Source organism: Pseudomonas sp. IT-P171 (genome assembly GCF_949767765.1).
GTDB classification, from domain to species: domain Bacteria; phylum Pseudomonadota; class Gammaproteobacteria; order Pseudomonadales; family Pseudomonadaceae; genus Aquipseudomonas; species Aquipseudomonas fluorescens_B.
In genome coordinates this window covers 1-57,671 of the sequence record NZ_CATKQN010000013.1, presented here as the reverse complement: position 1 = coordinate 57,671, position 57,671 = coordinate 1, and the positions used below count along the sequence as shown (strand labels likewise).

Here is a 57,671-nt window from a genome sequence, read left to right as displayed (position 1 = left end):
TGACAGCGGCCTGTATTTCGACCGCGACACCACCTGGTTCGGTAAAAACTATCGCCAAACCCTGGAACCTCGCCTGTTCTACCTCTATGTACCTGAGGAAGACCAGAAGGACATCCCGGTCTTCGACACCGGCGAATACACCTTCAACTATGCGTCTTTGTTCCGCGACAACCGCTTCTCCGGCTCCGACCGCGTCGGCGACGAGAACAAACTGTCGCTGGGCGTGACCAACCGCTGGATCGAGGAAGACGGCTTCGAGCGCCAACGCATCAGCGTCGGCCAGGCCTTGTATTTCAAGGATCGCGAAGTCCAGTTGCCGGGTATCGATGCAAAAACCCGCGACGATGCAAATGCCAATGTTTCACCGTATGCGCTGGAATACGAATACCGCTGGAACCGCGATTGGCGCACGACCGCCGATTACAACTGGGATCCGGACAGCCGCAGCCCTCGCTCGGGCAGCGCGATGTTCCACTACCAGCCTGAAGACAACCCGAACAAGGTCATCAACGCCGGCTATCGCTATCGTAATGACCAGGTCCGTTACGACCAGAACACCGGCAAGTGGTCGGTGGGCGGTGGTGACTACGGCACTCCGGGCACCCCGGGCTACGTGAAGGACTACTACAAGATCCAACAGCACGATTTCTCGGTGATCTGGCCGATCGTGCCGCAGTGGAACGCCATCAGTCGCTGGCAGTATGACTACAACCGCAACCGTACCCTGGAAGCCTTCGGTGGTTTCGAGTACGACAACTGCTGCTGGAAACTGCGCCTGATCAATCGGTACTGGGTGTCGTATGACGAGTTCAGTCAGAACGCCCCGGAAAACGAAAAAGGCGACCATGGCATCTTCCTACAAATCGTTCTGAAAGGTCTCGGCGGCCTCACCGGCGCCAAAGTAGAGAGCTTCCTCGACAAAGGCATCCAAGGTTATCGTGAACGTGAAGACCAAGCTTTCTGATTGTCTGCGCCCGCTCGTGCTGGGCGCGCTGTTTCTGGGTACTGCGGCGAATGCCGCGGTACAGTCCATCGATAGAGTGGTGGCCATTGTCGATAACGACGTGGTCATGCAGAGCCAACTGGACCAGCGCGTTCATGAAGTTCAGCAAACCATCGCCAAACGCGGCGCTTCCGCGCCGCCGGCCAGCGTGCTGGACCAGCAGGTGCTTGAGCGTCTGATCGTCGAGAACCTGCAACTGCAGATCGGCGAACGCTCCGGCATTCGCATTACCGATGAAGAGCTGAACCAGGCCGTCGGCACCATTGCCCAGCGCAATAACATGTCGATTGAACAATTCCGTGCCGCCCTGACTCGCGACGGTCTGTCCTACGACGACGCCCGTGAGCAGATTCGCCGCGAAATGATCATCAGCCGTGTGCGTCAACGCCGTGTGGCCGAACGCATCCAGGTCTCCGAGCAGGAGGTGAAGAACTTCCTCGCTTCCGATCTTGGCAAGATGCAGCTGTCCGAAGAATTCCGTCTGGCCAACATCCTGATTCCTACGCCGGAAAGCGCCAACTCCGACGCGATTCAGACTGCAGCCAAACAGGCAGATGCGGTTTACCAGCAGCTCAAGCAAGGCGCTGACTTCGGTCAGTTGGCAATCGCCAAATCCGCCAGTGAAACCGCACTGGAAGGTGGCGACATGGGCTGGCGTAAAGCCGCTCAATTGCCGCCTCCGTTCGATCGTATGCTGAGCACCATGGCGGTTGGCGACGTTACCCAGCCAATGCGCACGCCGGGCGGCTTCATCATCCTGAAGATCCTCGACAAGCGTGGTGGCGAGACCCAGACACGTGACGAAGTGCACGTGCGTCATATCCTGGTCAAACCAAGCCCGATCCGCGACGAAGCAAAAACCAAAGCCTTGGCGCAATCGCTCTATAGCCGTATCGAAGCGGGCGAAGATTTCGGCGAGCTGGCGAAAAACTACTCGGAAGATCCGGGTTCCGCCCTCAACGGTGGCGACCTGAACTGGATCGATCCGAATGCATTGGTGCCTGAATTCCGCGAAGTGATGGCCAACACCCCGCAAGGTCAGCTGTCCAAGCCGTTCCAGACTCAATATGGCTGGCACGTTCTGGAAGTCCTTGGCCGTCGCGCCACCGACAGCACCACCCAGGCCCGTGAGCAGCAAGCCATGACCGTACTGCGTAACCGCAAATACGACGAAGAGCTGCAAACCTGGCTGCGTCAGATCCGTGACGAAGCATACGTAGAGATCAAACTTCCTGGTGCAGACCAGGCAGCGCAGTGAAACCCAAGCGTTTCGCGCTGACACCCGGTGAACCGGCCGGCATAGGTCCTGACCTGTGCCTGCTGCTCGCCTCGCAAGCCCAGCCACACCCCCTGATTGCCATTACCAGTCGCGACCTGCTCACAGAGCGGGCCGCGCAGCTCGGTGTGGTTGTCGATTTGCTGCCAGTCACGCCTGGTGCCTGGCCGGATGTACCCGCACCAGCCAACAGCCTGTATGTCTGGGATACGCCGCTTAGTGCGCCAGTCATTGCCGGTCAACTCGACAAAGCCAATGCGGCTTTCGTTCTGGAAACCCTGACCCGCGCGGGTCAGGGCTGCCTGGACGGGCATTTTGCCGGGATGATTACCGCCCCTGTGCACAAGGGTGTGATCAATGAATCAGGCATCGCCTTTTCCGGTCATACGGAATTTCTCGCTGACCTGACGCATACCGCGCAAGTGGTGATGATGCTCGCGACTCGCGGATTGCGCGTAGCCCTGGTCACCACTCACCTGCCCCTTCGCGAGATCGCCGATGCAATCACGCCGGAGCGTCTGGAACGGGTCACGCGGATTCTGTACGCCGACCTGCAAGAAAAATTCGGCATCGCCCGGCCACGCATCCTGGTCTGCGGGCTCAACCCGCACGCCGGTGAAGGCGGACACCTGGGCCATGAAGAAATCGACATCATCGAACCTACATTAGAGCGCCTGCGCGGCGAGGGCATGGACCTTCGCGGCCCCCTGCCCGCCGACACTCTGTTTACCCCCAAATATCTGGAGCACTGCGACGCGGTGCTGGCGATGTACCACGACCAGGGCTTGCCCGTGCTGAAATACAAAGGCTTCGGCGCGGCAGTCAACGTGACCCTCGGCTTGCCGATCATCCGCACCTCGGTCGACCACGGCACTGCCCTGGACCTGGCCGGCAGCGGTAAAATCGACACCGGCAGCCTGCAAGTCGCCCTGGAAACCGCCTACCAGATGGCCGAGACCCGTTTATGACCGAGCATTACCAACACCGGGCGCGCAAGCGTTTCGGCCAGAACTTCCTGCATGATGCCGGCGTTATCGACCGCATCCTGCGCTCCATCCATGCCAAACCCGAAGACCGCCTGCTGGAAATCGGCCCTGGCCAGGGTGCGCTGACTCAAGGCCTGCTGAACAGCGGTGCCCAGTTGGACGTGGTGGAGCTGGACAAAGACCTGATCCCGATCCTCAACCAACAGTTCGCCGGCAAGAGCAACTTCAACCTGCATCAGGGTGACGCGCTGAAGTTCGACTTCAACAGCCTGAACGCAGCACCGAACAGCCTGCGCGTGGTTGGCAACCTGCCATACAACATCTCTACGCCGCTGATTTTTCACCTGCTGAACAACGCGGGCATCATCCGCGACATGCACTTCATGCTGCAGAAAGAAGTGGTCGAGCGTCTGGCGGCAGGCCCTGGCGGCGGTGACTGGGGTCGCCTGTCGATCATGGTCCAGTACCACTGCCGCGTAGAGCACCTGTTCAACGTTGGCCCGGGCGCGTTCAACCCGCCGCCTAAAGTCGATTCGGCCATCGTGCGCCTGGTGCCACACGCAGTACTGCCACACCCGGCCAAGGATCACCGCCTGCTGGAGCGCGTCGTGCGCGAAGCCTTCAACCAGCGCCGCAAGACCCTGCGCAACACGCTGAAATTGCTGCTGAGCAACGACGAAATCACCGCCGCCGGTGTCGACGGCAGCCTGCGTCCTGAACAGCTCGATCTGGCCGCCTTTGTGCGCCTGGCCGACAAGCTCAGCGAACAAGTCCTACAGAAGCCCGCCGCCGACTGACAGGCAACAAGCGTTATCGGGTAGGACACCAGCCCCCATGTCTGGTTTACTACCCGATACTTGGCCTAGACTGAGACATCAGCTACGCCCCGCGTCCCGCTTCGTTTTTAAGGCCTCTTGCATGTCCGATTCTCGTTATCAGGTCGACGTCAGCGTCGTCACCCGCTATCTGGCAGAACAATCGCAACCCGAGCAAAACCGCTTTGCCTTCGCTTACACCATTACCGTGCACAACAGTGGCGAGTTACCGGCCAAGCTGTTGTCCCGGCACTGGGTCATCACCGATGGCGACGGACATGTCGAAGAGGTTCGCGGTGCCGGCGTCGTGGGTTTGCAACCGCTGATCCTGGCCGGCGGCGACCACACCTACAGCAGTGGCACAGTGATGACGACCAAGGTCGGCACCATGCAAGGCAGCTATCAAATGATTGCCGAGGACGGTAAGCATTTCGACGCCATCATCGCCCCATTCCGCCTGGCGGTGCCTGGGGCCCTGCACTGATGGCGACGTATGCCGTAGGCGACCTGCAAGGGTGCCTCGACCCCCTGAAATGCCTGCTTGAGCAAGTCGCATTCGACCCTGCCCGGGACAAACTGTGGCTGGTCGGCGATCTGGTCAACCGTGGTCCGCAATCGCTGGAAACCTTGCGCTTCCTTTATAGCCTGCGCGAGTCACTGGTATGCGTACTGGGCAACCACGACTTGCACTTGCTGGCTGCCGGCCACAACATCGAACGCCTGAAGAAAGCCGACACCCTGCGCGAGATTCTTGAAGCGCCAGATAGCGCGGAACTGCTGGAGTGGGTGCGCCAGCAAAAGCTCATGCATTACGACGAACAGCGCAACATCGCCCTGGTCCACGCCGGCATACCGCCACAATGGTCGCTGCGCAAAGCCTTGAAGTACGCCGCCGAGGTCGAAGAGGCGCTGCGCGACGACAACCGTTTTGCGCCTTACCTCGATGGCATGTACGGCAACGAGCCGTTGAAGTGGGACAGTGATCTCAAAGGTGTAACCCGCCTGCGCGTGATCACCAACTATTTCACCCGCATGCGTTTCTGCACCAGCGAAGGCAAGCTGGACCTCAAGAGCAAGGAAGGTCTCGACACTGCACCGGAGGGTTACAAACCCTGGTTCCAGTTCAAGGAGCGCAAGACCAAGGGCGTGAAGATCATCTTCGGCCACTGGGCAGCACTTGAGGGCCAGTGCAACGAGCCGGGCATCTTAGCCCTCGACACCGGTTGCGTCTGGGGTGGTTCGATGACCCTGATGAACGTCGACACCTTTGAACGCCTGCAGTGCAAATGCGACGAGCATGGCCATGCCCTGCCGCCAGTCGCCTCCCCTATTCCCGAACAAACGTCAGCCAGCGCCCAGCGCTAGACTGCGCTTTCAGCCGAGCCACAGGAGCCCGCCATGAGCGAATTCAAACGCATCCCCCCAGAACAGGCCCAGGCCCTGCGCGAACAAGGCGCGGTGGTGGTCGATGTTCGAGATCCTGCAACATATGCCGCGCTGCATATCGCCGGCTCGAAGCATCTGGACAACGTCTCCATCTCGGATTTCATCCGCGCCGCCGATCTTGATGCACCGACGGTCGTGGTCTGTTATCACGGCAATTCCAGCCAGAGCGCGGCGGCCTACCTGATCAGCCAGGGTTTCTCCGACGTCTACAGCATGGATGGCGGTTTTGAGCTGTGGCGTACGACTTATCCTTCGGAAACAGCACAAGGCTCTTCCGAATAATTTTTTTGTAACGCGCAAGCCCCCGGCTCCCGCGGGCTAGCGCGGTGGCAGACGAACGGTCAGCCACAACTAATTACGTATCCGCCCTTTACCTCCTGAATTCCCAACTATCCTTAAGCGCAGGCCATCCAAAACAGGGGAGAGCCGGTACACCGGCGCGCGGATCATCGGGAGTAGCTTTCGGAGTCGTCAGCTTCGAGAGAGTTCTGGGGGGTAAACAGCAACTGCCTGTTCGGTTGCTGCCAGCATCGACTGAATGATCCGGCGTCGGCTCCACGTATCGAGCGAGGTGACGTCATGAGTATCTTTAGCCACTTCCAACAACGCTTCGAGTCCACACGCCAGGAAGAACTCTCGCTACAAGAGTACCTGGAGCTGTGCAAAAACGACCGCAGCGCCTACGCTTCCGCCGCCGAGCGTCTCTTGCTGGCCATCGGAGAACCGGAGCTGCTCGACACCTCGACCAACTCGAGGCTTTCGCGAATCTTTTCCAACAAGGTAATCCGTCGCTATCCGGCCTTTGAAGACTTCCACGGGATGGAAGAATGCATCGACCAGATCGTCTCGTATTTCCGCCACGCCGCTCAGGGCCTGGAAGAGAAGAAACAGATCCTCTATCTGCTCGGCCCTGTCGGTGGCGGTAAATCGTCCCTGGCCGAGAAGCTGAAACAGCTGATCGAGAAGGTGCCTTTCTACGCGATCAAAGGCTCGCCGGTTTTCGAATCGCCCCTGGGTCTGTTCAACGCCACTGAAGATGGCGCGATCCTTGAGGAAGACTTCGGCATTCCGCGACGCTATCTCAACACCATCATGTCGCCATGGGCCACTAAACGCCTGGCCGAATTCGGTGGAGACATCAGCCAGTTCCGCGTGGTGAAACTCTATCCGTCGATCCTCAACCAGATCGCCGTGGCCAAAACCGAGCCGGGAGATGAAAACAACCAGGACATCTCGGCACTGGTGGGCAAGGTCGATATCCGCAAACTGGAAGAGTTCCCGCAGAACGACGCCGACGCCTACAGCTACTCGGGCGCACTGTGCCGGGCCAACCAGGGCCTGATGGAATTCGTCGAGATGTTCAAGGCGCCGATCAAGGTGCTGCACCCATTGCTGACCGCCACCCAGGAAGGCAACTACAACAGTACCGAAGGCCTGGGGGCGATTCCGTTTACCGGGATCCTGCTGGCCCACTCCAACGAATCGGAATGGCACACCTTCCGCAACAACAAGAACAACGAAGCCTTCATCGACCGGATCTACATCGTCAAAGTGCCGTACTGCCTGCGGGTCAGCGACGAAGTGAAGATCTACGACAAGCTTCTGTTCAACAGTTCTCTGGCCAAGGCGCATTGCGCGCCGGACACCCTGAAAATGCTGGCCCAGTTCACCGTGCTTTCACGCCTGAAGGAGCCGGAAAACTCCAACATCTATTCCAAGATGCGGGTGTATGACGGTGAAAACCTCAAGGACACCGATCCAAAGGCCAAGTCGATCCAGGAATACCGCGACAATGCGGGTGTCGACGAAGGCATGAACGGCCTGTCGACGCGCTTCGCGTTCAAGATTCTGTCGAAGGTCTTCAACTTCGATCCGCACGAAATCGCCGCCAACCCGGTGCACTTGCTCTACGTGCTGGAGCAACAGATCGAACAGGAGCAATTCCAGGCCGAAACCCGTGAACGCTACCTGCGGTTCCTCAAGGAATACCTGGCGCCGCGTTATATCGAGTTCATCGGCAAGGAAATCCAGACCGCCTACCTCGAGTCTTACAGCGAGTACGGCCAGAACATCTTCGATCGTTACGTGCTGTATGCCGACTTCTGGATCCAGGACCAGGAGTATCGCGACCCGGAAACCGGCGAGATTCTCAACCGCGTGGCACTGAACGAAGAACTGGAGAAAATCGAAAAACCGGCCGGTATCAGCAATCCGAAGGATTTCCGCAACGAAATCGTCAACTTTGTGCTGCGCGCCCGAGCCAACAACAACGGCAAGAACCCGACCTGGCTCAGCTACGAAAAACTGCGGGTGGTCATCGAGAAGAAAATGTTCTCCAACACCGAGGACCTCCTGCCGGTCATCAGCTTCAACGCCAAGGCCAGCAAAGAGGACCAGCAAAAGCACAACGACTTCGTCACACGGATGGTCGAGCGGGGCTACACCGACAAACAGGTACGACTGCTGTCCGAGTGGTACTTGCGGGTCAGAAAATCACAATAACCCGCTGCCGGTCAGACCGGTTGTCGTCAGCCAGAGACCTGTGTGCGCATTTTCTGTTACACAGGCCTCTGGAAGGTGTTCGAAAGTCGGTAGCGAGTTCAGGCAGCATCCAAAGCGCTTGGGGGAGCGTTGAATATCCCTTGGCTCCCGGTCCGATGCTGCATCACCGCTCGCCCCTTTCAGGACAGCTTCTAAGGAGCAGTCATGAGCTATGTGATCGACCGACGTCTCAATGGCAAGAACAAGAGCACGGTAAACCGCCAGCGGTTTCTGCGGCGTTACCGTGATCACATCAAGAAGGCTGTCGAAGAGGCGGTCAGCCGGCGTTCCATTACCGATATGGAACACGGCGAGCAGATCAGCATTCCCGGCCGCGACATCGACGAGCCGGTGCTTCACCACGGTCGCGGTGGCAAGCAGACCGTCGTACACCCGGGCAACAAGGAATTCACCAGCGGCGAGCACATCGCCCGTCCACCCGGAGGCGGCGGTGGCAGAGGCCCGGGCAAGGCCGGCAACTCCGGTGAAGGAATGGACGAATTCGTCTTTCAGATCACCCAGGAAGAATTCCTCGAGTTCATGTTCGAGGACCTTGAGCTGCCGAACCTGGTCAAGCGTAACCTGACCGGCACCGATACCTTCAAGACCGTACGCGCCGGGATCAGTAACGAAGGCAACCCGTCGCGGATCAACATCATCCGCACCTTGCGTTCGGCCCATGCACGGCGCATTGCCCTGTCCGGCAGCAGCCGGGCGAAACTGCGTGAAGCCAAAGAGGAATTGCTGCGGCTGAAGCAGGAAGAACCAGACAACTTCGGCGATATTCAGGAAATCGAGGCAGAAATCGAAAAACTCAGTGCGCGCATTCATCGCGTACCGTTCCTCGATACCTTCGACCTCAAGTACAACCTGCTGATCAAGCAACCCAACCCCAGCTCGAAGGCCGTGATGTTCTGCCTGATGGACGTGTCCGGCTCCATGACCCAGGCAACCAAAGACATCGCCAAGCGCTTCTTTATCCTGCTGTACCTGTTCCTCAAGCGTAACTACGACAAGATCGACGTCGTGTTCATCCGCCACCACACCAGCGCCAGGGAGGTCGATGAGGAAGAGTTTTTCTACTCCCGCGAAACCGGCGGCACCATCGTTTCCAGCGCGTTGAAACTGATGCAGGAGATCATGGCCGAACGCTATCCGAGCAACGAGTGGAACATCTATGCCGCGCAAGCCTCCGACGGCGACAACTGGAATGACGACTCGCCAATCTGCCGTGACATCCTGATCAACCAGATCATGCCGTTTGTGCAGTACTACACTTACGTTGAGATCACCCCGCGCGAACACCAGGCCTTGTGGTTCGAATACGAACGCATCGCCGAAGCCTTTTCTGACACTTTTGCCCAGCAACAACTGGTCTCGGCCGGGGATATCTATCCGGTCTTCCGTGAACTCTTCCAGCGCAGGTTAGTGACATGACCGCCAAAGAGCAGAAGCGCCAACCCATTTCCACCGGCTCAGAATGGACGTTCGAGCTGATCCAGGCCTACGACCGCGAAATCAGCCGTATCGCGGCTCGCTACGCCCTCGATACCTACCCCAACCAGATCGAAGTAATCACAGCCGAGCAGATGATGGACGCCTACGCCTCTGTGGGCATGCCACTGGGGTATCACCACTGGTCATACGGCAAACACTTCCTCAGCACCGAGAAATCCTACTCTCGCGGCCAGATGGGGCTGGCCTACGAGATCGTGATCAACTCTGACCCGTGCATTGCCTATCTGATGGAAGAAAACACCATCTGCATGCAGGCCCTGGTGGTGGCCCATGCCTGCTACGGGCACAACAGCTTCTTCAAAGGCAATTACCTGTTCCGCACCTGGACCGACGCCAGTTCGATCATCGATTATCTGGTGTTCGCCAAGCAGTACATCATGCAATGCGAAGAGCGCCACGGCATCGATGCGGTCGAGGACCTGCTGGACTCCTGCCATGCGCTGATGAACTACGGGGTAGACCGCTACAAACGCCCTTACCCGATATCCGCCGAAGAGGAACGTCGTCGGCAAAAGGATCGGGAAGAGCATTTACAGAAGCAGATCAACGATCTGTGGCGCACCATTCCAAAAGGCGCGGACAAGTACAGCGACAAGGACAACGCGCGCTTCCCCGCCGAACCTCAGGAAAACATCCTGTACTTCATCGAAAAACATGCGCCGCTGCTGGAACCGTGGCAGCGCGAGATCGTACGCATCGTGCGCAAGATCGCGCAGTACTTCTATCCACAACGCCAGACCCAGGTGATGAACGAAGGCTGGGCCACGTTCTGGCATTACACCTTGATGAACGATCTGTACGACGAAGGCCTGGTCACCGACGGTTTCATGATGGAGTTCCTGACGTCCCACACCAGCGTGGTCTTTCAGCCGGGTTTCGACAGCCCGTACTACAACGGCATCAACCCCTACACCCTGGGCTTTGCGATGTACCGGGATATCCGGCGCATGTGTGAACACCCGACCGAAGAGGATTACCGCTGGTTCCCGGAAATCGCCGGTACCGATTGGCTATCGAGCATCAAGTTCGCCATGAGCAGCTTCAAGGATGAGAGTTTCATCCTGCAGTACCTTTCACCCAAGGTCATCCGCGACCTGAAGTTGTTCAGCATTCTCGATGACGACCAGAAGGACGATCTACTGGTGCCGGCCATTCACGATGAAGACGGCTACCGCACTATCCGTGAAACCCTGGCAGCGCAGTACAACCTGGGCAATCGCGAGCCCAACATCCAGATCTACAGCATCGACCGCCGTGGCGATCGCTCCCTGACCCTTCGTCACCAGCAACACGACCGCAAACCGCTGGGCGAGTCTACCGAGGAAGTGCTCAAGCACTTGCACCGTCTCTGGGGCTTCGACATTCACTTGGAAACCCTGCAAGGGGATCAGGTGATGAAAACCCACCATGTTCCGCCCAGAAGCGAGCACAACGAAGGCGATTACGGCCGGCTGGACCTGGCTGTCATCCATCTTTGATCCGGTTTCTGCCTCCGGAAGTTCGACGCAACGGTTATTCTGTCGAGCTAACGGAGGTTTTTTATGCAGATTTATAAAGTCGGCGGTGCGGTTCGTGATCGGCTGCTGGGCAAGCCTGTCACCGATATCGACTGGGTCGTGGTCGGGGCCACCACTGAAGAAATGCTCGCCAAGGGCTTTCGCCCGGTAGGAGCGGACTTCCCGGTGTTTCTTCATCCGAAAAGCGGTGAGGAATACGCCCTCGCCCGGACCGAACGTAAAAGCGGACGCGGCTATGGCGGCTTCACCTTTCACGCCAGCCCCGAAGTGACGCTTGAAGAAGACCTGATCCGTCGTGACCTGACAATCAACGCCATGGCCGAAGACGATCAGCAGAAGCTGACAGACCCCTATCATGGCCAACGCGACCTCGAGGCTCGCTTGCTTCGTCACGTTTCCCCCGCATTTGCCGAAGATCCCCTCCGTGTTCTGCGTGTTGCGCGCTTCGCCGCACGATATGCCGAGCTTGGCTTTACCGTTGCACCAGAGACGCTGGAGCTGATGCGTGAGCTCAGCGAGTCAGGAGAACTCGAAGCGCTGACAGCAGAACGCAGCTGGAAGGAAATTTCCCGCGCACTGATGGAAGATCAGCCACAAGTGTTCATCCAGGTACTGCGCGACTGCGCCGCGCTGAAGGTGCTGATGCCGGAAGTCGACGCACTGTTCGGTGTCCCGCAGCCCGAAGCCCACCACCCGGAAATCGACACGGGCGCCCACACCTTGAGCGTGCTCGAACAAGCTGCACTGCACAAACAGCCGCTGACTGTGCGCTGGGCCTGCCTGCTGCATGACCTGGGGAAAGGACTGACGCCGGAAGAAGAATGGCCCCGGCACATCGCACACGAACACAAGGGCCTGAAGCTGATCAAAGCAGTCAATGAACGCTTCAAGGCGCCGAAGGACTGTCAGGAGCTGGCGCTGCTGGTGGGCCAATTTCACACTCACGGGCATCGCGCTCTTGAGCTAAAGCCTTCGACCTTGCTGGAGTTGTTGCAGAGTTTCGATGTTTACCGTCGGCCACAGCGGTTTGAAGAGTTTATTGCGGCGTGTGAAATGGACGCACGTGGGCGCAAAGGGCTGGAGCAGAGAAGTTATCCACAGGCGGATTATTTGCGTGGCGCGGCGAATGCTGCGCGAAGCGTGGCGGTTCAGCCGTTGCTGGAGAAGGGATTCAAGGGGCCGGAGCTGGGTGAGGCGATCAAGCGCGAGCGGCTCAAGGCGCTGAAAGCCTACAAGGAACAAATCTAAGCAAGATCAAGAGATCGCAGCCTTTGGCAGCTCCTACACAGGAATATGCGTTTTTCTGTAGGAGCTGCCGAAGGCTGCGATCTTTTGCCTTAAAGGATACTGGACGGGGTCAGCTGCACGCCGCGCCACTCAAACGCCACTGGCGCCAACACTTGATCAATCTGCGCTTCACTCCACAACGTCGCGAAGCTTTTGCCCACACCCGGATGCACACGATCCGGCGCAATCAGCGACAACGGCCACAGCACAAAGGCATTTTTCAGAATCTCGGCACGCGGCAGAATCAAACCATCGAAGTTGCCCACCAGGTCACCGAACAGCAACACGTCGATATCCAGTGGCAAACCCTTGCGGTCCGGCGCATAGCGGCCATTGTCCGCCTCAATGAATTTCAACCGGCGGTCCAACTCCATCAGCGGCAGATCGGTGTAAGCCGAAACCACAAAATTGAAGAACGGCCCGCTCTTGATCCCCACGGGCTGGCTTTCGAACACCGCCGAGCAGCGTATATCCACCAGAAAACCCGCCAGGGCTTCCAGGCCAGCCTGCAAATGGGTTTCGCGCTCGATATTGCTACCGAGCCCGAGATACACCTGAGTCAGCGACATCCGCGCTCGATCTCCACGCCCACACCACCGGTGGCCGCCGGGACGGCGCCTGGCTTGGTCAACTTGAGGCGCATCCAGGTGATGTTGAATTCGCTCATCAGCACTTCCACCAGTCGCTCGGCAAAGGTCTCGACCAGCTGGAACTGCGCCTGCTCGGCAAAGGCCTGGATGCGCGACGAAACGCTCGCGTAATCGAGCGCCAGGGTCAGGTCGTCACCGGCCGCGGCCGGGCGATTATCCCAGGCGAAGCTCAGATCAAGACGCAGGCACTGTCGGATGCCACGCTCCCAGTCGTAGGCACCAATCACGGTGTCGACTTCCAGGCCCTCGATAAACACTCTGTCCAAGCACTCTTCTCCGCTGCACGACAAGGGCGCAATGCGCCGTTAGAATCAGGGCGTCCTCGCCCGGAATAGTTAGCATGTTTTGGTTACTGGCGACCTTCGCCTACCTGCTCGGCTCTCTGTCCTTCGCCATTTTGCTCAGCCGCCTGACCGGTAACCCCGATCCGCGAATGAGTGGCTCGGGCAATGCCGGCGCCACCAACATGTTGCGCCTGGCCGGCAAGAAACTCGCCATCCTGACCCTCATCGGCGACCTCTGCAAAGGCCTGCTGCCGGTGTTGATCGCAGGCATTGCGGGCCTTTCGCTGCAAGAACAGGCCTGGATCGGCGTTTGCGCCGTCATCGGTCACCTGTTCCCCCTGTACTTTCGCTTTCGCGGCGGCAAGGGCGTCGCCACCGCCGCTGGCATGTTGCTGGGCCTTTACCCGCCTGCGGCCTTGCTGGCAGTCTGCGCGTGGCTGCTGACGTTCTTCCTGACCCGCACCAGCTCACTCGCCGCCCTGATCGCCACACCACTTACCCTGCCGCTGCTGGCCTGGCAAGAACCGGCGGCATTGCTGCCCATGAGCGCACTTACGGGGCTGATCGTCTGGCGTCATCGCGGCAATCTACGCGACCTGTTTGCCGGGCGCGAACGGCATTTTTAGATACCGCACGTGAGCGCCGCTCATCACAGCCCCGACAATTGCTCCATCGGCCAGCGCGCCTGAACGCTGATCGCCAGGCTTTCATGCTGACCGGCCTGCAAACGCTGGCAGCCAGCGAACGCGATCATCGCGCCATTGTCGGTGCAGAACTCCGGACGGGCGTAAAAGACGTCGCCCTTCAGGTCGCCGAGCATTTTCTCCAGAGAAGAACGCAGCGCCTTGTTCGCGCTGACGCCGCCAGCGATCACCAGACGCTTCATACCCGCCTGTTTCAGGGCACGCTTGCACTTGATGGTCAAAGTCTCCACCACGGCCTGCTGGAACGCCAGCGCGATGTCGCAACGGGCTTGCTCGCTGTCGTCCCCGGCGTTGACGCTCTGCTGCCAGGTGTTCAGGGCAAATGTCTTCAGGCCGCTGAAGCTGAATGCCAGCCCCGGGCGGTCGCACATCGGACGCGGAAAGGTGAAACGCCCTGCAACGCCCTGTTCCGCCAGGCGAGCGATTTCCGGACCGCCCGGATAATTCAGCCCCATCATCTTTGCCGTCTTGTCGAACGCTTCACCGGCCGCATCATCAAGGGTCTCGCCCAAGAGCGTGTATTGACCGATCCCGTCGACCTGAACCAGCTGCGTATGACCGCCGGACACCAACAAAGCGACGAACGGGAACTCTGGTGGTTTCGACTCCAGCATTGGCGCCAGCAAGTGGCCTTCCATGTGGTGCACGCCGAGGGCCGGAATGCCCCAGGCAAAGGCCAGCGCCTGAGCGCAGGAAGCCCCCACCAGCAGCGCACCAACCAGCCCGGGGCCCGCGGTGTAAGCAATCGCATCGATCTCGGTCGGCACGCAGTCAGCTTCAGCCAACACCTGACGAATCAAGGGCAGCATGCGTTTGACGTGATCGCGCGACGCCAGCTCCGGCACCACGCCACCATAGGCGCGATGCAGGTCGATCTGGCTGAACAACGCATCGGCCAGCAGGCCGCGTTCACTGTCGTATAATGCGACACCTGTCTCGTCGCAAGAGGTTTCTAAGCCCAGTACTAGCATGGGTTTGCGCCCTGTTTAGGCTGAATTCGAAGGCGCGCATAATAGTCGCCACGGGATGCGCCGACTAGCGGTTTTCGATCAGAGGCTTTGCATTCCGGTCGATGAGGGGTTAACATCCGCAACCCTTAAAAACCGACGTCTTCAAGTGCTCTTTTGCCGCGAGGATGTTGACCCCGGTAATGAATGAAGGTAGCTCTGGATGCCAGCCGTCAAAGTAAAAGAGAACGAACCCTTCGACGTAGCTCTGCGTCGTTTCAAGCGCTCCTGCGAAAAAGCCGGTGTACTGGCTGAAGTTCGTAGCCGCGAATTTTACGAGAAGCCAACTTCTGAGCGTAAGCGCAAAGCAGCAGCCGCTGTTAAGCGTCACGCCAAGAAAGTTCAGCGCGAACAGCGCCGCGCCGTTCGTCTGTACTAATACACAGACGATCGTAGCAAGCTTCTGCCAAGCCCGGCCCTCAGCCGGGCTTATGGCATTTGCGGAAATCGCTTGATGCTTCACCGTCAAAGCCGCACATGCGACCGAGACAAACCCGCTTCACAGCGTCAGACCTGGCTCTTTTGCCAGCGGTGCACGTCTTTTCTGACGAGCCTTCCAAGGCTACTGACGAGCACACCCACTGATTCCTCTCACGACGATCAGCCCAAGGCACCTTCTTGCGTGCCCGCTTATGAGCTATCCGAGGCCATCGACTGGCCGCAGCGGATTCAGCGAAACACTTTCAAATAGTCGAATACTGATTGGCATTAACGTCAGTGGATTTTCGGCAGATACACTTCCCGACAGCGATTACGCAGACGACACTGGTCGAGCCGCACATTTTGCGCGCCTCAAACTACGACCTGTATTCGGCCGCCCTTCGTTTCGGGTCCATTTCAGCGCAGATGACGAGAACGCCATGGCCGGGCTAATTCCCCAGAGCTTCATTGACGACCTTCTGAACCGCACCGACATCGTCGATGTGGTCAGCTCGCGCCTGCAACTGAAAAAGGCCGGCAAGAACTACACTGCCTGCTGCCCGTTCCACAAAGAGAAAACCCCCTCCTTCAGCGTCAGTCCCGACAAGCAGTTCTATTACTGCTTCGGCTGCGGCGCTGGCGGAAACGCCCTCGGCTTCATGATGGACCACGACAACCTGGACTTCATCCAGGCTGTCGAAGAACTGGCCAAAGCCGCCGGCATGGAAATCCCCCGCGAAGAAAGCGGCCGGCCGCACAAACCGCGGCAGCCGACCGATTCGCCGCTATACCCGCTTCTCACCGCCGCCGCCGATTTCTACCGCCAGGCACTGAAAAGCCATCCATCGCGTAAAGCCGCCGTGGATTACCTGAAGGGTCGCGGACTGACCGGCGAGATTGCCCGGGATTTTGGCCTCGGTTTCGCCCCGCCTGGCTGGGACAATCTGTTCAAGCACTTGAGCAGCGACACCCTGCAACAGAAAGCCATGGTCGATGCCGGCCTGCTGATCGAAAACGCCGAAACCGGCAAACGCTATGACCGCTTCCGCGATCGCGTGATGTTTCCGATCCGCGACAGCCGCGGGCGCATCATCGCTTTCGGCGGCCGGGTACTGGGCGATGACAAACCGAAATACCTGAACTCACCGGAAACCCCGGTATTCCATAAGGGCCAGGAACTCTACGGCCTTTATGAAGCACGCAAAAACAACCGCAATCTCGATGAAATCATCGTCGTCGAAGGCTACATGGATGTCATAGCCCTCGCCCAACAAGGCTTGCGCAATGCCGTCGCCACGCTGGGCACCGCCACCAGCGAAGAGCATTTGAAACGACTGTTTCGCGTTGTGCCCAACGTGTTGTTCTGCTTCGACGGCGACCAGGCTGGCCGCAACGCCGCGTGGCGAGCGCTGGAGGCCACCCTGCCCTGCCTGCAAGACGGGCGCCGTGCACGTTTCCTGTTCCTGCCTGAGGGCGAGGACCCGGACACGCTGGTCCGCTCCGAAGGCACTGACGCGTTCCGCGCGCGAATCAATCAGCACGCACAGCCACTGGCAGATTATTTCTTTCAGCAGCTGACCGAGGAATCCGATCCGCGCTCGCTCGAAGGCAAGGCCCACATGGCCACCCTCGCCGCGCCGCTGATCGACAAGGTCCCGGGTGCGAACCTACGCATCCTGATGCGTCAGCGCCTGACCGAAATCACCGGCCTCAGCGGCGAAGCCGTGAGCCAACTGGTACAAAGCGCGCCTCAAGACGCGCCACCGGCCTACGACCCGGGCATCGATTACGACGCCATGCCGGACTACAGCGACTACCATCAGCCGCAGGCACAAGAGATGTATGTGCCGCAGCAGGAATGGACGCCGAAGAAACCCGGTGCCGGCGGCAAGAAATGGGACAAGAAACCCTGGGACAAGAATGGCAAGCGTGGCGGTGATCGCGATCAACCGAGCGCTCCGCGCACACCGATTGCCGTGGAAGCCCCGACACTGATTGCACTTCGCACACTCATTCATCACCCGGAACTGGCCGGCAAGGTAGAAACCGCCGATCACTTCGCCAATGAGAGCAACACCTACGCACAACTGCTGGTGGCCCTTATCGAGGCGGTGCAAAAAAATCCTAAGCTAAACTCAATTCAGTTAATGGCCCGCTGGCACGGGACTGAACAGGGACGTCTGCTCAAAGCATTGGCGGAAAAGGAATGGCTGATTAAGGGCGATAACCTTGAACAACAGTTTTTAGACACCATTACTAGGCTATCAGCCGGTCAACACACCGATAGCCTTGAAGCACTTATCAGAAAAGCAAGGCAGCCAGGATTGACCGCAGAGGAAGCAAATCAGATCGCAAATCAGATGCGCGACCTATTAAAACGCAATATGGCTACACCAAACCCGACCTCAACTGGCGCGTGAGGTCATAGCTCAGGTATAATCCTCGGCTTGTTTTTTGCCCGCCAAGACCTTCAGTGGATAGGGTGTTATGTCCGGAAAAGCGCAACAGCAGTCTCGTATCAAAGAGTTGATCACACTTGGTCGTGAGCAGGGCTACCTGACTTACGCGGAGGTCAACGACCACCTGCCGGAGGATATTTCAGATCCGGAACAGGTGGAAGACATCATCCGCATGATCAATGACATGGGGATCAACGTATTCGAGGTTGCGCCAGATAAGGATTCCCTTATGCTGGCCGACGCCGATACCGACGAAGCCGCGGCCGAAGAGGCAGCAGCAGCGTTGGCAGCGGTCGAGACCGACATTGGTCGCACAACCGACCCAGTGCGCATGTACATGCGTGAAATGGGTACGGTAGAGCTCCTCACACGTGAAGGCGAAATCGAAATCGCCAAACGTATTGAAGAGGGCATCCGCGAAGTGATGGGCGCAATCGCGCACTTCCCTGGCACGGTTGACCATATTCTCTCCGAGTACACTCGCGTCACCACCGAAGGTGGCCGCCTGTCCGACGTCCTGAGCGGTTATATCGACCCGGACGACGGCATTGCGCCGCCTGCTGCAGAAGTGCCGCCGCCAGTCGATCCGAAAGCCGTGAAAGCGGACGACGACACCGACGACGATGACGCCGAAGCAACGGATGACGAAGAAGAAGCCGAAAGCGGTCCGGATCCGGTCATCGCGGCACAGCGTTTTGGCGCTGTCTCCGATCAGATGGAAATCACCCGCAAGGCGCTGAAAAAGCACGGTCGCAACAACAAGGCGGCGATTGCCGAACTGTTGCTGCTGGCTGAGCTGTTCATGCCGATCAAACTGGTGCCGAAGCAATTCGAAGGCCTGGTCGAGCGTGTTCGCAGTGCCCTGGATCGTCTGCGTCAGCAAGAGCGCGCGATCATGCAACTGTGCGTTCGTGATGCCCGCATGCCGCGTGCCGATTTCCTGCGCCAGTTCCCGGGCAATGAAGTCGACGAAAGCTGGACCGATGCACTGGCCAAAGGCAAAAGCAAATACGCTGAAGCCATTGGTCGCCTGCAACCGGACATCATTCGTTGCCAGCAGAAGCTGACCGCGCTGGAAACCGAAACCGGTTTGACGATCGCCGAGATCAAGGACATCAACCGTCGCATGTCGATCGGTGAGGCCAAGGCCCGCCGCGCGAAGAAAGAGATGGTTGAAGCGAACTTGCGTCTGGTGATCTCCATCGCCAAGAAGTACACCAACCGTGGCCTGCAATTCCTCGATCTGATCCAGGAAGGCAACATCGGTCTGATGAAAGCGGTAGACAAGTTCGAATACCGCCGCGGCTACAAATTCTCGACTTATGCCACCTGGTGGATCCGTCAGGCGATCACTCGCTCGATCGCCGACCAGGCCCGCACCATCCGTATTCCGGTGCACATGATCGAGACGATCAACAAGCTCAACCGTATTTCCCGGCAGATGTTGCAGGAAATGGGTCGCGAACCGACCCCGGAAGAGCTGGGCGAACGCATGGAAATGCCTGAGGACAAGATCCGCAAGGTATTGAAGATCGCTAAAGAGCCGATCTCCATGGAAACCCCGATCGGTGATGACGAAGACTCCCATCTGGGTGACTTCATCGAAGACTCGACCATGCAGTCGCCAATCGATGTTGCTACCGTTGAGAGCCTTAAAGAAGCGACTCGCGAAGTCCTGTCCGGCCTCACTGCCCGTGAAGCCAAGGTTCTGCGCATGCGCTTCGGTATCGATATGAATACCGACCACACCCTCGAGGAGGTTGGTAAACAGTTCGACGTGACCCGTGAACGGATTCGCCAGATCGAAGCCAAGGCGCTGCGCAAGCTGCGCCACCCGACGAGAAGCGAGCATTTGCGCTCCTTCCTCGACGAGTGATCACAAAACCCCCGGCCCAGGCCGGGGGTTTTGCTTTGTGCAGATAAAATCCCTCGCACCTCCCTCCCGCCGAATAGCCCGTCTACACTCGAAGCATTCCCCGAGCCATAACGAGACCGTTATGCCCAGACTGCCGACCGTGCTTTTTTTGCTGTCGCTGATGACCTGGACCGCAACGGCTGGCGCGCTGACTCTGACCGACGAAGAACGTAGCTGGCTGGCGGCCCACCCGGACTTGCGCCTGGGTGTGGATGCGTCATGGCCACCCTTCGAGTTTCGCGATGATCAGGGCCGCTATCAGGGCCTTGCGGCGGACTACATCGACCTGATCCGCCAACGCCTGGCTATCAAGCTCACGCCCATCGAACCCGTGAGCTGGACGGTTGTTCTCGAACAGGCCAAGCAAGCCAAACTGGACCTGTTACCGGGCATCATGTCGACCCCGGAACGCCAGGCATACCTGTCATTTACGCGTCCCTACCTCGACTTTCCAATTGTCATACTTGCCCACGTCGGCGGCGCGCAACCGCGCAAACTCGAAGACCTGTACGGCCTGAAAATCGCCGTGGTGGAAAACTACGCGCCCCATGAACTGCTGCGCACTCAGCATCCCGATCTGAACCTGGTCGGATTGCCCAACGTCAGCTCAGCCTTGCAGGCACTGGCGACCGATGAAGTGGACGCGGTGGTCGGCGATCTCGCCTCCAGTGTCTGGAGCCTGCGACAGCTCAAACTCGACGGACTGTATGTCAGCGGCGAAACGCCCTATCGCTATCAACTGGCCATGGGTGTGCCCCGGGAAAACAAGATTCTGGTCGGCATCCTCGACAAAGTCCTGGCAGACATGACCCCGGCTGAAATCAGCTCCATTCAGGAACATTGGGTCGGCAATGTTCTCGATCATCGAACATTCTGGTCCGATCTGCTGGTGTACGGCCTGCCGGGACTGCTGCTACTGATGACGGTGCTGGCGGTCGTGATTCGGATCAACCGCCGCCTCAGTTCGGAAATCGCCCGCCGCGTCGACCTGGAACAGGAGCTGCGCAGCAGCGAATACCATTACCGCGGGCTGGTGGAGAGTCTTTCGGCCATTGCCTGGGAGGCGCGGATCACCGATTTCACCTACAGCTATGTGTCGCCCCACGCCGAAGAATTGCTCGGCTACCCCTTGGCCCATTGGCTGATTCCAGGCTTCTGGCGCAATATCATCCACCCCGCCGACCTGACCCGCGCCCAGACCTTCTGCGATCAGGAAGTGTTGGCCGGGCGCGATCACAGCCTCGATTACCGGGTCATCACTGCCGATGGACGCTGCATATGGGTACGCGACATCGTCAGCCTGATCGAGCACGGTCATGAGCCGGTGATGCGCGGCCTGATGATCGACATCAGCGAGGCCAAGCGCACCGAAGAGGCGCTGCGCCTGTCGGAACAGAAGTTCGCCTCGGTCTTCCAGCAATGCCCGGACATCCTGGTCATTGCGCGTCTTTCCGACGGCTGCCTGCTGGAGGTCAACGAAGCGTTTGAAGAACAGATCGGCCTCAAGGCAGAAGACGTCATCGGCCAGACGGCCACCGACCTCAATATCTGGGGCGTCCCCGGCGTCGGGCCGGGCTTGCTGCAGCGCTTGCAGGCCGGCAGCATCCGTAACCTGGAAATGCCCTTTCGCCGCAACAATGGCCAGGTTTTTACCGGCCTGATCTCTGCCGAACCCTTCGACCTCGACACCACCCCGGCGCTGGTGGTGGTCGTGCGGGATATCAGCCAGCTCAAGGAAACCCAGCAACAGCTGCAAACCTCCGAAGAAAAATTCGCCAAGGCTTTCCACGCCTCGCCTGACGGTTTGTTGCTGTCCCGGCAGAGCGACGGTTTGCTGCTGGAGGTCAACGAGGGTTTCAGCCGCATTACCGGCTTCAATAGCGCGATGTCCGTGGACCGCTCGGCGTTGGAGTTGGGAATCTGGGTCAATCTCAACGAACGCAAACAGATGCTCGACCTGCTGCATCGGGACGGTTTCGTCCGCGACTTCAGTTGCCATATCCGTCGCAGCGACGGGCAGATCCGCCTCTGCGAAGTGTCGAGCCGTCCGCTGCCGATTGGCGACGAAGATTGCATGCTGACCATCGCAAGGGACATCACCGAGCGCCACCTGATGCAGGAAAAACTGCAACAGGCGGCGACCGTGTTCGAGAGCACCGCCGAGGGCGTGTTGATCACCGACACCCAGCAACACATCAGCGCGGTCAACCGCGCGTTTACCGAAATCACCGGCTACAGCGAAAGCGAGGCCCTCGGCCACACCCCGCGCCTGCTCGCCTCGGGCCTGCATGACAGCGCTTTCTACGCGGCCATGTGGCATCAACTGACGGCCGAAGGCCATTGGCAGGGCGAGATTTCCAACCGGCGCAAGAACGGAGAGCTCTATCCGAGCTGGCTGACCATCAGCGCCGTGCGCAACCGCGACAAGTTCATCACCCACTTTGTCGCCGTATTCGCGGACATTTCCAGCCTCAAGCACGCGCAGGCCAAACTCGATTACCAGGCGCACCACGACCCGCTGACGGGCTTGCCGAACCGCACGCTGTTCGAGAGCCGACTGCTGACTGCACTCAACAATCAGCAGGAAAACGGCGGCCAGGGCGCCGTATTGTTCCTCGATCTTGACCGCTTCAAACACATCAACGACAGCCTCGGCCACCCGGTCGGCGACCTGCTGCTCAAGGGCATCGCCGTGCGCCTCAAGGACCAGTTGCGCGACATCGATACCGTGGCGCGCCTCGGTGGTGACGAATTCATCATCCTGCTGCCCGGCCTGCAACAGTCGAGCGACGCCGACAACATCGCAACCAAGTTGCTCAACTGCTTCTCTGCGCCATTCCAGGCGGGCGAGCACGAGTTCTTCATCAGCGCCAGCATTGGCACCAGCCTCTACCCCAAGGACGGTTGCGACGTCGCCACACTGGTCAAGAACGCCGACGCGGCGATGTACCGCTCCAAGGCCAAGGGCCGCAACCGGGTCGAGAGTTATACCCGTGACCTGACCGCTCAGGCCAGCGAGCGGGTCGCACTGGAACACGAACTGCGCCGTGCCATCGAGCGCAATGAACTGTCGCTGCATTACCAGCCGAAAATCAGCCTGGACGACAATCGCCTGGTGGGTGCAGAAGCCCTCATCCGCTGGCATCACCCGACTTTCGGCGCCGTGCCGCCGGAGCACTTCATTCCCTTGGCCGAAGAGAACGGGATGATTCTGCAGATCGGCGACTGGGTGCTCGAGACCGCATGCCGGCAGATGTACGAATGGAACCTGACTTATGAATGCCTCGGCCCATTGTCAGTCAACCTCGCCGGCGCGCAGTTGCGCCAGCCCAACCTGCTCGGCCGGATCGAACAACTGCTCAAGGACAACCGTCTTCAGCCCGGATTATTGCAACTGGAAATTACCGAAAACTTCATCATGAGCCAGGCCGAGGAAGCGCTGGCGGTGCTGCATCAACTCAAACACCTGGGCGTGCAACTGGCCATCGATGACTTCGGAACCGGCTATTCATCCCTGAGTTACCTCAAGCGCCTGCCGCTGGACATCCTCAAGATCGACCAGTCGTTCGTCCGCGGCCTGCCGGATGACCCCCATGACGCGGCCATTGTTCGCGCGATCATCGCGCTGGGGCGCAGCATGCAATTCACCGTCATAGCCGAGGGCGTCGAGACGTTCGCGCAGCAGCAATTCCTCGCGGAGGAAGGCTGCGAACAGATTCAGGGCTACATCGTCAGCCTGCCCTTGCCGGCGGACGAATTCGCCGCGACGTTTCTTCGTATAGCCGTATCGGATTTTTCGGATAGCACAGCCGAGAAACCGTCGCTATAATCCGCGGCCTACTGAGGGCCTATAGCTCAGTTGGTTAGAGCAGAGGACTCATAATCCTTTGGTCCACGGTTCAAGTCCGTGTGGGCCCACCAAACAAAAAAGCCGCGCTGAATGCGCGGCTTTTTCGTGTCTGAAGTGGCAGACTTTTTGTAGCCCTGATTTTTAAGTCGCTCAGTTTGCAAAGTTTTCGATCTTTACCTGACCCTCAGGAAAGGTCGCGATGATTTCCAGTTCGCCGCCCATTGCGCGTATGTAGTTGCGCAACGTGCTGATGTACATGTCAGTGCGGCGCTCCATCCTCGAAATCGCCGCCTGATTGACATGCAGGGTTTTGGCCAACGTTTCCTGGCTCAATGCCTGAGCCTGTCGCAACTCGTGCAACGGCATTTCCGCTCGCATCTTTCGAACCAGCGCGTCGACACGATCCTGAGTCTCAGGCGAGCGCCCCGCCACTAAATCAGCGAATTTTTTAGCCATTGTCATAGCCCTCGTTCTTCAAAGTTTCCAAATGCTCGTCGTACAGACGTTCGGCTAGCGGCACGTGCTTCAGATACCAACGATCGTGGCCAGTTTTATCACCGCCGATCAACAGGATCGCGCATCTCCGAGGATCAAAGGCATACAGCACACGGTAGGGTCTGCCAGCATGTTGCACCCTTAACTCTCGGAGGTTGCCATGCCGGGAGCCCTTGATATCGCTGGTGTAAGGAAAACCCAAGTGCGGTCCCTCATCACCTAGCAACATCACTGTTGCCTGTACGGAGTCCTGCTCTGCTTCGTTGAGGCGATCCCACCAGCCTTCAAATTCATCGGTGTATTCCACTTCCCAACCCATACCAATATGTCACCCAAGGAATATGATCTCAAGGGAATAACTCTAGGCGTAAGCGGCCGAGCGACCACTCGGGTTGCCAATGAAATTGTTAACGGTGGTTGCTCGCTGGAGCTGGGTGTTCGCGTCTGGCGTTTGGTTTTGTTTACTTCTGGTGTCGGAATATCGGATGACGTCCGCAGACCTTGTAGGCAAACTCCGAATCGTCCTTTTTGGGCACTTTGATGCCTTGTTGCGCTTTTCTTCGACGGGATAGTCTCGGGACGTCGCTGACCATTCAGCGATCGGGCTTGGAAACCCGTCGAAATTATTCGCAACAGCGCCTCTTCACGATTGCAAAGGCTTTCCTGGCTTGAGCTCTTGAGTTATGGCGGCTGTGCGCGGGACGTCTTCGGACGTGCCGGTTTCCTAATTTCCCGGTTTTCCAACCTGCGCACAGCTGTCACCCATTCGCTTGGAAACGAATGCGACAGCCTCCCAAATTAGGAGCTACACAATGACAAAAGCGAACCCTTCAGCATCCTCAGAACTGAAAACCATCGGCCTCACCCCCTTCATCTACTGCTCGAACCAACCGCTGTTCCATGTCACGCGAGACGTTCCCCTCAGTGATGCGTTAGCCATGGCCTCCGATTTTCTGTTCCTTTCCAAGGAACTGACCAGAGACGCTGCCTTTAACCGCGATACCGACCGACATATCTGGGCCGCGCATTATTTGACGGCGATGAGCAAGGCAGTGATTGATGATGCGGTGAAGGTGCTGGAGCGAGTGCCCGATCGGACAGAGGCGAAGCCCAAAAAATAGCGACGAATTGGCCGTGGAATGAGCCCCGAGAATTCGGGGCTTTCACATCAGGATCGACCGGTGCGCTACGCCCAGATACCCAACGCGGGAATGGCTTGCACTGGCCCCAACCGCTCAATCATTTCCCGGGTAAAAACGACCTCATACGTATCCGCCGCCCTGCCCCACTGCTCTACGATGACCATGCTGTCGACCAGCACGCTTCCCAATTCGGCAATCGTATCCGCCAGATCCTCGACGACTTCCTGAGTTCGACTCCATACACGATCCGTCATCGCTTTAAGCTCAGCCGAAATACGCTCAGATGACGCAGGGTCCGTTTCGGGACAGGTGATATTGCGCAGCAAATGCTGCAACTCTTTTACTTTGGCGTAATCCTGCTCCGCCCCCTGCGCGCCTTTCAGGATGGCTACGGCTTTCGACTTGTCGACGCGCTTCCCGGATGAAGACAATGTCTGCCCCATAGCGCCGGCCAACAGGACCATCATCCGCGCTTCCAAATGCGCTTTCATTGCTTCCATCGACGAAATCGGGCGCGCCAGGGTAATGGCGGCGCCCCCTTGATGCCGCAAGTCCATGGTCACCGACAGGGTCACGCCGCCCGTTGCAAACCCCAATGCGCGGGCCACGACGTAGTGGCCCATTTCGTGACGGGCGATCTGTAATGCGTGATCCCGTACAACGGAAGGCATCCTGTTCGTCATGTCCATCGCCTCACATCCCTCGATAGCCCATTCGACTATGCCTGACGGTTTGCGTCCACCCTTCCAGCGTTGCGCGCCGGTGTCGGTGTCCAGTGCGAAGACTTTGCCGTAGACGGTGCAGGTGTAGGCCGTCTCGCAGGTGAAAATGCCTGAACGGTACTGAGGCTAGACCAAACATCCTGCATGCGATTGGTGCTGTAACATGCGGACCCATTGATGTGTGTTGCTGGAGACAACCTTTGCCTGACACTCGCCCGCCTGTGCTTGACGAAATCGACCGCCAATTGATCGCGGCCCTGCAGCTCAATGCCCGCGAAAGCGTGGCCATGCTCGCCCGGCAGCTGGGCATCGCTCGTACCACCGTGACGTCACGGCTGGCGCGGCTGGAAAAAACCAAGGTCATCACCGGGTATGGCGTGAGGTTGGGTCAACGGGTGGTGGACGGCGGCTTGCAGGCGTACGTCGGGATCACGGTGCAACCGCGCTCGGGCAAGGAAGTGTTGCGGCGGTTGAGTGCGATGGCACAGGTGCAGCAGTTGTGTGCGGTCAGTGGTGAATTTGATTATGTGGCGTGGTTAAGGACCGATTCGCCGGAGCAGCTGGATCAGTTGCTGGATCAGATCGGGAGCGTGGATGGGGTGGAGAAGACAACCACGTCGATCATTCTCAGCAGCAAGATTGATCGCGGGCAGCCGGTTTAAACGCGATTCCCTGTGGGAGCGGGCTTGCTCGCGAATGCGGTGGATCAGCCGACATTAGTGTTGGCTGATCCACCGCATTCGCGAGCAAGCCCGCTTCCACATTAGCCAGTGTGTAGTCATAGATCGTCACTTTGATCAATTAATTAGCAAAACGACGACACATTGCGTCTTATTAACGTGTTCTACGCTCTCTAGAATGGCTGCCATCTTTTCCTATACTCAGACGCGCATCCCGCGTCCGGTCGCCAGCAAGGTCAGCCATGAACAAGAACAATCGCCATCCTGCAGACGGTAAGAAACCAGTCACCATTTTCGGTCCGGACTTTCCATTTGGCTTCGACGACTGGATCGAGCACCCGGCCGGCCTCGGCAGTATTCCCGAGCACAACCACGGCGCCGAAGTGGCGATTGTCGGCGCAGGCATTGCCGGATTGGTCGCTGCCTATGAACTGATGAAACTGGGCCTCAAGCCCGTCGTCTACGAAGCCTCTAAATTGGGCGGCCGCCTGCGTTCCCAGGCGTTCAACGGGACCGATGGCATCGTCGCCGAACTGGGCGGCATGCGCTTCCCGGTGTCGTCCACGGCGTTTTACCACTATGTCGACAAGCTCGGTCTCGAGACCAAACCCTTTCCCAATCCGCTGACGCCGGCCTCTGGCAGCACCGTGATCGACCTGGAAGGCAAAACCCACTACGCACAGAAGCTGGCCGATCTTCCTGCATTGTTCCAGGAAGTGGCTGACGCCTGGGCCGACGCCCTGGAAGCCGGCTCGCAGTTCTCCGATATCCAGCAAGCGATCCGCGAACGTGACGTGCCGCGCCTCAAAGAGCTCTGGAACACCCTGGTCCCGCTGTGGGACGACCGCACGTTCTACGACTTTGTCGCCACCTCGGAAGCCTTCGCCAAGCTCTCGTTCCATCACCGCGAAGTGTTCGGCCAGGTCGGTTTCGGCACCGGCGGCTGGGACTCGGACTTCCCGAACTCGATGCTGGAAATCTTCCGCGTCGTGATGACCAACTGCGACGATCACCAACATCTGGTCGTCGGCGGCGTCGAACAAGTGCCGCAAGGCATCTGGCGCCATGTGCCGGAGCGTTGCGTGCACTGGCCCGCAGGCACCAGCCTCAAGTCGCTGCACCGAGGCGCGCCACGCTCCGGGGTTAAAAAAATCGCTCACGCCCCGGACGGTCGTTTTGCGGTCACCGATAACAACGGCGACACCCGCGAGTACGCCGCAGTACTGACCACCTGCCAGAGCTGGCTGCTGACCACGCAGATCGAATGCGACGAAACCCTGTTCTCGCAAAAGATGTGGATGGCCCTCGACCGCACCCGCTACATGCAGTCGTCGAAAACCTTCGTGATGGTTGACCGCCCGTTCTGGAAGGACAAGGATCCGGAAACAGGTCGCGACCTGATGAGCATGACCCTCACCGATCGCCTGACCCGTGGCACTTACCTGTTCGACAACGGTGACGACAAGCCCGGGGTAATCTGCCTGTCGTACTCGTGGATGAGTGACGCGCTGAAAATGCTGCCGCACCCGGTGGAAAAACGCGTCGAACTGGCCTTGAACGCGCTGAAAAAGATCTACCCGAAAGTCGATATTGCGGCGCGAATCATCGGCGATCCGATCACCGTATCGTGGGAAGCCGACCCGCATTTCCTCGGGGCTTTCAAAGGTGCACTGCCCGGCCACTATCGCTACAACCAGCGCATGTATGCTCACTTCATGCAGGACGACATGCCGGCCGAACAACGCGGGATTTTCATCGCCGGCGACGACGTTTCGTGGACGCCGGCGTGGGTCGAAGGCGCGGTGCAGACCTCGCTCAATGCGGTGTGGGGCATCATGAAACACTTCGGCGGTGAAACTCACGCCGAGAACCCGGGTCCAGGAGATGTGTTCAACGAGATCGGTCCGATCGCCCTGCCCGAGTAAAAGGAGTTCCACATGCGCGTAGCCCTTTACCAATGTCCGCCGCTGCCCCTGGACGTCGCCGGCAACCTGCAACGCCTGCATCAACTGGCGCTGGAGGCCAAAGGTGCCGACTTGCTGGTGCTGCCGGAGATGTTTTTGACCGGTTACAACATCGGCGTCGATGCCGTCAGCGTCCTGGCGGAGGTGCACAACGGAGAGTCGGCACAGCAGATCGCACGCATTGCCAAAACGGCAGGGATTGCCATTTTGTACGGCTATCCCGAGCGCACTGCGGACGGGCAGATCTACAACGCCGTGCAATTGATCGACGCCAACGGCGAGCGCCTGTGCAACTACCGCAAGACTCACCTGTACGGCGACCTCGATCACTCGATGTTCAGCGCCGGGCAGGGTGATTTTCCGCTGGTGGAGCTCAACGGCTGGAAGCTGGGCTTCCTGATCTGCTACGACGTTGAGTTTCCGGAAAATGCGCGGCGGCTGGCCCTGGCCGGCGCCGAGCTGATTCTGGTACCGACAGCGAACATGATTCCTTACGACTTCGTCGCCGACGTCACCGTGCGCGCCCGCGCCTTCGAAAACCAGTGTTACGTGGCGTATGCCAATTACTGCGGAAACGAAGGCGACATCCACTACTGCGGCCAAAGCAGCATCGCCGCACCGGATGGCAGCCGCATCGCTCAGGCGGGCCTTGATGAAGCGCTGATTGTCGGTGAGCTGGATCGTCAGTTGATGGTCGATTCCCGCGCCGCCAATCGCTACTTCCTCGATCGCCGCCCGGAGCTTTACGGCGAGCTTAACAAGCGCTGATCGACCGTTATCCGCTAGCATTAGCGCTTCCCTGTTCTGGAAGTGCTCATGCCTGCGCTGAATCCCCCTCGCCCTCACACTGAAACCCTGGCCAACGGTCTGCGGGTGACGCTGCGTCATGCCCCGAATCTGAAGCGTTGTGCGGCCGCGTTACGGGTCGCTGCAGGCAGTCACGACGTGCCGCTGGCTTGGCCCGGCCTGGCGCATTTTCTTGAGCATCTGTTGTTTCTCGGTACCGCACGTTTTCCTGCCGAACAAGGCCTGATGGCCTACGTGCAAGGTCACGGCGGGCAGGTGAATGCACGGACCAGCGAGCGCACCACGGACTTCTTTTTCGAACTGCCGCTACAGGCGTTTAGCGGTGGGCTGGAACGTCTGTCGGACATGCTCGCTCATCCGCGCATGAATCCGGAAGATCAGCAGCGGGAACGGGAAGTGTTGCAGGCAGAGTTTGTCGCCTGGTCGCAGGACGCGACGGCGCAACAACGCCAGGCGCTGTTCGATGGACTTTCACCGACTCATCCGTTGCGCGGCTTTCATGCCGGCAACCGCGACAGCCTGCCGGTGCCGAAGCCAGAATTTCAGAATGCGTTGAAAGATTTCCATCAACGGTTTTATCAGACCGGGCAGATGACGCTGAGCCTGGCCGGCCCGCAAAGTATCGAAGAGCTCAAGCAAATGGCGCTGAGTTTCGGCGCGGCGATTCCCATGGGAGCAGTCGTCCCGCAACAGGCTCCTGTGCCGCTAATGGAATCTTCGGAGGCAAGTTATCAACAGGTGAACGAGCGCAGGCTTGATCTGCTGTTTACCTTCGAATCGCTGCCCACTTCATCGACCGAAGCCTTGGCGTTTCTGTGCCATTGTTTGAACGCTTCGAAGCCCGGCGGGCTGCTGGCCGAATTGCGCGCACGTGGTTTGGCTGAGCACTTGAACGCCGAGCCGCTGTACCAATTTGCCGGACAAGCCGTGCTGCACGTTGAATTCACAACGACTGCATCAGCGAGCGTCCTGCACGAGAAGCTACTGGATTGGCTGGGCTTTTTTGCCTCGCAGCAAGACTGGGCGGCCCTGCGTGAAGAGTACGCGGTCGTGCTTCAGCGCCAGCAACACGTCAGCGGTGCGCTGCAACTGGCCCGACTCGACAGCGAACAGCTTGAGTCCGGCCTGTCCGAGCAAGGCGTTGCAGCGCTCAATGACATCCTGAAGAAAATCGGCGCTGTGGATAACTTCAGCGGTGACTGGCAACTGCCGGCACCGAATCCGTTCTTGCGCACCGAAGCGCCGCCGCAAAACGCCGGGTTGATTCGCGGACAAACCAGCAAGCACCGTGGCTTGCGCACATTTGCCCAGGACCGTTCGCGCAGCCGTCGTGAAAGTTCTCCCATGCAATTCAGCCAGGCTTTGCCGGATAACACCGCGGAAGGCGCGATTTATTTGCGTTGGCGGCTCGAGGCCGAACCTCATCCCCGCCTTCAGCTGCGCCTGGAAAACAACCTGCAGCCACTGCGCGAGGATGCACGCCAGGCAGGTGTCGATTTTTCCTTCAGCGCGTCGGGCAACGAATGGCTGCTGAAGGTGACCGGACTGCAGGAACCGATGCCGAGCGTTCTCGAACATGCACTGAAAGAGCTGACACAACCTGCCAGCGATTTCTCACAGGAAGAATCGAGAAGCCCTGCGCTGATCCCGATCAAACAACTGCTCAAGGCGCTGCCCAATCTTCTTCTTGAACACAGCGAGGTCTCTGCAGACCTGCAGCGGCTATGGTCAAGTGCGCGCTGGGAAGGTCTGGCGACAGGCCTTTCAGCACCCACTCAAGCAGCAATGGGCCTGGCCCTGAGCCGGGTGCCAGGCGTTGCGGACACCCAACCGTCCACGCCGATCTCGATCAACTCACAGCGCCTCTGGACAACGCTCGACAGCGACTCCAGCGAACACGCGTTGTTGCTGTTCTGTCCGACAGCTACCCAGGACATCGGCGATGAAGCCGCCTGGCGTTTGTTGGCGCTTGTCTGTCAGACGCCGATCTATCAGCGCCTGCGCGTGGAGCTGCAATTGGGTTACGCGGTGTTCAGCGCACTGCGTCAGATCCATGGGCAGACCGGAATCCTGCTTGGCGTGCAGTCTCCCGGCACCTCGCCATTGAAGTTGCTGGAACACATGGAGTGCTTCCTGAGCGACCTGCCCGGGTTGGTCGAGGGGATCGACGAGGCGGCTTTCATCGCCCAGCGCCAGGCGTTGGCCGATCAATTCGACATCGCGGCCTTACCCTTGGCCCAGGCTGCCGAACTGCTCTGGCAAGGCAAGCTGGCAGGCCGCTCGTCGGATTACCTGACGCAGCTGACCTTGTCGATTCTGGCCACCGACCGCCCCGCGCTGATCGCCGCCGCCCATCGACTGAACAACGCCGAGGGTGGCTGGCGCTGCCTGGCCAGCAGTTCGGAACCGGAAGCGCCTTGGCAAGTGACAAAATGATCATTACCGCTGGTGCAATTAGCTTTTTCCGAGAATGCAGGCCTTTCGCTCTGTAATTTTGAGTAACATAGCCACCTAACTATCTGAACATCTCCGGCTGGAGGTGGACTATATGTATAGATCTCAACTGTCCCATCACCTGAAGGAGCGCTCCCATGTCCTGGTCCAAACCTGCTTACACCGACCTGCGTATCGGCTTTGAAGTCACCATGTACTTCGCAAGCCGCTAAGTTTGTCTTGCAGTTCAGCGCCTCGGTTTGCCGAGGCGTTTTTATTTTCAGCGTTGAAATTGATGGAGCGGCCATGTTTGTCCAGATTCTAGGTTCCGCCGCCGGCGGCGGTTTCCCGCAGTGGAACTGCAACTGCGTGAACTGCGCGGGTTTTCGCGACGGGAGCCTGAACGCCAAGGCGCGGACCCAGTCGTCCATCGCGATTTCTGATGATGGCGTGAACTGGGTACTGTGCAATGCCTCGCCGGACATCCGTGCCCAGCTCCAGAGTTTCACCCCGATGCAACCGGGGCGCGCCCTGCGCGATACCGGCATCAGCGCGATCATCCTGATGGACAGCCAGATTGATCACACCACCGGCCTGCTCAGCCTGCGCGAGGGTTGCCCGCACAACGTCTGGTGCACGGACATGGTCCATGAAGACCTGAGCACCGGTTTCCCGCTGTTCACCATGCTGACCCACTGGAACGGCGGGCTGAACTGGAACCGCATCGAACTCGACTGCAGCTTCACCGTCCCGGCCTGCCCGAGTCTGCGCTTCACCCCGTTGCCACTGCGCAGCGCTGCGCCGCCTTACTCGCCGCACCGCTTCGACCCGCATCCGGGCGACAACATCGGACTGATCGTCGAAGACCTGAACACCGGCGGCAAGCTGTTCTACGCGCCGGGCCTGGGCAAGGTCGACGCACCGCTGCTGGAGATCATGGCCGGCAGCGACTGCCTGCTGGTGGACGGCACGATGTGGGACGATGACGAAATGCAGCGCCGTGGCGTCGGCACCCGAACTGGTCGGGAAATGGGTCACCTGGCGCAAAACGGCCCCGGCGGCATGCTGGAAGTGCTGGAAAAACTGCCCAGGCAGCGCAAGGTGCTTATCCATATCAACAATACCAACCCGATCCTCGATGAGGATTCGCCGGAGCGTGCCGAGCTGGTTCGGCGCGATGTTGAAGTGGCGTATGACGGCATGAGTATTGTGTTGTAGGGCATCGAGACCGCTGTACGGTCTATCGCCAGCAGGCTGGCTCCCACAGGGGAATGCGATCAACTGTGGGAGCCAGCCTGCTGGCGATGAGGCCGATCCAGACGCCACAAAATCCACCGGCTGCACCCGGAGACCGAAATGACTGACACCGCAATGTCCCCCGCCGAATTCGAAGCGGCCCTGCGCGCCAAGGGCGCCTACTACCACATCCATCACCCGTACCACGTGGCGATGTATGAAGGCCGGGCGACCCGCGAGCAGATTCAGGGTTGGGTTGCCAACCGGTTTTACTATCAGGTGAACATTCCCCTGAAGGACGCCGCCATCCTTGCCAATTGCCCGGACCGGGAGATCCGCCGCGAGTGGATTCAACGCCTGCTCGACCATGACGGCGCCCCCGGTGAAGACGGTGGCATCGAAGCCTGGTTGCGTCTGGGTCAAGCCGTAGGTCTCGACCCGGACCAACTGCGCTCCCAGGAACTGGTGCTGCCTGGCGTACGTTTCGCCGTGGACGCCTACGTCAATTTCGCCCGCCGGGCCAATTGGCAGGAAGCCGCCAGCAGTTCGCTTACCGAGCTGTTCGCGCCGCAGATCCACCAATCACGTCTCGACAGCTGGCCGCAGCATTACCCGTGGATCGACCCGGCCGGCTATGAGTATTTCCGCACCCGACTGGGCCAGGCGCGGCGCGATGTGGAACATGGTCTGGCGATCACGTTGCAGCACTACACGACGCGGGAAGGCCAGGAGCGCATGCTGGAAATTCTCCAGTTCAAACTGGACATACTTTGGAGCATGCTCGATGCCATGAGCATGGCCTACGAACTGAAACGCCCGCCGTATCACAGCGTGACCGAGCAACGGGTCTGGCACAAAGGAATCACCTTATGAGTTTCGATCGCAGCAAGACCCCGACCTGGCGTCCCGGCTACCGCTTTCAGTACGAACCGGCGCAGAAAGGCCATGTGCTGCTCTACCCGGAAGGCATGATCAAGCTCAATGAAAGCGCCGCGCTGATCGGTGGTTTGATCGACGGTGAACGTGATGTCGCGGCGATCATCGCCGAACTGGACGCGCAGTTCCCCGGTGTGCCGGAGCTCGGTGATGACATCGAGCAGTTCATGGAGGTCGCCCGTGCTCAGCACTGGATCAAACTTGCCTGATTCCGTGTCAGACACGTTACCGCCCAAACCGGAAATCGGTCTGCCGCTGTGGCTGCTGGCGGAACTGACCTACCGCTGCCCGCTGCAATGCCCCTACTGCTCCAATCCGCTGGATTTCGCCGAGCAAGGCAAAGAGCTGAGCACCGAGCAGTGGATCAAGGTGTTCCGCGAAGCGCGGGAAATGGGCGCCGCGCAGCTGGGCTTTTCCGGCGGCGAACCGCTGGTGCGCCAGGACCTCGCAGAGCTGATTGCCGAAGCGCGCAAGTTGGGTTTCTACACCAACCTGATCACCTCCGGCATCGGCCTCACCGAGCAGAAAATCAGCGACTTCAAGAAGGCCGGCCTGGACCATATCCAGATCAGCTTCCAGGCCAGCGACGAGCAAGTGAACAACTTGTTGGCCGGCTCGAAAAAGGCTTTCGCGCAGAAGCTGGAAATGGCTCGCGCGGTAAAAGCTCATGGCTATCCGATGGTGCTGAATTTCGTCACCCATCGGCACAACATCGACAAGATCGACCGGATCATCGAGCTGTGCATGGCCCTTGAGGCGGACTTCGTCGAACTCGCCACCTGCCAGTTTTACGGTTGGGCGCAGCTCAATCGGGTCGGACTGTTGCCGACCAAGGAACAACTGGTCCGTGCCGAACGCATCACCAACGAATACCGCGCCAAACTCGAAGCCGAAGGGGATCCGTGCAAGCTGATTTTCGTCACGCCGGACTACTACGAAGAACGCCCGAAAGCCTGCATGAATGGCTGGGGCAGTATTTTTCTGACAGTGACTCCAGACGGAACCGCGCTGCCGTGTCATGGCGCCCGACAGATGCCGGTGCAGTTTCCCAACGTGCGCGATCACAGCATGCAGCACATCTGGTACGACTCATTTGGCTTCAACCGCTTTCGCGGTTACGACTGGATGCCCGAGCCATGCCGCTCGTGCGACGAAAAAGAGAAGGACTTCGGCGGCTGCCGCTGCCAGGCATTCATGCTCACGGGTGACGCCAGCAACGCAGACCCGGTATGCAGCAAGTCGGAACATCACGGCGTGATTCTCAAGGCCCGCGAAGAAGCCGAGCACGCGACCCAGACCATCGAACAACTGGCCTTTCGCAATGAACGAAACTCCCGACTCATCGCAAAAAGCTGATCCCTTCAGCGCCGCCAAGGCGGTCGCTGCCGGTATCGACTTTGCCGAACTACAGGTTGGCCAGCAGGGCCTGTTCTGGAACGAGTACCGCCCCGAGGACGCCGCTTGCCGCATCTGGCATTGGCGAGATGGCCAGGCGCACTGCCTGACGCCGGTGGGTTTCAGCGTGCGCAGCCGGGTGTACGAATATGGCGGCGGAGCGTTCTGTCTGACAGATGACGGGGTGGTTTTCGTCAACGAGGCGGATCAGCAGTTGTATCGCCAATCGCTGGCAGGCGAAACGCCCGAAGTGCTGACATCCGGTGAATGTCGCTACGGCGATCTGCAATTTGCCAACGGGCAAGTGTTGGCCGTTGAAGAACATCGAGACCGGCATCGTCTGGTGGCCATCGATCTGATGGACGGCGCACGTCATCTGCTGGTCGAAGGTGCGGACTTTTATGCCGCACCGACGTTGAGCCCTGACGCTCAACGGTTGGCCTGGATCGAGTGGAGTCGCCCGGACCAGCCATGGACCGCGACTCGCCTGATGGTTGCCGACCGCCAGGACGACAGCCGTTTCGCTCAAGCCCGCTGTGTGGCGGGCGATGGTGTTCAGGAGTCGCTGCAACAACCGCGATTCGATGACAGTGATCGTCTGTATTGTCTGACGGATCGTGGCGGCTACTGGCAGCCGTGGGTCGAGTCTTCCAATGCTATGCGTCCGCTGCCCAGCGCTGCGGCTGATCATGGGCCCGCGCCCTGGCAGTTGGGTGGTTGTACCTGGCTGCCCTTGAGTGAAAACAGCTATCTGGCCAGTTGGACCGAAGACGGATTCGGCCGACTGGGCATTGGTGGTGACACTACAGAAGATTTCACCGGGGACTACAGCCGATTCCGACATCTTGCACGGGATCAACAATTCATCTACTGCATCGCCGCTTCGCCAGTCAGCTCGTCAGCCGTGATCGCCATTGACCGCAAAACCCGACAGGTCAAAGTGTTGGCCGGGGGAGTCGCCCCCATGCCCGCCGAGAAAATCAGCGTCCCGCAAACCTTGCGCTACCCAAGCGGTGCAAGCGAGGCTCACGGTTTTTTCTACCCGGCAATGACTGGCGAAACGAAGCCGCCGCTGGTGGTGTTCATCCATGGTGGCCCGACATCAGCGTGCTACCCGATGCTCGATCCGCGCATCCAGTACTGGACGCAACGCGGCTTCGCCGTGGCCGACCTCAACTACCGTGGCAGCAGCGGCTACGGCCGCGCTTACCGCCAGGCGCTGCATTTGAGTTGGGGTGAGGTGGATGTGGAGGACGCCTGCGCGGTGGTCGGCCATCTCGCCGTGCGCGGACTGATCGACGGCGACCAGGCGTTTGTTCGCGGTGGCAGTGCCGGCGGCTATACCACGCTGTGTGCGCTGGCGTTTCAGCAGGTCTTCCGCGCGGGCGCCAGCCTCTACGGCGTCAGCGATCCTGTCGCACTGGGCCGCGCGACCCACAAGTTTGAAGGCGATTATCTGGATTGGCTGATTGGTGATCCTGAACAGGATGCCGAGCGCTATGCCGCGCGCACGCCATTGCAGCATGCGAGCAACATCAGCGTGCCAGTGATTTTCTTTCAGGGCGAACTGGACGCCGTGGTCGTGCCGCAACAGACCCGCGACATGGTCGAGGCGCTGCAGCAAAACGGCATTCTGGTTGAAGCACATTATTACGCAGACGAACGTCACGGCTTCCGCAAGGCCGGCAATCAGGCCCACGCGCTGGAGCAGGAATGGTTGTTTTATCGGCGGGTGATGGCGCTGGAAAGCTGAAACCGTGTCGCTTCAATCGCCGGCAAGCCGCCGCCTACAGGATCGGTGAAATCCCTGCAGGAGCTGGCTTGCCGGCGAAAGCGATCTATCTGACACCGTGAAACTCAACGTTTGGCGATGATGTAGACCGCATGCACGATCCCAGGAATGTAACCGCACAACGTCAGCAGAATATTCAGCCAGAACGCGCCGGCGAAACCGACCTGCAGAAACACACCCAGTGGCGGCAATAGAATGGCGATGATGATGCGAATGAAATCCATGGGGCAGCTCCTGATTTGAAGAGGGCTCATGTGAGCCTTACTGCTAATCGACCAACACCGTTCGTCAGGGTTCAGTGCGAATACTGGCTGAATACCGATATCCAAATGAATCTGCGAACAAAAAAACGCCCCACGTCAAAAGAATCAAACGTGGGGCGATGCGTTATACCGCGAGACGGTTCGGGAATTCGTGTAGGGCGGTTGTGATCAGACGGCAATCCCTTTGCGGCATTGCAGTTGTGCGGTACGCACCCGGGAAAAGGCGCGGGCCAGGCGCAGGAGCATTTCGTCGATATTGGCCTTGCTGACCGTGAGCGCCGGTGTGAAGCGCAGGCAGTCGGCCTGTGGGGCGTCGAGCAACAAGCCCTCGTACAGCGCTGCTTTGACGACGGCGGCAGCCGAATCTTCGGACAGCGTAAGACCCCAGAGCAATCCCTGACCGCGCAGTTCGCCATGACCATAGCGATGAGCCAGACGCGCCAGGCCTTCGCGCAAGTGCTGGCCGGTTTCCCGGACATGCTCGAGAAAACCCTTGTCCTGCACGTTATCGAGTACAGCCAGACCCGCAGCGGTCATCAGCGCGTTGCCATGATGGGTGCCCGTCAGCTCGCCGACATCGAAACAGCAGGCCTTGCCTCGAGCCAGCAGCGCCGCCAGAGGCACACCCCCGCCCAGCCCTTTGCCAAGGACAACGATATCTGCCCGCACACCGTAGCGTTGTTCCGCGAGCAATGTCCCGAGGCGACCGACACCGGTCTGCACTTCGTCGAAGATCAACAGAATGCCGAGCTCACGACACAGGCGTTCGACACCCTCGAGGTAAAGCTCGGTGGCGGGGATCACCCCGGATTCGCTCTGAATCGGTTCGAGCATGATTGCCACGGTCCGGGCATCAACCGCTGCATTCAAGGCTGCAAGATCGTTGAACGGCACGTGGCTGAAGCCGGGGAGTTGCGGTTCGAAGCGGTTGGTCAGCATGGAACTGTCCGACGCTGGAATCGTTCCGAGACTACGGCCATGGCATCCCTGCCTGGCCACGATGATCCGCGAAGCACCACCGCGATAACGCTGACCCCATTTGCGCGCCAGCTTGATCGCCGCTTCACAGGCTTCGCTGCCACTGTTGAGCAGGTACGCCTGATCACTGCCGGTGCTCATGCAGAGCCGCTCGGCGAGGTTGAGCATGCCGCGGTTATGCAGGCCGAAACCGGGATTGATCAGTGACTGAGCCTGCGCCGTAATCGCATTGACCAGTACAGAAGGGCTATGTCCGAGGCTATTGGCCCCGCCACCCTGTGAAAAATCCAGATAGGCACGGTCATCGCTGTCCCACAACCAGGAGCCCTGGCCGCGCACAAAAATCTGTTTCGGCCGCTCGACACTGGGCATCAGGTACTCGCTGGAAAGATTGTCACTGCTGGCCGGCAGGAAACTGTCCGCGGCCAGATCATCAAGGCTGGGAGCGCTTCGCCGTAAATTGAACAAGTTCATCGGAAAAAACCTCGGTTGAGATTTTTTGCCTTACCTATGCAAACAACCTCGGCGTAAACGATATTCATCGCGCTCTATGGCCCTGTAAGCCTTGTGAATGCGGTTAGACTAGGCTCAGACAAGGCCGTGAGCCATTTCGATTTCCCAGTATTTTCGATAAGCAAATCTTATGGATTTCAAACAACTGCGTTATTTCGTCGCGGTCTACGAAGAGGGCCATGTCGGCCGGGCCGCCGAGCGACTCTCGATCTCTCAGCCTGCCCTGTCCCAACAGATCCGCCACCTCGAACAAAACCTTGATGTCAGTCTGTTCGAGCGCAGCAGTAAACGCCTGCTGCCTACCCTGGCCGCCCACACGTTGTACAACCACGCCTTGCCCTTGCTGGATGGTTTGCAACGGGCACGTGAAGCGCTGGGCAATTTCAAGGGACAAGCGCTGCGCACGCTGGCCATTGGCGTGTTGCAAACCGTCCACACCAGTCTCGTGCCGCAAATGCTCGAACGCCTGCGCAAGGCGCAGCCGCACCTTGTGGTGCAAATCTATGAACTGACCGGGTTGGAGATCGAGCGGCGGCTGCTCAACGGCGCTCTGGACATCGGCATCAGTTACCTGCCGCCCCGACAGCCAGGGTTGCACGGCGTGATGCTGTACGAAGATGAACTGACGCTCGTCATCCCGGCGGATCACCCGTTGCGCGAATTCAAGAAAGTCTCCATGAGTCAGGCTGCCGAGTTGCCGATGTTGCTGCTGGGTGAAGAGTTTCAGGTGCGGCAGATCTGGCAGACGCAACTGGCCAACCTGGGGCGGCGCCCGCAGGTGCAGGCGGAACTGAACAATATGGCGGGGATTCTCGACAGTCTGCCCCATACCCGGCTCGCGACCGTGCTTCCGGGGCGCTCGCAGAAAGCGCTCGACAACCATGAACTGCTCTGGAAACCGCTGACTGAACCGCGGGTGCCACTGAAAGTCGGGTTGGTGTGTCGGGATGTGCAGCGGCAACAAGCCTCGCTGGCCTTATTGCGAACCTTGCTGGAAGAGGTGATGAATGGACCGGATGAGCGCTCGGTAACCCTGGATGGGTTGAGCTGACTACTTTTCTGCGGACAAAAGAAAACCCCGCCGAAGCGGGGCTTTGCAGACTGTTTCCCTGACATCCATTTCACTCCGCCGTCCTGGCAGAATCCTACGTGTCCGTGTTGTTGCTTTGCGCTTCCTGCGCGACGTCCATGAGAAGTAGATTAGCTGTGGATCCAATCTGCATCTATGGGAGAAAAGCAGCACGTCATGTAAGCAAATACTTACATGACGTCACATTGTCAGAACTGCGCTGCGTCCAGCAGGAACAACGATTCGCTCCCGGCCTTCACCGACGCGCTCAACGAGTGAATACGCGGCAGCAGGCGTGCGAAATAGAACCGCGCGGTACCCAGCTTGCTCGCGTAGAAATCGTCCTGCGCTTCTTTGCCCGAGGCCGCCTTGGCCATCAGTGCCCACATGTAGGCGTAGGCCACATAACCGAAGGTTTGCAGGTACTCGACCGAAGCCGCGCCGATTTCGTTCGGGTTGTTTTTTGCCCGGTCCAGCAACCATGCGGTCAATTCGTCGAGGGTGGTCACGGCATCGTTCAGCGGCTTGGTGAACTCGGCCAGGTCAGCGCTGGCCGTCGCGGTGAAATGACGGATCTCGTCGGCAAACAGGTTGTAGAACGCCCCGCCGCTGCCGACGATTTTGCGTCCGACCAAGTCCAGCGCCTGAATGCCGTTGGTGCCTTCGTAGATCTGGGTGATGCGCACGTCGCGGACCAGTTGCTCCTGGCCCCATTCACGAATGTAACCGTGGCCGCCGAACACCTGCTGGCCGTGAATGGTGGTCTCCAGACCGAGGTCCGTCAGGAACGCCTTGGCCACCGGGGTCAGCAGCGCCACCAGGTCTTCCGCGCGTTTGCGGGTGGTGGCGTCTTCGCTGAACTTGGCGGTGTCCAGTTGCATGGCCACGTACGTCGAGAACGCACGGCCGCCTTCGTTCGAGGCTTTCATGGTCAGCAGCATGCGACGCACGTCCGGGTGGACAATGATCGGGTCCGCCACTTTGTCCTTGTTCTGCGCGCCCGTCGGCGAGCGGCTTTGCAGACGGTCGCGGGCGTATTCGATGGCGTTCTGGTAAGAGCGCTCGCCAGAGGCCAGGCCCTGAATGCCGACGCCCAGACGTTCGTAGTTCATCATGGTGAACATCGCCGCCAAGCCTTTGTTCGGCTCGCCGACAAGATAGCCCACGGCTTCGTCGAAGTTCATCACGCAGGTGGCGGACGCCTGAATGCCCATCTTGTGTTCGATCGAACCGCAGGTCGCCGGGTTGCGCGCACCCAGGCTGCCATCGGCATTGACCATGAACTTCGGCACCAGGAACAGCGAAATGCCTTTCGGCCCCGCTGGCGCATCCGGTAACTTGGCCAGCACCAGATGGATGATGTTCTCGGTCAGGTCGTGTTCGCCGCCGGTGATGAAAATCTTGGTGCCGCTGACTTTGTAGGAACCGTCGGCCTGAGGTTCGGCCTTGGTGCGGATGATCCCCAGGTCAGTTCCGGCGTGCGGCTCGGTCAGGCACATCGAACCGGCCCAGACGCCGGCGTACATGTTCGGCAGGTACGCGGCTTTCAGTTCTTCGCTGGCGTGCGCGTTGATCGACAGGCAGGCGCCGGCAGTCAGCATCGGGTACAGACCGAAGGACAGACTCGCGGAGTTGACCATTTCTTCGACCTGAGCCGAAACCGCCTTGGGCATGCCCATGCCGCCGTAGGTCGGATCGCCACCGACGCCCACCCAACCGCCTTCGGCATAAGTCTGATAAGCCTGTGGGAAACCTGCCGGCGTGGTGACAGCACCGTCCGCCCAATGGCAACCTTCTTCATCAGCCGAACGGCTCAGGGGCGCGATGCTTTTGCTGGTGACCTTGCCGGCTTCTTCAAGAATGGCTTCAACGGTTTCCGCATCGACGGTCTCGGCCAGCGCAGGCAACTCGGCCCAGAGTTTGGCGACCTCGAAAACTTCATTGAGGACGAAGCGCATATCGCGCAGGGGCGCTTTGTAGTCAGCCATGGCAAACCTCGCAGGATCTTTACAGGTGATTCGTAGGAAGAATGTTTTCGTGGGGTCCGAGTGTAACCCAACAACTTTTGCGACACATAGGGTCAGCTAGTGACCCTTTTGTAATTTTTAGTCATCAACAAAAAAGCCCGCACGAGGCGGGCTTCCGTCAAGCGTGACTGAATAACTACAGCGCAAACAATTCCGCCGGCAGCTTCATCAGGCAATCGCTACCCGCTTCAATGGCCGCGCGATGAGCGGCGGTGCGCGGGAGCAAGCGCTTGAAGTAAAACTCGCTGGTCGCCAGTTTGGCCCGGCAGTAATCGGCATCGCCGCTGCCCGCATCCAGTTGTGACTGAGCCACCAGAGCCATGCGCAGCCACAAATAGCCAAGGATGATGTAACCGCTGTACATCAGGTAATCCACTGACGCGGCGCCCACTTCGTCCGGATTCTTCATCGCAGCCATGCCGACCTGGGTGGTCAGCTCGCCCCACTGCTGATTCAACCCATTGAGTTGCGCCACATAACTGGCCAGTTGCGGATGCCCGGCGTTCGCCGCGCAAAACCTGTGGACGATTTTGGTAAAGCCGCGCAGCAGCTTGCCTTGACTGCCGAGCACTTTGCGCCCCAGTAAATCCAGCGCCTGAATGCCGTTGGTGCCTTCGTAGATCGGTGCGATCCGGCAATCGCGAACCAGTTGCTCCATGCCCCACTCACGAATGAACCCGTGACCGCCAAACACTTGCATGCCGAGGTTGGTCACTTCCAGCCCGGTGTCGGTCATGAAGGCTTTGCAGATCGGCGTCAGGAAGGCCAACAGGTCTTCGGCGTCCTGCCGCGCGGTTTCATCCGGGCTCAGGTGCGCAGCGTCCAGCAATTGCGCGGTGAAGTACGTCAACGCACGATTGCCTTCGTTGAAGGCTTTCATGGTCAGCAACATCCGGCGCACATCAGGGTGAACGATGATCGGATCGGCGGCTTTTTCCGGCGCTTTCGGGCCGGTCAGCGAGCGCATCTGCAGACGATCGTTGGCGTACTTGATCGCGCCCTGGAAGCTCGCTTCGCCCAGACACAAACCCTGCATCCCGGTGCCAAGGCGCGCATGGTTCATCATGGTGAACATGCAGTTCAGGCCCTTGTTCGGTTCACCGATCAGGAAGCCCTTGGCCTCGTCGAAGTTCAGCACGCAGGTGGCCGAAGCCTTGATGCCCATCTTGTGCTCGATCGAGCCGCAGGAAACGCCGTTGCGCTCTCCTGCTTCGCCTTCTGCATTGGGTAGGAATTTGGGAACGATGAACAACGAAATGCCCTTGGTTCCTGCAGGAGCATCCGGCAGTTTCGCCAGCACCAGGTGAATGATGTTGTCACTCATGTCGTGTTCGCCGGCGGAAATGAAGATCTTGCTGCCGGAGATCGCGTAGCTGCCGTCCGCTGCAGGCACGGCGCGGGTCTTGATGATGCCCAGGTCGGTGCCGCAATGGGCTTCGGTCAGGCACATGGTGCCGGTCCATTGGCCAGCGGTGAGTTTGCTCAGGTAGGTCTGCTTTTGTTCCTCGGTGCCGTGAGCATGGATCGCCGACATCGCGCCGTGCGTCAGGCCCGGGTACATCCCCCAAGAGGTGTTGCTGGACCCGACCATCTCGCTGATGACCAGCCCCAGAGAACTCGGCAAGCCTTGGCCGCCGTAAGCGGGATCAGCCGCCAGACCATGCCAGCCACCGTCCACGTATTGCGCGAAGGCTTGCTTGAAGCCTGCAGGCGTTGTCACCACGCCATTGTCAAAATGGCAGCCTTCTTCGTCGCCGCTGCGATTGAGCGGTGCCAGCACGTTCTCGCAGAATTTCGCACCTTCTTCGAGGATCGCATTGACCATGTCCGGGCTGGCCTCGGTGGCACCCAGCGCCTCGTAGTTGCTGTGAAAATCGAAGACGTGGTCGATCAGAAAGCGCATGTCGCGCAGAGGAGCTTTGTACTCGGGCATGGTCATTTCTCCGGCAGCAGATTCCTTAAACCTACTGCCGCCGGACACGCCTCACAATCACAGTCCAGACGCTGAATGCGCCATCATCACTCAACCCGCAGCAGCGTCCATGCGCACCGCGCCACGACGGTTCTGCCCGTAAGCCACCACGCAGTTTCGTCCGGCACCTTTGGCAGCGTAGAGCGCCTCATCGGCAGACTTGAGCACTTTTTCAGGGTTACGTTGATCCACCCGCTCGGCGACGCCGATGCTGACGGTGACCGACACACTCGTGGCCGCGGAACCGGAACGACGCTGACGCCCCTGCTGATCGTCTTGAGGACGACTGTCCTGGTTACGCAGTTGAATATTGTAGGTCTCGATCGATTCGCGGATGAGTTCCAGGTGCGGCATGCACTCCTCGAGTGTCTTGCCCGCAAACACCAGTGCAAATTCCTCACCGCCATAGCGATAAGCCCTACCTCCACCGCCGATTTTCGACAACTTGCTGGCCACCAGGCGCAGCACCTGATCACCGACATCGTGGCCGTGGGTGTCGTTGAATTTCTTGAAGTGGTCGACGTCGCTCATGGCCAGTACGTAATTGCGCCCCAGGCGCTGCATGCGCTCGTTCAAGGCGCGACGCCCGGGCAGACCGGTGAGCTCATCGCGAAAAGCCATTTGATAGGCTTCATGGGCAACCGCCGCGGCAATCATCAACATCACCTGGCTGCACATGATGTTCAGGGTGAACGGCAGGATGAAGGTTTTCGGTAACGCCCAGAACAACCCGAGCAAACCCACCAGTTGTGCCGCGTGCAAGGGTCTCGGATTACGCCAGTATTGCCAGCTCAGCAGCAGGAACGAGGCGATGAATACCGGGTAGGACAGCTGGATCAGGCTCATCCAGGCACCATGCAGCGCGGGCCAGCGGATTTCCGACAGCCACATCAGCAACGCCTGCGGGTAACTTTGTTCCAGTCCCAGCGCCACACTGCCAACGGCCAGCAACACCGCGAAACGGGCGACCATGTCCTGGAACAGATGGGTGCGTTCCTGCCACGCCGCGAACACACCAAACAGCAGCGGAAGCAGTAAACAACACAGGTGAAAAACCACAGCCGCGTCTTCGCGCACCTTACCGTTGTCGCGGTAATAGTCGGTCTGGGTATCAAGCAGGTAGTAGGCGATGTACACCGTGACCATCAGGAACAGTTCGCGCTGACGTCGATAAACCGCGCAGTAAGCGCCGCCGAGCAACAAAACGAGGGTCGGCAAGACGTTGAACAGCGACGTGAAGAAGACGTTCAGATCCTTGACATAGGCAGCCGCCAACCCCGCAATCAACAGCAGAAGTGACGGTAGGAAATGGCTGAAACGTACAGCGGAAGAACGCGGCAAGGGTAAAGCTCCGACCCGTCATGTCTATAGATGGCATTGTGCCCACTACTTTAACGGCAGTACCCCTGATTTTCTGAGTGATTTGATAAGGTTTTTTTGACGCCGCGTTAATGACTTCTATCCGGGCACCCAGTCATGCGCGGTTCCCCTATCAAGGGTCGTGTAAAAGACAGGGAAACGGCCTCGACCACGGTTCTTTTTCCACCCGAGCCGATTTCAAAAAAAAAACCGCCACTCCCGAAGGAGCAGCGGTTTTTTTTAGAAGGGCGCGTTAAGGCTTAGTAGCCCAGTGCGAAGTCTTCTTCTTTCATGTCCATCAGGTTGTTGGCGCCCGACAGCATGGTTGCAACGTGCGTGCGGGTACGCGGCAGGATGCGCTGGAAGTAGAAGCGCGCGGTCTGCAGCTTGGCGGTGTAGAACGCCGTTTCGCTGGTGCCGGCCGCCAGTTTCTCGGCTGCCAGACGCGCCATGTCTGCCCAGAAGTAAGCCAGGCAGGCGTAACCGGAGTACATCAGGTAGTCCACGGAGGCCGCGCCGACTTCTTCGCGGTCTTTCATGGCCGCCATACCGACCTTCATGGTCAGCTCGCCCCATTCCTTGTTGATTGCAGCCAGCGGTGTGACGAATTCCTGGACGGCTTCGTTGCCTTCGTTGGTCTGGCAGAACTTGTGGACGATCTTGGTGAAGCCTTTCAGGGCCTCGCCTTGAGTCATCAGCACTTTACGGCCAAGCAGGTCGAGTGCCTGGATGCCGGTGGTGCCTTCGTACAGCATCGAAATGCGGCTGTCGCGAACGTTCTGCTCCATGCCCCACTCGGCGATGAAGCCGTGGCCGCCGTAAATTTGCACGCCGTGGTTGGCGGATTCGAAACCGACTTCGGTCATGAAGGCTTTGGCGATTGGCGTCATGAACGCCAGCAGCGCGTCGGCTTTCTTCTTCTCTTCTTCGTCCACACCGTACTTGACGATGTCGACTTGCTTGGCGGTGAAGTAAACCATTGCGCGGTTGCCTTCGGCGAACGCTTTCATGGTCAACAGCATGCGGCGTACGTCAGGGTGCACGATGATCGGGTCAGCGGCTTTTTCCGGCGCTTTCGGGCCAGTCAGGGAGCGCATTTGCAGACGATCGCGAGCGTATTTCAGGCCGCCCTGGAAGCCGATCTCGGCGTGGGCCAGACCTTGCAGCGCGGTGCCCAGACGTGCGGTGTTCATGAAGGTGAACATGCAGTTCAGGCCTTTGTTCGCCGGGCCGATCAGGAAACCGGTGGCCGCGTCGAAGTTCATCACGCAAGTGGCGTTGCCGTGGATGCCCATTTTGTGTTCCAGGGAACCACAGGACACGGCGTTACGCGCACCGATCGAGCCGTCTTCGTTGGGCAGGAACTTCGGCACGATGAACAGCGAAATGCCTTTGGTGCCAGCCGGTGCATCCGGCAGGCGGGCCAGCACGATGTGGACAATGTTATCGGCCATGTCGTGTTCGCCGGCCGAGATGAAGATCTTGGTGCCGGAGACTTTGTAGGAACCGTCGGCCTGAGGTTCGGCCTTGGTGCGCAGCATGCCCAGGTCGGTGCCGCAATGCGGTTCGGTCAGGCACATGGTGCCGGTCCATTCGCCAGATACCAGTTTGGTCAGGTAGGCGTGTTGTTGCTCAGGCGTGCCGTGCTCGGAGATGGTGTTCATCGCGCCGTGCGACAGGCCTGGGTACATGCCCCACGACCAGTTGGCTTCGCCGACCATTTCGCTGACAGCCAGACCCAGAGACTCTGGCAGGCCCTGGCCGCCGTGCTCTACGTCGTGGGCCAGGCTCGGCCAGCCGCCTTCGACGAATTGTTTGTAGGCCTCTTTGAAACCGGTCGGGGTTTTAACGCCGGACTCGCTCCAGGTGCAGCCTTCGGTGTCACCCACGCGGTTCAGCGGAGCCAGCACCTGCTCACAAAACTTGGCGCCTTCTTCGAGAATGGCGTCAACCATGTCCGGAGTTGCGTCTGCACAAGCCGGAAGGCTCTGATAGTGCGCTTCGTAGCCGAGCAGTTCGTCACGAACGAAGCGAATATCACGCAAGGGGGCCTTGTAGTCAGGCATAGCGATAAACCTCTGCTGATGTAACCGGGAATGAACGACCGTGGTTATTTGTTGTGACGGTCAAACAGTTGTTTGAAACATACGTTTACGCCCAAATCTTGTCAAGCATCGATCTTTTGCCGTTCGTCATCGCTCTGCGCAAATCCCGGGCGCACAGCAACCACGCGCCGTTGCCCAGGCAACACGCCGTATTTGAAAGTTTAGTTAGGGGAGAAGGACTTACGCACAAAAACGCCGCGAAAGGTCGCGGCGTTGGACAGGCTTATTCAGCGGGTGATCAGGCGAAGGTATCGATCAACGTACCGAGCATTTCATCGGAAGCCTTGGCGACTGCCACGCCCGCCTCGACCTGAAACTTGCCTTGCGCCATCTCGACCATGTTGCTGGCGAGGTCAGACTCTTGACTGCGATCGACCGAACGCAGGCGATTGACCTGAACCTCGGAAGACTGACTGGTCACCGAGCGTTCGATTGCAGTGTTGGCGATTTGCCCGGAAGCCTGATCGACACGGTTCTGCCCTGTCTGAATAGTGCTCAGACCGGCATAAAAAGCGGTATTTCCTGAGATTTCCATGGGAGAACTCGTCCTACGAAGGATCAACAGCGGCCATTGAAACAGACGCACGTGCAAAACACCCGACAAAAACACTAATGGCACAGTGCCTTGTCATAGGCAAAACCATTGCATGAAACCTCAGTCCAGCAAATCCAGCTGAAGGTGTTCCGCCACCGCCTCCGCTGTCACCAGCTTGAGTTTCGGCACTCGCCCCAGACACGGTGCAGGGATACGCTCGGCAAGTGTGGCAAGGTTTTCTTCAAGGCGCGCTGTCTTGGCATCGATGATGTTGGCCACCCAACCCGCCAGCTGTAAACCGTCCTGCGCGATCGCCTCGGCTGTCAGCAACGCGTGGTTGATGCACCCCAATCGCACGCCGACCACCAGTATCACCGGCAGATCCAGCGCCCTGGCCAGGTCCGACAGGTTGTCCTGATCCGCCAACGGCACGCGCCACCCACCAGCGCCTTCGATCAGGGTGAAATCCGCCCGCATTTCCAGAATCTTCTGCATCGGTGCCAACAAGGATTGCACCGTCAACGCCACACCCGCCTCGCGCGCCGCCAGATGCGGTGCGATGGCCGGTTCGAACGCCACCGGGTTGACCTGTGCGTACGTCAGCGGCACCGAGCATTCCGCCAGCAACGCCAACGCATCGGCGTTGCGCAACCCCTTGGGCGTCACGTCGCATCCCGAAGCAACCGGTTTCCCCGCCGCCGTACTCAGGCCCGCCGACCGCGCGGCGTGCAGCAAACCCGCCGCCACAGTGGTCTTGCCGACATCGGTGTCAGTCCCGGTGATGAAATAAGCTGCGCTCATAAGGGTTTCTCCAAAACGGCATACACCACTTGATAAGTCGCCGGCAGTCCTTCGGCCTGACGAAACTGCTCATAAGCCTCGACCAGGCCGAGAATCCGCGCCCTGCCGGTCAAACCGCCCGGCCGCCCGGGATTCAGGTTGTGCGCACCCAGCGCCTTGAGTTCGTGGGTCAGGCTGCGCACATCCGGATAATGCAGCACATGAGGACGGGTTTGCAGACTCGCGACCTTCAAGCCGCTGGCCGCGCACAGCTGTTGATAAGCCCCGAACTCGCGGAAGCGGTTGACGTGCACCATGCCATCCACGCGCCTCCAACTGTCACGCAGCTCTGACAGTGTTCCCACGCAAAGACTAGCAAATGCAATCTTTCCACCCGGTTTCAGCACCCGATGGGCTTCACTGAGCACCGAAGCGAAGTCCGCGCACCACTGTACCGCCAGGCTGGAGAAGATCAGATCGCAGGTCGAATCCTGCAAGGGCAGTCGTTCCGCATCGCCGGCGATGAAATGCTTGGCCCCACCCAACGGGCGCGCGTGATTGAGCATACCTTCGGCGATGTCCAGTGCCACGCCGTGACTGGCAGGGAAACGCTCACTCAGTACACGACTGAAATACCCGGTGCCACACCCAAGATCGAGCCACCGACCGGGCACAAAATCGGCCGGCAAACGGCTCAACAGCTGGCTGCCGACATCACGCTGCAATTCGGCAACGCTGTCATAGCTGGCCGCCGCCCGGGAAAAGGACGCCGCCACCTGGCGCTTGTCCGGCAAGTCGCCGGGCTGCTTTGGAAGGGGAAGCGGGAGGGATAAATCAGTCATCACCGGACTCATGCAAAAAGGCCTGGATCGCACCCGCCACTCCGTGCGGGTCCTCCAGAAGAAATGCGTGGCTGGCCTGTTCAATCAGGCCGATTTCGACATCCGGCAACAGCGCCAGCAAATCCCCCGCGGCCTCGGCCGGCACCAGCGCGTCGAGACCGGCGAACAAATGCAGTTGCGGGCCGCGGAATGCTTGCAACGCCTGACGGGTATCCAGTTGCGCAAGCAGCTCCAGGCCGTTCATCAATACAGAAGCAGAGGTGTGGGGCGCGCCACCGAGCAAAAGCCGCGACAATCCGCGCGGGTCTTCGGCGCCTTGAGCGCAGAGCAGCGAAAAGCGCTTCAGCGTCATGCGCGGATCGGCGCTGCATCCGGCCAGAAACGCGTCGAAGGTCTCGCCGGGCATGGCGCTCGGCCATTGCTCATGGGCGACAAACGAAGGATTGCTCGCCAGGGTCAGCAAGCCGCAGCAACGATCGCCGCGTCGGGCCGCCAACTCGGCAGCGAGCATGCCGCCGAGGGACCAACCGCCAAGCCAGGCGTCTTGCGGGATTGTCGAATCCAGTTCATCAAGCCATTCTTCAAGGTCGCTGGATTCCAGCTCCGGCAGTGGCTCGATCTCGACGCGCAGATGTTCGTCCAGCCCTTGCAACGCAGCGGCCAACGGCTCCATCGGTGAAATCCCGAGCCCCCAGCCAGGTAGCAGAATCAGACGATCACGCATGGCTTGGCTCCGGTCCCAGTTGTGCAAAACAATCGGCCAGTCCCTTTAACAATAGCTGTACCTGCGCTTCGCTGTGCGCGGCGGTCAGGGTCACACGCAGTCGGGCGCTGCCGGCGGGCACGGTCGGTGGGCGGATCGCAGTCACCATCAATCCGCGTTCGCGCAGCATTTGCGACAGACGCACCGCACGCCCGGCGTCGCCGATCATGATCGGCTGGATCGGCGTGAAGCTGTCCATCAGCTCCAGGCCGATCTGCTCGGCGCCTTGCCGGAACTGACGAATCAGGACGTTCAGATGTTCACGACGCCAATGCTCGGTGCGCAGCAGTTCCAGGCTTTTCAGCGTTGCGCAGGCCAGGGCAGGCGGTTGGCTGGTGGTGTAAATGTACGGACGAGCGAACTGGATCAAACTCTCGATCAGTTCTTCGCTGCCGGCAACAAAAGCGCCTGCGGTGCCGAACGCTTTGCCGAGGGTGCCCACCAGCACCGGCACGTCTTCCTGGCTCAGGCCGAAATGCTCGACGATCCCGCCACCGTTGGCGCCCAGCGGGCCAAAACCGTGGGCATCATCGACCATCAGCCACGCGCCTTTGGCCTTCGCTTCCCGGGCCAGTGCTGGCAGGTCGGCGATGTCGCCGTCCATGCTGAACACGCCGTCGGTGACCACCAGCGTGTTGCCGGTGGCTTTCTCGAGACGACTGGCCAGGCTCGCGGCGTCGTTGTGCAGATAACGATTGAAACGCGCGCCGGACAACAGGCCGGCATCGAGCAACGAGGCGTGATTGAGGCGGTCTTCGAGCACCGTATCGCCCTGCCCCACCAGCGCGGTCACCGCGCCGAGGTTGGCCATGTAACCGGTGGTGAACAGCAACGCACGCGGGCGGCCAGTCAAGTCAGCCAACGCTTCTTCCAACTCATGATGTGGCGTGCTGTGGCCAATGACCAAGTGCGAAGCACCGCCGCCGACACCCCAACGGGACGCCCCGGCGCGCCAGGCTTCGATCACTTGCGGGTGATTGGCCAGGCCCAGGTAATCGTTGCTGCAGAACGCCAGCAACGGCTGGCCATCGACCACCACATCCGGGCCTTGAGGGCTTTGGAGCAATGGGCGTTGGCGGTAGAGATTTTCGGCACGACGGGCAGCAAGGCGTGCGGCGAGATCGAACGACATGCAGGCCTCGCGATTAGGAAGTCAGATGTTGTATCGCAGAACCTGTGGGAGCGGGCTTGCCCGCGATGATGGCATCCGATTCAACATAGATGTCGACTGATGAATCGCTATCGCGGGCAAGCCCGCTCCCACAGATTGTTGCATTCAAAAGGTTTCGGTGAAGCCTCAAACAGCAGCGTTGTAAAACATCTCGCTACTCTTCTGCTCCACCAGCGCCTGCTCGATGGCCGCCTGATGCACTTCGTCCGCATGCTCTTCACGCGCTTCCGGCAGGATGCCCAGGCGCGAGAACAGTTGCATGTCCTTGTCGGCCTGCGGGTTGGCGGTGGTCAGCAGTTTGTCGCCATAGAAAATCGAGTTCGCACCGGCGAAGAACGCCAGGGCCTGCATCTGCTCGTTCATGGCTTCGCGGCCGGCGGACAGGCGCACGTGGGATTGCGGCATCAGGATGCGCGCGACGGCGAGCATGCGGATGAAATCGAACGGGTCGATGTCTTCGGCGTTTTCCAGCGGCGTACCGGCGACTTTCACCAGCATGTTGATCGGCACCGATTCCGGGTGCTCCGGCAAATTGGCCAGCTGGATCAGCAAGTTGGCGCGGTCATCGAGGGTTTCGCCCATGCCGAGGATGCCACCGGAGCAGATCTTCATCCCCGAGTCACGAACGTAAGCCAGGGTTTGCAGGCGCTCGCTGTAAGTGCGGGTGGTGATGATGCTGGTGTAGAAATCCGGTGAGGTATCGAGGTTGTGGTTGTAGTAGTCGAGGCCGGCCTTGGCCAGCGCTTCGGTCTGGTCCTGATCCAGACGGCCGAGGGTCATGCAGGTTTCCAGGCCCATGGCTTTCACGCCCTTGACCATCTCCAGCACGTACGGCATGTCTTTGGCCGACGGGTGTTTCCACGCCGCGCCCATGCAGAAACGGGTCGAACCGATGGCCTTGGCGCGAGCGGCCTCTTCGAGGACCTTCTGCACTTCCATCAGTTTTTCTTTTTCCAGGCCGGTGTTGTAGTGACCGGACTGCGGACAATATTTGCAATCTTCCGGGCAGGCGCCGGTCTTGATCGACAGCAGCGTCGAAACTTGTACCCGGTTGGCGTCGAAATGCGCGCGGTGCACGGTCTGCGCCTGGAACAGCAGGTCGTTGAATGGCTGAACGAAGAGTGCTTTGACTTCGGCCAAAGACCAGTCATGACGCAGAGTTGCAGAGGTGCTGGCGCTCATGGGCGTTTCCTTGATTATGCTTGGCAAGCGACTGGGGACTGGAATACCCACAGACGCGACACGGATGTTCGGCATATTTAAGGAAGAGCGATGCGCTGTCAACCACGATACAACGGACCGGTTTACATCTGGTTAAAAAACAGACAAAACTGTTTACTCTGCAGCGAGACGGCGGATGAAGCGACGCCGATCTGCATGGCGTGTGAAACCGACCTGCCGTGGCTTGGCGATCACTGCCAGGCCTGCGCCCTGCCCTTGCCCGCGGCGGGAATGACCTGCGGCCAGTGTTTGAAGGCGCCGCCCTCCTTCGAACAGGTGATCGCCCCGTGGACCTACAGCTTTCCAGTCGACAGCCTGATCACCCGTTTCAAACACAGCGCGAAGTGGCCGTTTGGCAACCTGCTTGGCGAACTTCTCGCTCAATTCCTGCAACATCGCTTCGATGAAGCGCTGGAGCGGCCAGATGCGCTGGTCCCGGTTCCGCTGGCAACCAAGCGCCTGCGTCAAAGGGGTTTCAATCAGGCCGCAATGCTGGCCCGCTGGTTGAGCGCGAGCCTGGATATCCCCTGCGACGAGCAACTGCTCAAGAGGATTCAGGACACCAGCGCGCAACAAGACCTGAAAGCCGAGGCTCGCAAAAAGAACCTGCGTAACGCCTTTGCCCTGATGCCCAAAGCGGTGGTCAAGGGGCGTCACGTGGCGCTGGTCGATGACGTACTGACCACCGGCGCCACTGTCCAGGCCCTGGCACGCCTGCTGATGGATGCGGGCGCCTCGCGGGTCGATGTCTATTGCCTGGCACGCACGCCCAGACCCGGCGACGCGGTTTGACTCAAGAACACAAACCCTGCGGGAGCGAGACCGACTTGACTCCCACAGCCCAAGCCGCCAACGTCCTCGCCATCGTTACCAGCCAAAGCGCCCCCGTCATGTCCCTGCCCACGTTGTTATCCCAGCACATTGTCCGTCGCCCGCAGCGCATCGCGTTGCTGCAGCACATCGCCGAACAAGGCTCGATCACTCGCGCCGCGAAAAGCGCGGGCCTGAGTTACAAAGCCGCGTGGGACGCCATCGACGAGTTGAACAACCTGGCGCAGAAACCACTGGTGGAGCGCAGTGTCGGCGGCAAGGGCGGCGGTGGCGCGAAGCTATCCAGCGAAGGCCAACGCGTATTGCGCCTGTATCAAAAACTGCAATCGCTGCAGGCTCAGGTGCTGGAAGCCGCCGAAGACGCCAGCGACCTGGACCTGCTCGGCCGCCTGATGCTCAGAACCAGTGCACGCAATCAATTGCACGGCAAGGTCGTGGCGATTGAAGCTCAGGGGCGCAACGATCTGATTCGTCTTGAACTGGCCGAAGGCCTGGCCATCGATACACAGATCACCCACGACAGTACCGTGCGCCTGGAGCTGGAACCCGGCACCGAAGTCGTCGCCCTGATCAAGGCGGGCTGGCTCGACTTGCTGGCCATCGAAGACACTGCAACGCCAGGACACAATGACCTGACCGGCATCATCGAAGAAATCCTCGATGCCGAAGACGGTCCCAGCGAAGTGCGCATCGGCCTGCCCAATGGCCAGACGTTGTGCGCACTGGCCGAGCCGCTGCACCTGAAAACCCTCGGTCTCGCCACCGATAAACCGGTACGGGTGCAATTTGCGCCATCAAACGTTTTGCTCGGTACACCGCTTTGAAACACAAGCGTCATTAATGCTCTTTAAGGTGACTGCAAAAACCCGCAGGGAGCCTGATGTGAGCCTATTAGAAGACAATCAAAACACCGACCTCGAGAACATGGTCGGCCTCAGCCGTCGTGGCTTCATCAGCGCGGGCGCCCTGTGCGGCGCAGCCATGTTCCTCGGCGGCAACCTGCTGAGTCGCAGCGTGCTCGCGGCCAGCGTCAGCGCCGGCACCAGCAAACTGTTGGGTTTCGACAGCATCCCCGCCGCCACCAGCGATGCCATTACCCTGCCGCCGGGCTACAAGTCTTCGGTGCTGATCAGCTGGGGCCAGCCGCTGCAAAAGAACGGTCCGGCATTCGACCCGAGCGGTAACGGCAGCGCCGAGCAGCAGGAAGTGCAGTTCGGCGACAACAATGACGGCATGAGCCTGTTCGAGTTTCCGGGTGAGAAAGACCGGGCGTTGATGGCGATCAACAACGAATACACCAACTACCGCTACCTCTACCCGCACGGCGGCATGCCGCAATCGAAGGAAGAAGTACGCAAGGCGCTGGCCTGCGAAGGTGTGTCGGTGATCGAAGTGCAGCGCAAGAACGGCCAATGGCAATTCGTCCAGGGCTCGCGCTACAACCGGCGCATTCACGGCAATGCACCGATCACCCTCAGCGGTCCCGCTGCCGGTCATGACCTGTTGAAAACCAGCGCCGACCCACACGGCAAGAATGTGCTCGGCACCTTCCAGAACTGCGCCAACGGCAAGACGCCGTGGGGCACGTACCTGACCTGTGAAGAGAACTTCACCGACTGCTTCGGCAGCAGCAACGCCGAACAGAAGTTCGACGCCGCGCAGAAACGCTACGGTGTGGTAGCCGCCAGTAAAGAGATCAACTGGCACCCGCACGACGAGCGTTTCGACCTGGCAAAAAACCCCAACGAACTCAACCGTCACGGCTGGGTAGTGGAAATCGACCCTTTCGATCCGCAATCGACCCCGGTCAAGCGCACCGCACTCGGCCGTTTCAAACATGAAAACGCTGCCCTGGCCGAAACCCATGACGGCCACGCCGTGGTGTACATGGGCGACGACGAGCGCGGCGAGTTCATCTACAAGTTCGTCAGCCGCGACAAGATCAACCACAAAAACCCGAAAGCCAATCGCGACCTGCTGGACCACGGCACCTTGTTCGTGGCGCGCTTCGACGCAGGCGACGGCAATGCCGATCACCCGAAAGGACAAGGCGAGTGGATCGAGCTGACCCACGGCAAAAACGGCATCGACGCCAGCAGCGGTTTTGCCGATCAGGCAGAGGTGCTGATTCACGCGCGCCTCGCGGCCACGGTGGTGAAAGCCACGCGCATGGACCGTCCGGAATGGATCGTCGTCAGCCCTATGGATGGCCAGGTCTATTGCACACTGACCAACAACGCCAAGCGCGGCGAAGACGGTCAACCGGTGGGCGGGCCCAACCCTCGCGAGAAGAACGTGTACGGGCAGATTCTGCGCTGGCGCACCGACCGTGATGATCACGGTTCAAAAAGCTTTGCCTGGGATCTGTTTGTGGTCGCCGGCAACCCGGGTGTCCACGCCGGCACGCCGAAGGGCGGTTCGTCGAACATCACGCCACAGAACATGTTCAACAGCCCGGATGGCCTGGGTTTCGACAAGGCTGGGCGGTTGTGGATTCTGACCGATGGCGATTCGAGCAATACCGGTGATTTTGCCGGCATGGGCAATAACCAGATGCTGTGTGCCGACCCGGTGACCGGGGAGATTCGTCGGTTCATGGTCGGGCCGATTGGTTGCGAGGTGACGGGGATCAGCTTTTCACCGGATCAAAAAACCCTGTTTGTAGGGATTCAACATCCGGGAGAAAACGGTGGATCGACGTTCCCTGAGCATTTGCCGAATGGCAAGCCGCGGTCTTCGGTGATGGCGATTTCCCGTGAGGATGGCGGGATCGTCGGCGCCTGACCGGGCCCTATCGCTAGCAGGCTAGCTCCCACAGGGGACTTGCGGAGTGTCGCAGATCCAGTGTGGGGCTAGCCTGCTAGCGATGGCAACACCACTCATCTCAAGCCTTAACACTAAAGTAAGCCCGTCTGCGCTACCATGCTTGGCCGGACGCGGCAGCCTGCTGCGCGCAGGAGTCAGCATGGCCCACCCGTTTGCAACCCTCACCCCAGACCTCGTGCTCGATGCCGTCGAAAGCATCGGCTTTCTCAGCGACGCGCGCATCCTGGCGCTCAACAGCTACGAAAACCGCGTCTATCAGGTCGGCATCGAAGACTCCGAGCCACTGATCGCCAAGTTCTACCGCCCGCAACGCTGGACCAACGAAGCGATTCTCGAAGAACACCAGTTCACCTTCGAACTCGCCGAGTGCGACGTGCCGGTGGTGGCGCCGATGATTCACAACGGCGCCAGCCTGCACGAACACCACGGCTTCCGTTTCACCCTGTTTCCCCGCCGTGGCGGGCGCGCCCCGGAGCCGGGCAATCTCGATCAGCTGTATCGGCTGGGCCAATTGCTCGGCCGCCTGCACGCCGTGGGTTCGACAAAACCCTTCGAACACCGCGAAGCACTGGGCGTGAAGAACTTTGGTCACGATTCGCTGACGACGCTGCTCGAAGGCAATTTCATCCCCAAAAGCCTGCTGCCGGCCTACGAATCTGTGGCCCGCGACCTGCTCAAGCGCGTCGAAGAGGTCTACAAAGCCACGCCGCACCAGAACATCCGCATGCACGGCGATTGCCACCCCGGCAACATGATGTGCCGCGACGAGATGTTCCACATCGTTGACCTCGACGACTGCCGCATGGGCCCGGCGGTGCAGGACATCTGGATGATGCTGGCCGGCGATCGTCAGGAATGTCTCGTTCAGTTGTCGGAATTGATGGACGGTTACAACGAATTTCACGACTTCGACCCACGAGAACTTGCGTTGATCGAGCCGCTGCGCGCGTTACGCCTGATGCACTACAGCGCCTGGCTGGCGCGTCGCTGGGACGACCCGGCGTTCCCCCACAGTTTTCCGTGGTTTGGCACCGAACGATATTGGGGCGATCAGGTGTTGGCGTTGCGTGAGCAACTCGCCGCCCTCAACGAAGAACCCCTCAAACTCTTCTGACACACCAAAAATCCCTGTGGGA

The 57,671-nt window shown here is 59.5% G+C and carries 50 protein-coding genes and 1 tRNA gene (1 of these 51 running past the window's edge); 33 read left to right on the top strand and 18 right to left on the bottom strand.

The window, feature by feature from the left end; all coding sequences use genetic code 11:
* The 11 genes from ACM6I5_RS13230 to ACM6I5_RS13180 form a co-directional block, all read left to right on the top strand.
* Positions 1-964: the end of an LPS-assembly protein LptD gene (locus tag ACM6I5_RS13230; protein ID WP_414884037.1), read on the top strand. Its footprint begins 1,835 nt before the window's first position; only the last 964 of its 2,799 coding nucleotides appear in the window; the start codon falls outside the window, past its left edge; its stop codon occupies positions 962-964.
* On the top strand, positions 945-2,261 hold the full coding sequence (surA, locus tag ACM6I5_RS13225) for a peptidylprolyl isomerase SurA (protein ID WP_414884036.1): 1,317 nt from the start codon (positions 945-947) through the stop codon (positions 2,259-2,261). Before ACM6I5_RS13230 ends, surA begins: the two co-directional genes overlap by 20 nt.
* The gene (pdxA, locus tag ACM6I5_RS13220) at positions 2,258-3,247 is read left to right on the top strand and encodes a 4-hydroxythreonine-4-phosphate dehydrogenase PdxA (protein WP_017341114.1); all 990 of its coding nucleotides are present in this window, start codon (positions 2,258-2,260) and stop codon (positions 3,245-3,247) included. The genes surA and pdxA overlap by 4 nt, the downstream gene beginning before the upstream one ends.
* A complete protein-coding gene (gene rsmA / locus ACM6I5_RS13215; RefSeq protein WP_017341115.1) occupies positions 3,244-4,062 on the top strand; it encodes a 16S rRNA (adenine(1518)-N(6)/adenine(1519)-N(6))-dimethyltransferase RsmA in 819 nt (272 codons plus the stop codon). The genes pdxA and rsmA overlap by 4 nt, the downstream gene beginning before the upstream one ends.
* 121 nt (positions 4,063-4,183) lie before the next feature.
* Positions 4,184-4,564: a Co2+/Mg2+ efflux protein ApaG gene (gene apaG / locus ACM6I5_RS13210; protein ID WP_017341116.1), complete on the top strand. Its 381-nt coding sequence runs from the start codon at positions 4,184-4,186 to the stop codon at positions 4,562-4,564.
* Positions 4,564-5,445: a symmetrical bis(5'-nucleosyl)-tetraphosphatase gene (locus tag ACM6I5_RS13205; protein WP_017341117.1), complete on the top strand. Its 882-nt coding sequence runs from the start codon at positions 4,564-4,566 to the stop codon at positions 5,443-5,445. Before apaG ends, ACM6I5_RS13205 begins: the two co-directional genes overlap by 1 nt.
* Positions 5,446-5,478: 33 nt before the next feature.
* Positions 5,479-5,808: a thiosulfate sulfurtransferase GlpE gene (glpE, locus tag ACM6I5_RS13200; protein ID WP_017341118.1), complete on the top strand. Its 330-nt coding sequence runs from the start codon at positions 5,479-5,481 to the stop codon at positions 5,806-5,808.
* Positions 5,809-6,105: 297 nt separating this feature from the next.
* Positions 6,106-8,028, top strand: coding sequence for a PrkA family serine protein kinase (locus ACM6I5_RS13195; protein ID WP_017341119.1), 1,923 nt, complete (start codon positions 6,106-6,108; stop codon positions 8,026-8,028).
* A 204-nt stretch (positions 8,029-8,232) separates the two neighbouring features.
* Positions 8,233-9,504 (top strand): YeaH/YhbH family protein, encoded by a 1,272-nt coding sequence (locus ACM6I5_RS13190; protein WP_007980218.1) that lies wholly within the window; start codon positions 8,233-8,235, stop codon positions 9,502-9,504.
* Positions 9,501-11,063 (top strand): SpoVR family protein, encoded by a 1,563-nt coding sequence (locus tag ACM6I5_RS13185; protein ID WP_017341121.1) that lies wholly within the window; start codon positions 9,501-9,503, stop codon positions 11,061-11,063. The genes ACM6I5_RS13190 and ACM6I5_RS13185 overlap by 4 nt, the downstream gene beginning before the upstream one ends.
* A gap of 63 nt (positions 11,064-11,126) precedes the next feature.
* Positions 11,127-12,350, top strand: coding sequence for a multifunctional CCA addition/repair protein (locus tag ACM6I5_RS13180; protein ID WP_017341122.1), 1,224 nt, complete (start codon positions 11,127-11,129; stop codon positions 12,348-12,350).
* A gap of 89 nt (positions 12,351-12,439) precedes the next feature.
* Here ACM6I5_RS13180 and folK read toward each other — a convergent pair whose 3' ends face one another.
* Both folK and folB read right to left on the bottom strand, forming a co-directional pair.
* Positions 12,440-12,958: a 2-amino-4-hydroxy-6-hydroxymethyldihydropteridine diphosphokinase gene (gene folK / locus ACM6I5_RS13175; RefSeq protein ID WP_414884035.1), complete on the bottom strand. Its 519-nt coding sequence runs from the start codon at positions 12,956-12,958 to the stop codon at positions 12,440-12,442.
* The gene (gene folB, locus ACM6I5_RS13170; RefSeq protein ID WP_008027044.1) at positions 12,949-13,305 is read right to left on the bottom strand and encodes a dihydroneopterin aldolase; all 357 of its coding nucleotides are present in this window, start codon (positions 13,303-13,305) and stop codon (positions 12,949-12,951) included. The genes folK and folB overlap by 10 nt, the downstream gene beginning before the upstream one ends.
* A gap of 74 nt (positions 13,306-13,379) precedes the next feature.
* Here folB and plsY point away from each other — a divergent pair, with 74 nt between their 5' ends.
* Entirely contained in the window at positions 13,380-13,949 is a 570-nt protein-coding gene (gene plsY, locus ACM6I5_RS13165) for a glycerol-3-phosphate 1-O-acyltransferase PlsY (protein WP_017341125.1), read from the top strand.
* A 23-nt stretch (positions 13,950-13,972) separates the two neighbouring features.
* Here plsY and tsaD read toward each other — a convergent pair whose 3' ends face one another.
* Positions 13,973-14,998 (bottom strand): tRNA (adenosine(37)-N6)-threonylcarbamoyltransferase complex transferase subunit TsaD, encoded by a 1,026-nt coding sequence (gene tsaD / locus ACM6I5_RS13160; protein WP_017341126.1) that lies wholly within the window; start codon positions 14,996-14,998, stop codon positions 13,973-13,975.
* A 199-nt stretch (positions 14,999-15,197) separates the two neighbouring features.
* Between tsaD and rpsU the strand changes: the two genes are divergently transcribed.
* The 5 genes from rpsU to ACM6I5_RS13135 all read left to right on the top strand — a co-directional run bounded on the left by rpsU (position 15,198) and on the right by ACM6I5_RS13135 (position 23,749).
* A complete protein-coding gene (rpsU, locus tag ACM6I5_RS13155; RefSeq protein WP_002551877.1) occupies positions 15,198-15,413 on the top strand; it encodes a 30S ribosomal protein S21 in 216 nt (71 codons plus the stop codon).
* 481 nt (positions 15,414-15,894) lie between these two features.
* Complete coding sequence (gene dnaG / locus ACM6I5_RS13150) at positions 15,895-17,874, top strand: DNA primase (protein ID WP_017341127.1); 1,980 nt, start codon at positions 15,895-15,897, stop codon at positions 17,872-17,874.
* 67 nt (positions 17,875-17,941) lie between these two features.
* Positions 17,942-19,789 (top strand): RNA polymerase sigma factor RpoD, encoded by a 1,848-nt coding sequence (rpoD, locus tag ACM6I5_RS13145; RefSeq protein WP_017341128.1) that lies wholly within the window; start codon positions 17,942-17,944, stop codon positions 19,787-19,789.
* Positions 19,790-19,910: 121 nt separating this feature from the next.
* Positions 19,911-23,657 carry a bifunctional diguanylate cyclase/phosphodiesterase gene (locus tag ACM6I5_RS13140; protein ID WP_414879263.1) on the top strand — a complete coding sequence of 1,249 codons (3,747 nt, stop codon included), beginning with the start codon at positions 19,911-19,913 and terminating at the stop codon, positions 23,655-23,657.
* A gap of 15 nt (positions 23,658-23,672) precedes the next feature.
* Positions 23,673-23,749 (top strand) — tRNA-Ile (locus ACM6I5_RS13135).
* A 79-nt stretch (positions 23,750-23,828) separates the two neighbouring features.
* On the opposite strand, the gene ACM6I5_RS13130 is transcribed toward ACM6I5_RS13135, so the two are convergent.
* Together ACM6I5_RS13130 and ACM6I5_RS13125 are read right to left on the bottom strand one after the other, a co-directional pair.
* Positions 23,829-24,134 carry an XRE family transcriptional regulator gene (locus ACM6I5_RS13130; protein ID WP_017341130.1) on the bottom strand — a complete coding sequence of 102 codons (306 nt, stop codon included), beginning with the start codon at positions 24,132-24,134 and terminating at the stop codon, positions 23,829-23,831.
* On the bottom strand, positions 24,127-24,492 hold the full coding sequence (locus tag ACM6I5_RS13125) for a type II toxin-antitoxin system RelE/ParE family toxin (RefSeq protein ID WP_414884034.1): 366 nt from the start codon (positions 24,490-24,492) through the stop codon (positions 24,127-24,129). Before ACM6I5_RS13125 ends, ACM6I5_RS13130 begins: the two co-directional genes overlap by 8 nt.
* Positions 24,493-24,985: 493 nt before the next feature.
* On the opposite strand from ACM6I5_RS13125, the gene ACM6I5_RS13120 reads away from it, so the two are divergent.
* A complete protein-coding gene (locus ACM6I5_RS13120) occupies positions 24,986-25,294 on the top strand; it encodes a DUF3077 domain-containing protein (RefSeq protein WP_017341132.1) in 309 nt (102 codons plus the stop codon).
* Between the two features lie 65 nt (positions 25,295-25,359).
* Here the strand turns inward: ACM6I5_RS13120 and ACM6I5_RS13115 are convergent, their stop codons facing one another.
* Positions 25,360-25,998 carry a peptidase M41 gene (locus tag ACM6I5_RS13115; RefSeq protein WP_414884047.1) on the bottom strand — a complete coding sequence of 213 codons (639 nt, stop codon included), beginning with the start codon at positions 25,996-25,998 and terminating at the stop codon, positions 25,360-25,362.
* A 239-nt stretch (positions 25,999-26,237) separates the two neighbouring features.
* Between ACM6I5_RS13115 and ACM6I5_RS13110 the strand changes: the two genes are divergently transcribed.
* From ACM6I5_RS13110 to ACM6I5_RS13065, 10 genes are all read left to right on the top strand, one after another.
* Positions 26,238-26,699, top strand: coding sequence for an Lrp/AsnC family transcriptional regulator (locus tag ACM6I5_RS13110; RefSeq protein ID WP_414884033.1), 462 nt, complete (start codon positions 26,238-26,240; stop codon positions 26,697-26,699).
* A 260-nt stretch (positions 26,700-26,959) separates the two neighbouring features.
* Entirely contained in the window at positions 26,960-28,642 is a 1,683-nt protein-coding gene (locus tag ACM6I5_RS13105) for a flavin monoamine oxidase family protein (RefSeq protein WP_414884032.1), read from the top strand.
* 12 nt (positions 28,643-28,654) lie between these two features.
* Positions 28,655-29,449, top strand: coding sequence for a carbon-nitrogen hydrolase family protein (locus tag ACM6I5_RS13100; RefSeq protein ID WP_414880221.1), 795 nt, complete (start codon positions 28,655-28,657; stop codon positions 29,447-29,449).
* 48 nt (positions 29,450-29,497) lie between these two features.
* Positions 29,498-31,924: a pyrroloquinoline quinone biosynthesis protein PqqF gene (pqqF, locus tag ACM6I5_RS13095; RefSeq protein WP_414884031.1), complete on the top strand. Its 2,427-nt coding sequence runs from the start codon at positions 29,498-29,500 to the stop codon at positions 31,922-31,924.
* Positions 31,925-32,079: 155 nt separating this feature from the next.
* Complete coding sequence (gene pqqA, locus ACM6I5_RS13090) at positions 32,080-32,154, top strand: pyrroloquinoline quinone precursor peptide PqqA (RefSeq protein ID WP_009045898.1); 75 nt, start codon at positions 32,080-32,082, stop codon at positions 32,152-32,154.
* A gap of 73 nt (positions 32,155-32,227) precedes the next feature.
* Positions 32,228-33,139, top strand: coding sequence for a pyrroloquinoline quinone biosynthesis protein PqqB (pqqB, locus tag ACM6I5_RS13085; protein ID WP_414884030.1), 912 nt, complete (start codon positions 32,228-32,230; stop codon positions 33,137-33,139).
* Between the two features lie 138 nt (positions 33,140-33,277).
* The gene (gene pqqC / locus ACM6I5_RS13080) at positions 33,278-34,030 is read left to right on the top strand and encodes a pyrroloquinoline-quinone synthase PqqC (protein WP_414884029.1); all 753 of its coding nucleotides are present in this window, start codon (positions 33,278-33,280) and stop codon (positions 34,028-34,030) included.
* Positions 34,027-34,302 (top strand): pyrroloquinoline quinone biosynthesis peptide chaperone PqqD, encoded by a 276-nt coding sequence (gene pqqD / locus ACM6I5_RS13075; RefSeq protein ID WP_414884028.1) that lies wholly within the window; start codon positions 34,027-34,029, stop codon positions 34,300-34,302. The genes pqqC and pqqD overlap by 4 nt, the downstream gene beginning before the upstream one ends.
* Positions 34,274-35,449 (top strand): pyrroloquinoline quinone biosynthesis protein PqqE, encoded by a 1,176-nt coding sequence (pqqE, locus tag ACM6I5_RS13070; protein ID WP_414884027.1) that lies wholly within the window; start codon positions 34,274-34,276, stop codon positions 35,447-35,449. Before pqqD ends, pqqE begins: the two co-directional genes overlap by 29 nt.
* Positions 35,415-37,241 carry a S9 family peptidase gene (locus ACM6I5_RS13065; protein ID WP_414884026.1) on the top strand — a complete coding sequence of 609 codons (1,827 nt, stop codon included), beginning with the start codon at positions 35,415-35,417 and terminating at the stop codon, positions 37,239-37,241. The genes pqqE and ACM6I5_RS13065 overlap by 35 nt, the downstream gene beginning before the upstream one ends.
* A gap of 104 nt (positions 37,242-37,345) precedes the next feature.
* On the opposite strand, the gene ACM6I5_RS13060 is transcribed toward ACM6I5_RS13065, so the two are convergent.
* Positions 37,346-37,504, bottom strand: a complete 159-nt coding sequence (locus ACM6I5_RS13060) for a YqaE/Pmp3 family membrane protein (protein ID WP_007904205.1) — start codon at positions 37,502-37,504, stop codon at positions 37,346-37,348.
* A 207-nt stretch (positions 37,505-37,711) separates the two neighbouring features.
* Entirely contained in the window at positions 37,712-38,995 is a 1,284-nt protein-coding gene (locus tag ACM6I5_RS13055; protein ID WP_414884025.1) for an aspartate aminotransferase family protein, read from the bottom strand.
* Between the two features lie 169 nt (positions 38,996-39,164).
* Between ACM6I5_RS13055 and ACM6I5_RS13050 the strand changes: the two genes are divergently transcribed.
* Positions 39,165-40,085: a LysR family transcriptional regulator gene (locus ACM6I5_RS13050; RefSeq protein ID WP_414884024.1), complete on the top strand. Its 921-nt coding sequence runs from the start codon at positions 39,165-39,167 to the stop codon at positions 40,083-40,085.
* Between the two features lie 227 nt (positions 40,086-40,312).
* Here ACM6I5_RS13050 and ACM6I5_RS13045 read toward each other — a convergent pair whose 3' ends face one another.
* The 10 genes from ACM6I5_RS13045 to bioB form a co-directional block, all read right to left on the bottom strand.
* Positions 40,313-42,091, bottom strand: coding sequence for an acyl-CoA dehydrogenase C-terminal domain-containing protein (locus ACM6I5_RS13045; protein WP_017341144.1), 1,779 nt, complete (start codon positions 42,089-42,091; stop codon positions 40,313-40,315).
* A 175-nt stretch (positions 42,092-42,266) separates the two neighbouring features.
* Positions 42,267-44,063, bottom strand: coding sequence for an acyl-CoA dehydrogenase C-terminal domain-containing protein (locus ACM6I5_RS13040; RefSeq protein ID WP_031319162.1), 1,797 nt, complete (start codon positions 44,061-44,063; stop codon positions 42,267-42,269).
* Between the two features lie 90 nt (positions 44,064-44,153).
* On the bottom strand, positions 44,154-45,443 hold the full coding sequence (locus ACM6I5_RS13035; RefSeq protein ID WP_414884023.1) for a diguanylate cyclase: 1,290 nt from the start codon (positions 45,441-45,443) through the stop codon (positions 44,154-44,156).
* Positions 45,444-45,721: 278 nt separating this feature from the next.
* Positions 45,722-47,527 carry a phenylacyl-CoA dehydrogenase gene (locus ACM6I5_RS13030; protein WP_017341147.1) on the bottom strand — a complete coding sequence of 602 codons (1,806 nt, stop codon included), beginning with the start codon at positions 47,525-47,527 and terminating at the stop codon, positions 45,722-45,724.
* Positions 47,528-47,804: 277 nt separating this feature from the next.
* Entirely contained in the window at positions 47,805-48,101 is a 297-nt protein-coding gene (locus tag ACM6I5_RS13025) for a pyrroloquinoline quinone biosynthesis protein PqqE (RefSeq protein WP_414884022.1), read from the bottom strand.
* 120 nt (positions 48,102-48,221) lie between these two features.
* A complete protein-coding gene (gene bioD, locus ACM6I5_RS13020) occupies positions 48,222-48,902 on the bottom strand; it encodes a dethiobiotin synthase (RefSeq protein ID WP_017341149.1) in 681 nt (226 codons plus the stop codon).
* Positions 48,899-49,723 (bottom strand): malonyl-ACP O-methyltransferase BioC, encoded by an 825-nt coding sequence (bioC, locus tag ACM6I5_RS13015; protein WP_414884021.1) that lies wholly within the window; start codon positions 49,721-49,723, stop codon positions 48,899-48,901. Before bioC ends, bioD begins: the two co-directional genes overlap by 4 nt.
* A complete protein-coding gene (locus ACM6I5_RS13010) occupies positions 49,716-50,447 on the bottom strand; it encodes an alpha/beta fold hydrolase (protein ID WP_414884020.1) in 732 nt (243 codons plus the stop codon). The genes bioC and ACM6I5_RS13010 overlap by 8 nt, the downstream gene beginning before the upstream one ends.
* The gene (bioF, locus tag ACM6I5_RS13005; protein WP_414884019.1) at positions 50,440-51,618 is read right to left on the bottom strand and encodes an 8-amino-7-oxononanoate synthase; all 1,179 of its coding nucleotides are present in this window, start codon (positions 51,616-51,618) and stop codon (positions 50,440-50,442) included. Before bioF ends, ACM6I5_RS13010 begins: the two co-directional genes overlap by 8 nt.
* 165 nt (positions 51,619-51,783) lie before the next feature.
* A complete protein-coding gene (bioB, locus tag ACM6I5_RS13000; RefSeq protein ID WP_017341153.1) occupies positions 51,784-52,839 on the bottom strand; it encodes a biotin synthase BioB in 1,056 nt (351 codons plus the stop codon).
* Positions 52,840-52,929: 90 nt separating this feature from the next.
* On the opposite strand from bioB, the gene ACM6I5_RS12995 reads away from it, so the two are divergent.
* The 4 genes from ACM6I5_RS12995 (at position 52,930) to ACM6I5_RS12980 (ending at position 57,649) form a co-directional block, all read left to right on the top strand.
* Positions 52,930-53,670 carry a ComF family protein gene (locus ACM6I5_RS12995; protein ID WP_414884018.1) on the top strand — a complete coding sequence of 247 codons (741 nt, stop codon included), beginning with the start codon at positions 52,930-52,932 and terminating at the stop codon, positions 53,668-53,670.
* Between the two features lie 98 nt (positions 53,671-53,768).
* Positions 53,769-54,533: a TOBE domain-containing protein gene (locus ACM6I5_RS12990; protein WP_414884046.1), complete on the top strand. Its 765-nt coding sequence runs from the start codon at positions 53,769-53,771 to the stop codon at positions 54,531-54,533.
* Between the two features lie 58 nt (positions 54,534-54,591).
* Positions 54,592-56,493 carry a PhoX family protein gene (locus ACM6I5_RS12985; protein ID WP_414884017.1) on the top strand — a complete coding sequence of 634 codons (1,902 nt, stop codon included), beginning with the start codon at positions 54,592-54,594 and terminating at the stop codon, positions 56,491-56,493.
* 181 nt (positions 56,494-56,674) lie between these two features.
* Positions 56,675-57,649, top strand: coding sequence for a serine/threonine protein kinase (locus tag ACM6I5_RS12980; protein WP_017341157.1), 975 nt, complete (start codon positions 56,675-56,677; stop codon positions 57,647-57,649).
* Positions 57,650-57,671 lie beyond the last annotated feature (22 nt).

What these genes read in the sequence shown, in the direction of transcription:
- rsmA (WP_017341115.1), top strand. Translation starts at nt 3,244, where the DNA reads ATGACCGAGCATTACCAACACCGGGCGCGCAAGCGTTTCGGCCAGAAC.
- apaG (WP_017341116.1), top strand. Translation starts at nt 4,184, where the DNA reads ATGTCCGATTCTCGTTATCAGGTCGACGTCAGCGTCGTCACCCGCTAT.
- ACM6I5_RS13205 (WP_017341117.1), top strand. Translation starts at nt 4,564, where the DNA reads ATGGCGACGTATGCCGTAGGCGACCTGCAAGGGTGCCTCGACCCCCTG.
- glpE (WP_017341118.1), top strand. Translation starts at nt 5,479, where the DNA reads ATGAGCGAATTCAAACGCATCCCCCCAGAACAGGCCCAGGCCCTGCGC.
- ACM6I5_RS13195 (WP_017341119.1), top strand. Translation starts at nt 6,106, where the DNA reads ATGAGTATCTTTAGCCACTTCCAACAACGCTTCGAGTCCACACGCCAG.
- ACM6I5_RS13190 (WP_007980218.1), top strand. Translation starts at nt 8,233, where the DNA reads ATGAGCTATGTGATCGACCGACGTCTCAATGGCAAGAACAAGAGCACG.
- ACM6I5_RS13185 (WP_017341121.1), top strand. Translation starts at nt 9,501, where the DNA reads ATGACCGCCAAAGAGCAGAAGCGCCAACCCATTTCCACCGGCTCAGAA.
- ACM6I5_RS13180 (WP_017341122.1), top strand. Translation starts at nt 11,127, where the DNA reads ATGCAGATTTATAAAGTCGGCGGTGCGGTTCGTGATCGGCTGCTGGGC.
- folK (WP_414884035.1), bottom strand. Translation starts at nt 12,958, where the DNA reads ATGTCGCTGACTCAGGTGTATCTCGGGCTCGGTAGCAATATCGAGCGC.
- plsY (WP_017341125.1), top strand. Translation starts at nt 13,380, where the DNA reads ATGTTTTGGTTACTGGCGACCTTCGCCTACCTGCTCGGCTCTCTGTCC.
- tsaD (WP_017341126.1), bottom strand. Translation starts at nt 14,998, where the DNA reads ATGCTAGTACTGGGCTTAGAAACCTCTTGCGACGAGACAGGTGTCGCA.
- rpsU (WP_002551877.1), top strand. Translation starts at nt 15,198, where the DNA reads ATGCCAGCCGTCAAAGTAAAAGAGAACGAACCCTTCGACGTAGCTCTG.
- dnaG (WP_017341127.1), top strand. Translation starts at nt 15,895, where the DNA reads ATGGCCGGGCTAATTCCCCAGAGCTTCATTGACGACCTTCTGAACCGC.
- rpoD (WP_017341128.1), top strand. Translation starts at nt 17,942, where the DNA reads ATGTCCGGAAAAGCGCAACAGCAGTCTCGTATCAAAGAGTTGATCACA.
- ACM6I5_RS13140 (WP_414879263.1), top strand. Translation starts at nt 19,911, where the DNA reads ATGCCCAGACTGCCGACCGTGCTTTTTTTGCTGTCGCTGATGACCTGG.
- ACM6I5_RS13130 (WP_017341130.1), bottom strand. Translation starts at nt 24,134, where the DNA reads ATGGCTAAAAAATTCGCTGATTTAGTGGCGGGGCGCTCGCCTGAGACT.
- ACM6I5_RS13125 (WP_414884034.1), bottom strand. Translation starts at nt 24,492, where the DNA reads ATGGGTTGGGAAGTGGAATACACCGATGAATTTGAAGGCTGGTGGGAT.
- ACM6I5_RS13120 (WP_017341132.1), top strand. Translation starts at nt 24,986, where the DNA reads ATGACAAAAGCGAACCCTTCAGCATCCTCAGAACTGAAAACCATCGGC.
- ACM6I5_RS13115 (WP_414884047.1), bottom strand. Translation starts at nt 25,998, where the DNA reads ATGACGAACAGGATGCCTTCCGTTGTACGGGATCACGCATTACAGATC.
- ACM6I5_RS13105 (WP_414884032.1), top strand. Translation starts at nt 26,960, where the DNA reads ATGAACAAGAACAATCGCCATCCTGCAGACGGTAAGAAACCAGTCACC.
- ACM6I5_RS13100 (WP_414880221.1), top strand. Translation starts at nt 28,655, where the DNA reads ATGCGCGTAGCCCTTTACCAATGTCCGCCGCTGCCCCTGGACGTCGCC.
- pqqF (WP_414884031.1), top strand. Translation starts at nt 29,498, where the DNA reads ATGCCTGCGCTGAATCCCCCTCGCCCTCACACTGAAACCCTGGCCAAC.
- pqqB (WP_414884030.1), top strand. Translation starts at nt 32,228, where the DNA reads ATGTTTGTCCAGATTCTAGGTTCCGCCGCCGGCGGCGGTTTCCCGCAG.
- pqqC (WP_414884029.1), top strand. Translation starts at nt 33,278, where the DNA reads ATGACTGACACCGCAATGTCCCCCGCCGAATTCGAAGCGGCCCTGCGC.
- pqqD (WP_414884028.1), top strand. Translation starts at nt 34,027, where the DNA reads ATGAGTTTCGATCGCAGCAAGACCCCGACCTGGCGTCCCGGCTACCGC.
- ACM6I5_RS13065 (WP_414884026.1), top strand. Translation starts at nt 35,415, where the DNA reads ATGAACGAAACTCCCGACTCATCGCAAAAAGCTGATCCCTTCAGCGCC.
- ACM6I5_RS13060 (WP_007904205.1), bottom strand. Translation starts at nt 37,504, where the DNA reads ATGGATTTCATTCGCATCATCATCGCCATTCTATTGCCGCCACTGGGT.
- ACM6I5_RS13055 (WP_414884025.1), bottom strand. Translation starts at nt 38,995, where the DNA reads ATGAACTTGTTCAATTTACGGCGAAGCGCTCCCAGCCTTGATGATCTG.
- ACM6I5_RS13050 (WP_414884024.1), top strand. Translation starts at nt 39,165, where the DNA reads ATGGATTTCAAACAACTGCGTTATTTCGTCGCGGTCTACGAAGAGGGC.
- ACM6I5_RS13045 (WP_017341144.1), bottom strand. Translation starts at nt 42,091, where the DNA reads ATGGCTGACTACAAAGCGCCCCTGCGCGATATGCGCTTCGTCCTCAAT.
- ACM6I5_RS13040 (WP_031319162.1), bottom strand. Translation starts at nt 44,063, where the DNA reads ATGCCCGAGTACAAAGCTCCTCTGCGCGACATGCGCTTTCTGATCGAC.
- ACM6I5_RS13030 (WP_017341147.1), bottom strand. Translation starts at nt 47,527, where the DNA reads ATGCCTGACTACAAGGCCCCCTTGCGTGATATTCGCTTCGTTCGTGAC.
- ACM6I5_RS13025 (WP_414884022.1), bottom strand. Translation starts at nt 48,101, where the DNA reads ATGGAAATCTCAGGAAATACCGCTTTTTATGCCGGTCTGAGCACTATT.
- bioD (WP_017341149.1), bottom strand. Translation starts at nt 48,902, where the DNA reads ATGAGCGCAGCTTATTTCATCACCGGGACTGACACCGATGTCGGCAAG.
- bioC (WP_414884021.1), bottom strand. Translation starts at nt 49,723, where the DNA reads ATGACTGATTTATCCCTCCCGCTTCCCCTTCCAAAGCAGCCCGGCGAC.
- ACM6I5_RS13010 (WP_414884020.1), bottom strand. Translation starts at nt 50,447, where the DNA reads ATGCGTGATCGTCTGATTCTGCTACCTGGCTGGGGGCTCGGGATTTCA.
- bioF (WP_414884019.1), bottom strand. Translation starts at nt 51,618, where the DNA reads ATGTCGTTCGATCTCGCCGCACGCCTTGCTGCCCGTCGTGCCGAAAAT.
- bioB (WP_017341153.1), bottom strand. Translation starts at nt 52,839, where the DNA reads ATGAGCGCCAGCACCTCTGCAACTCTGCGTCATGACTGGTCTTTGGCC.
- ACM6I5_RS12995 (WP_414884018.1), top strand. Translation starts at nt 52,930, where the DNA reads ATGCGCTGTCAACCACGATACAACGGACCGGTTTACATCTGGTTAAAA.
- ACM6I5_RS12990 (WP_414884046.1), top strand. Translation starts at nt 53,769, where the DNA reads ATGTCCCTGCCCACGTTGTTATCCCAGCACATTGTCCGTCGCCCGCAG.
- ACM6I5_RS12980 (WP_017341157.1), top strand. Translation starts at nt 56,675, where the DNA reads ATGGCCCACCCGTTTGCAACCCTCACCCCAGACCTCGTGCTCGATGCC.